This window comes from Pseudomonas sp. SD17-1 (assembly GCF_029201585.1).
GTDB lineage: Bacteria > Pseudomonadota > Gammaproteobacteria > Pseudomonadales > Pseudomonadaceae > Aquipseudomonas > Aquipseudomonas palmensis.
The window spans coordinates 5,088,510-5,144,426 of sequence record NZ_CP104044.1; the positions used below are offsets into that span (position 1 = coordinate 5,088,510).

Below are 55,917 nucleotides of genomic sequence, written 5' to 3' on the forward strand. Positions count from 1 at the left end.
ACGCGGTGGGCGGCATGCCCAGGCCCTGTTCGATCCAGCGCACCGCCAGCAACGGGCGCAATACGTAGAGGTACTTCTTCAGGCGCACCTCTTCGCCCTGCAGGTAGATGCGAAAGTTCTTGGTAGCCATCGACAGGTAGTGGTGAAACGCCGCCTGCGGCGAATGGAACTGTCTGGCCAGGCCGCGCAAGGCTTGCAGCGCCCCCGGCTCGGCGCGGTACACCAGCGGCGAGTCGAGCCATTCGAGCAGGGTCGGGTTGGCATTGCGCAGCAGGCGCAGGGTCTTGCGCAGCTCCCAGCCACTGATGTCGAGTTCGTCGGTGAGCGGGCGCTCGATCACGTCGCGTGGCTCGTCGATGCGCAGGTACCAGTCCTGGCGGTGCACGTAGATGAAGCGCACGTCGAAGTCGCTGTCGGTGGAGGCAAAACCCCAGGCGCGGCTGCCGGATTCGCAGGCGTAGAGCACGCGCACGTCATGCTCGCGCTCGATGCGTTGCAGTTCTTCGAGTACCCAGCTGCGCATCGCACTGGGCAGGGGGTGACGGTCTTCCATGTTCATGTTCGAATCCTCGTTGTACCCCTTCGCCGGCACGGCCGGCGAAGAGGCCATCAGCCTTTCACACACACCACCTGACGCAACGTGTGCACCACTTCCACCAGCTCGCGCTGCGCCGCCATCACCGCATCGATGTCCTTGTAGGCCATCGGGATCTCGTCGATCACGTCCTTGTCCTTGCGGCACTCCACATGCGCGGTGGCGCGCACCTGGTCCTCAAGGGTGAAGGCCTGTTTGGCCCGGGTACGGCTCATGACCCGCCCGGCACCGTGGCTGCAGGAGCAGAACGATTCCTCGTTGCCCAGGCCGCGCACGATGAAACTCTTGGCGCCCATCGAGCCCGGAATGATCCCCAACTGGCCCTTCTGTGCCGACACCGCGCCCTTGCGCGTCACCAGGATCTCCTGGCCGAAGTGCTGCTCTTTCTGCACGTAGTTGTGGTGGCAGTTGACCCCCTGCAGGTTGGCCTCGAACGGCTTGCGGATGAGCTGGCGCGTTGCCTCGATCACCGCGTGCATCATCAGCGCACGGTTCTGCCGGGCAAAGTCCTGGGCCCACTCCACCGCCTGGACGTAGTCGTCGAAATGTCGGCTGCCTTCCTCGAAATACGCCAGTTCCTTGTCCGGCAGGTTGGCGATGTGCTGGCGCATGTCGGCCTTGGCCAGCTCGATGAACAGGTTGCCGATGGCATTGCCCACGCCCCGCGAGCCGCTGTGCAGCATGAACCACACGCGGTCGGCCTCATCCAGGCACACCTCGATGAAGTGGTTGCCGCCGCCCAGGGTGCCCAGGTGCTGGCGATTATTGGTCTTCTGCAGTTGCGGGTACTTGTCGGTGATCGCCTTGAAACGCCCGGCCAGGGCCGACCACGCCTGATCGGCGGCGGTCGGTACGTGGTTCCACGCGCCCTGGTCGCGCCGGCCGAAGGTCTTGCCGTGGGGCACTGCCTTCTCGATGGCGCTGCGCAGCCCTTGCAGGTTGTCGGGCAGGTCGGCCGCCACCAGCGAGGTGCGCGCCGCGATCATGCCGCAGCCGATGTCCACGCCCACCGCCGCCGGGATGATCGCGCCCAGGGTCGGGATCACGCTGCCAATGGTCGAGCCCTTGCCCACGTGCACATCGGGCATCACGGCCAGGTGCTTGAAGATGAACGGCAGGCGCGCGGTGTTCATCAGTTGCTGGCGTGCGTCCTCGTCCACCGGCACGCCCTGTGTCCAGAGCTTGATCGGTTTGCCGTTGGCCACTTCGAGGATGTTCATGTGTTTCATCTCAATTGTCCTTGTAGCCCGCCAGGCCCGAAGGCCTGGCAGGTGTCATGCGGTTTTCAGGCTGACCAGCCCATTCAACACCTGATCCAGCCCGCCGAATACCGAAATCCGGTCGATGCGCTCGGCCACCCGCTCCAGGGTTTCCAGCTCCTTCAGGCGCAGGGCCGTCGGGTTGTCTTCCATGACCTTGGCGGTGTTGAGCAGCGAACGGGTCGCCGAGGTTTCCTCGCGGCGCCGGATCACGTTGGCCTGGGCCGCCTTCTCCGCCTCCACCACTTGCGCCAGCAGGGTCTTCATTTCACCCGGCAGAATGATGTCGCGCACGCCCAGGCCGCTGACCTCGATGCCGCTGCCCACCAGTTTCTCGGCCAGGTACTGGCTGACGGTGTCGTCGATCAGTTGCTTGTTCTCCAGCAGCTCGTCGAGGGTACGCGTGCCCACGGCCGCACGCAGGCCGAACTGCACCTCGCGGTACAGGTGTTCCAGCGGTTTGCTGAGGCTGGCGAAAGCCATCAGCACGTCGCTGTAGCGCCAGTTGGCCGCCAGGTTCAGGCGCAGGCTGACCTTGTCGCGGGTGAGGATCTCCTGGCCGCTGACCTCCAGCGACTGGATGCGCATGTCGACCATATCGACACTCACCTGGCGGTTGAAGCGCCAGAAGCCGTACTGACCGGCCGGCAGCAGCTCGACCACCGCACCATCGACCTTGAGCACGCCCACATGGAAGGCCGGCACCGGCGCCAGCAGCACCGCATCCAGCCCGGCCAGGGTGCGACCGCGCAGCTTGGGCTGGCCGAGCTGGCCGAGCAGGGTCGGCTCCAGGCGATAGCTGTGGGTCAGGTCGATGCGCTGCAGGGTCTGCGCGCTCTGGCCCTTCCAGTACAACTGGCGGCTGCCCGGTGGCAGCAGTTCCGCCAGTGCGCCATCCTCGAAACGCAGGCCCACTTCGTGTTCGGCCAGGTCCATGCGCTCGAAGTACTGATCCACCACCGCCGGCTCGCTCTGGCGCAGGTAGCCGGCCAGGCGGTGCTCGAAGCGCGGGGTGTTGAGGCTGAAGGTTTCCACCGTCAGCCGGTTATGCAGGTCAAGGCGCTGATGCACGCCCGGTTCCAGGATCGACACGAAGTCGCCCTCGCAGAACAGCAGGCCGCGTTCGTTCTTTTTCACGATGAAGCGCTTGAGCAGTTTCATTCTGTATTTCCCTTTCAATGAATTCCGTGGTGCCGGTGCTGCCGGTACGCCGAGCGCTGCAGGTGGGGCCCGGGGGGAGGTGCACGCGTCGGGACATCAGAGTCCTTTGCCGACCGAGTCCTTCGGTCCGACGTTGCGCCTTGCCCCGGGCCCGGCCAGCAGGCCGGGCGTACCAGCGGTGGCGGGGGCGTCCTTCGCGACAGTCAGCCATCCTGGCTGCAAGTGCGTTGCCCTCGCCTCACCGGCGGGTGTTACGGGTACAGCTACCGTGGAGGGTATGTAACGAGTTCTAGGCTCGTTGGCGGCCCCATCCGGGGTTGCGCCAGCGACCGGTCGTTGCGGCGGCGGCATGCACGACACCAACACCAGGGGTGGGCTCGTGCACCGGTGGGGTTGTGAACCCCGACCCGTTGGCCTGCTTGGCGATGCGGTCGAAAGTGTTATTGCGAGGGGCGTGCCAGGTTTTGTTAAAGCACTAGAATTTATTTTCAACTCATTGATTTATAAGTGTTTTATTTTCATCTTCGCTAAATCAATCTGCGCACTAGGCAAATGCTTGAGGGCTTTTATGTATACTTTTATCTCTTCATTTATCCAAAAAGATAAACAGCATGCACAAGCGCAGCGTTGCCATCGGCTTCATCGGTACCACCCTCGACCGCAACGGAAAGGGTGCCGCGCGCTGGAACAAGTGGCGGCCCACCGTCGCGCTGTGCCAGCAGCCGGATCTTTCGATCGACCGCCTGGAGCTGATTCACGGCAAGAGCGAACGTGATCTGGGCCTGGCCGAGCGCCTGCGCGAGGATGTACTCAGCGTGTCGCCCCACACCGAGGTGCGCCTGCACCGCCTGGCACTGCACAACCCGTGGGATTTCGAAGAGATGTACGGCGCGCTGCATGACTTCGCCAGCAGCTACCACTTCGACACCGAGCACGAGGACTACCTGGTGCACATCACCACCGGCACCCACGTTGCGCAGATCTGCTGGTTTCTGCTGACCGAGGCGCGCTACCTGCCGGCGCGGCTGGTGCAGACCTCGCCGGCGCGCGGCAAGGAAGAAGAGCGTGACCCGGCCGGCACCAGCACGCTGATCGACCTCGACCTGTCGCGCTATGACCATATCGCTTCGCGCTTTCAGCGCGAGCAGGCGCACAGCCTGGCGTTTCTCAAGGCCGGCATCGCTACGCGCAACGTGGCGTTCAACCACTCCATCGAGCAGATCGAGCGCGTCGCCCTGCGCTCCACCGCCCCGATGCTGCTGGTGGGGCCGACCGGTGCCGGCAAGTCGTTCCTGGCCCGGCGCATCCATGAACTCAAGCGCACGCGCCACCAGCTGGAGGGCCGCTTCGTCGAAGTGAACTGCGCCACGCTGCGCGGCGACGGCGCCATGTCGAGCCTGTTCGGGCATATCAAGGGCGCCTTCACGGGAGCACAGAACGCCCGCGACGGCCTGCTGCGCGCCGCCGACGGCGGCATGCTGTTTCTCGACGAAATCGGCGAACTGGGCGCCGACGAACAGGCCATGCTGCTCAAGGCCATCGAAGAGAAGCGCTTCTTCCCGATGGGCGCAGACAACGAGGTGCAAAGCGACTTCCAGCTGATCGCCGGCACCCACCGCGACCTGCGCAAGCAGGTAGCCGAAGGGCTGTTTCGCGAAGACCTGTATGCGCGCATCAACCTGTGGACCTTCGAACTGCCGGGGCTGGCCGGGCGGCGCGAAGACATCGAGCCGAACATCGATTTCGAACTGCAGCGCCACGCCCGCGAACAGGGCCGCAACGTGCGCTTCAACCTTGAAGCCAAACGCCAGTACCTGGCGTTCGCCCATTCACCGCAAGCACGCTGGGCCGGCAACTTTCGCGAGCTGTCGGCCTCGATCACGCGCATGGCGACCCTGGCCGACAGCGGACGCATCGACGAGCCCCTGGTCAGTGAAGAGATCACCCGGCTGCAACGGGCCTGGGGGGTTGCGGCGCCCACCGAGCCGTTGCTTGAAGGGCGTGAGCTGGACCTGTTCGACCGCCTGCAACTGGAGGCCGTGCTGCGGGTGTGTCGCGATGCCCGCTCGCTGTCCGACGCAGGGCGCCAGCTGTTTGCGGTGTCGCGCCAGGACAAGGAAAAACCCAACGATGCCGACCGCCTGCGCAAATACCTGGCGCGCTTCGAACTGGACTGGAACCAGCTGCGCAGCTGAGCTGCCATGCTAGAATCCGCGCCCCGGCCGTATTGGCCGGCACACTTTCCCTTCCACCGAAAAAGGACTCTCGGTCTTGTCGTTCATGACATCTCCTCGTCTGCACCTTGCCACCCTCAGCCTGTTCACCGCCCTGAGCCTTACCGCCACCGCCAGCTTCGCCGACGAAGACGAGGCCGTTGCCAAGGGCCGCTGGCAGGGCCTGGCCGGCATGGCCAACCTCTACCTGAACGATGCCGACGCACAGGAATTCATCGATGCCGGCGACAAGGAGAAAAGCGAGCACGACAACATGGCTGGCGCCCTGGCCTATTACCTGACGGCCGCACGCCTGGACCCGAAGAACGCCTATGCGTCCTACCAGGCCGGCGCCGCCCTGGCCTCGATGGAGAAGTTCGATCTGGCTGGCGACCTGCTCGACCAGGCCCGCGAGCGCGGTTTCTGGCAGGCCGTGATCCTGCGTGACGACGACGAGCTGGAGGGCATGAAGGACGCACCGGCCTACAAGAAACTGCTGCAGAGCGCCGAGGCCAACTACGCCAAACAGGCCAAGGATGCCGGTGCGGCGGCGTTCAGCATCCCCGAAGGCGAGGCCCCGGCCGGCGGCTGGCCGGTAGTGGTGTGGTTGTCCGGCTACGGCACCGAAGGCAGCAAGGGCATTCGCATGCGTGAAGAGCTGGTGGGCGAACGCGCCGTACTGGTGGGTGTGAACGGCACGCTCAAGCGCGACGAGGGCCAGTTCATGTGGCAGCAACACTCGGTCGAGCCGACCGAGAAAGCCGTGGCGGCCGCGCTCAAGGCCCTGGAAAAGCAGACCCGCATCGACCGCTCGAACGTGGCGTTGATCGGCTTTTCCCAGGGCGCCGAACATGCGGCGCACCTGATCGCCGAATACCCGCAGCATTACAGCGGCGCGGTACTGCTGTCGCCGGGCGGCTTTCGCATTCCATTCGCCGTGCAGAAGGCCAAGGACAAGCGCATCGTGATCGTGCACGGCGCCAAGGAGCATTCGAGCAACCTGGAACTGACCGCAACCACGCAGAAGGCGTTCGAAGGCAGCAACCCGGTGCAAAGCCACGAACACCTGGCCGGGCACACCTTCCAGGATGACTGGGAAACGGCGTATCGCGGCTACCTCGATTACGCGTTGGGGCTGACCCCGGCGGGCTGACTACAGCGCGGCTTTCGCTAGCAAGGCTGGCTCCTGCAGGGTTGGGATAAACGGCAGGAGTCAGCCTTGCTGACGAAGAACCCTTCGAGATCTGTCCAAAAGTCCTACAGCAGGCCCCAAAAAACCATTCTATGCTTGCACCTGAGTTCGACGCCCCTGTGGCTCGAAGCTGGGGGGCTGTTATCGATGCACCGGGGCGCCGCAAGCCAATCCCGACACCGATACAGCCCCTCTTTTTTTGCCTCAGCGCAGCCCCAACTGCCCCCGCAGGTAGTCATACAGCCCCGACGCACTCTTGCGATAGCCATCGGCCGTCAGGTGCACCAGGTCGCCTCGCGCCAGCCCCTCTGCCTGCCACCGCGCAATCGAGCACTCCCCGCCCATGTAGGCCTGCCAGTCCCAGAACAGCACGTTGGCCTGGCGTGCCACCTGGCGCTGGATCTGCACCACCTGCGGCAACGACTGCGGGCGCCGCGTCGCGCAGGTGCGCGCACCACGCTGCTTGATCGAGTCCGAAGGCCCCACCAGCAGGATCACTGCCCGTGGCTGCACCCGCTTGAGCTGGGCCACGGTACGGCGCAACTGGTCACGGTACTTGGCCATGTCCAGGGTGTTGTCGAACGCCTCGTTGGTGCCATAGGCCAGAATGATCAGGTCCGGGCGCAGGGCCTTGAGGTTTTCCTGCCAGCCAGCCTGCCATTTGTCCTGCACCTCCAGCCGCGCACCATTGATGCCCAGGGCCGAATAGGTCACCCCGGCGTTCTTCTGGCCCTGGATGTACCAGCCACCCAGCACCGTGCCCGGGTGGGCATTCAGGCTCATGTCCACCGGCAGGCTGATGCTGTTGAGCGGCGGGCTGAAGCGCCACTGCCCGTTGCTTGCGGCCAGCATCACGCGGCGCGCCGCGTTCTGCCCGCCACGGGCGGTAAGGCTGCTGTTCTCCCGCGCCTGGTACAGGGCCGAGATACGGTAGCGCTGGGCACTGGGTTCGCGCGCCTCCAGGCGCACGCTCGGGTTTGCTGCCAGCGGTACCGACAGGTAGCCCCCCAGCGGGAACTGGGTGCTTTGCTGGTTGCGCGCCGACACCAGCTCCCACTGGCGCCTGGCCGTCTTGAGGATCAGGTTGTCGTAGCGCGTGCCAGGTACCGGTGTCGCCGCCACAAAGCCTATGCCGCCATCGCCGTACTGCGACTGCAGCAAGCGACGCATCTCGCCGCTGAACAGGTCGGCGGCAGTGTGCGAATCTCCGAATTGCACGATATTGACCGGTGTGCGACTGGAGGTGCGCAGCTTGCCGGCCAGCACCGCAAGGTTGCCGTCACGGCTGCCGGTCGCCTTCTGCTGCACGGCGAGGGGGCGCGCGGCCGGCGCGTTGACCGCCGCCACCGGGCTGCAGCCCGGCAGCGCGCAGATAAGCGCCGCCAGCACCAGGATGTTGTGCGCTCGGCGCATGCTCAGTGTCCCGTTACGGTCAGGCCCGGGAAGGCGATCATCGACAGTACCTGCTCGGCGATCAGCTTCTGGCCCGTGGTGGTGAAGTGGATGCCGTCGTCGACACGGGTCTTGACCCGTTTGCCCTGGCTGTTCTGCAGGGTATAGGAGAACTCGTCGGCCTGGTAACCGAGCACGCCGTTGGCCGACACGTAATGCTGCTGGTACAGCTGCGCCTGGCTTTCATACAGCCCGCTGAGATAGGCCATGGCCGTCGACAACCTGGGCTTTTGCATGTTGGGCGGGCCGACCCAGATCACCTGCACATTGTGAGCGCGGGCCTCGTCCAGGATCCGGTCGATGCGCTTGCGGTACAGCGCCTCCCACTCAGGCGATTTGAAACGCAGGAACGGCTTGCCCTTGGACTCGGGCATGTCCCACGGGTCGTTCGGACCCAGGAACACCACCATCAGGCGGATGTTGGGGTGATTCTGCAGCGTGTCGGACACCGTCTGCGGCCAGTTGAAAAAACCGGGGTACGCCAGGCCCGTGCTCTGGCGGCTGAGGTTGACGCTCTTGATCTGGTAGCGCTTGAGCAAGGTGTTGGCCAGGTGCGGCGCCACGCCCTGCATCAGCGAGTCGCCCACCAGGAACACTTCGTCGCCAGCCGCCAGGCTCACGGCCTTGGGCGGCTGCCCCGGCACCAGCGGTTGCGCCGCCACCTTGACCGGTTGCGCGGCGGGCGCCTGCGCCACAACCGGCGGCACTGTCGCTGGCTGCACTGCAGGGGGCCTGGCCGCAGGTGTCGGCGCCACCACCGGTACCTTGGCAGGCGCCGGCGCCTTGGCATGCGGCTGCGCCAGGTCGACCAGCACCACCGGCATACTGGGCGGCAGCTCGACCGTCGGCACGCCCTCGGCCTGGGCCAGCAGCGTCTGGCGCTCCAGGCTGTCGATGAAGCTGCTGCGCGCATCCCCCAGGGCCTGGGTCAGGTTGCCGCCCAGGCGCCACGCCTGGCTCTGCCCTACCCAGGGCAGCTCGCAGCTCTGGTGGTACTTCTGCTGGCAGTACAGGCTGATGGAGTTCTGGTTCAGCCAGAACAGCAGCAAGGTGGTGACCAGGATCGCGTACAGCACCTTGGCCGCGCCCATTTGCGTCTTGAACAGCTGACCGGTACTAGAAGCTTGCATAGATGAACCCCGGCACGCCCGATTGCGAAGCGAAGATGACCAACGACACGAACAACCCCAGCGGGATCGGGTAGAGCTGCCAGGGCAGCCGGCTGCTGGCGGCAAAACCCTGGCGCAGCAGCGCCAGCACCTGCGGGTACACCGCGATGTACAGCACGCAGCCCAGCAACAGCAGGCCGGTGGGGCTCAACAGCCCGCCCAGGCTCAGGCCGGCGATGCCACCGAGCATGTCCAGCGCATCATCCAGGCTCGCGCAGCGAAAGAAGATCCAGGCGAAGGCGACGTAGTGGAAGGTCAGCAGGCGCGCCAGCACATCCGCGCCCGGCCAGCGCATCGGTTGTGGCAGCACGTAGGTGGAGGCCTTGTACAGCGCCAGCCCCACGCCGTGCAGCGCCCCCCAGATGATGAAGTTGAGGCTCGCGCCGTGCCACAGGCCGGAAACCAGCATCGCCAGCAGCATGTTCAGGTTGCCGCGCCACACGCCCTGGCGGTTGCCGCCCAGCGGGATGTACACGTAGTCGCGAATGAAGGTCGACAGGCTGATGTGCCAGCGCCCCCAGAACTCCTTGAGGTTGCGGGCCGCGTAGGGCGCATTGAAGTTGGCCGGCAGGCGAAAGCCCAGCAGCAGCGCCACGCCGGTCACCAGGTTGGTGTAGCCGCTGAAGTTCAGGTAGATCAGCAGGCTGTAGCCGTACACGCTCAGCAGCAGTTGCTCGGCGCTGAAGCCGCTTGGGGTCTCGAACACCGGGTCGACCCACTCGCTGCCCAGCCAGGCACTGAAGAAGAACAGCTTGACCACCGCCAGCGCAATCAGCCCCAGCGCCCGCTGCGGCTCCAGCACCTGGCGGATCTGCGCCGGGCGAATCTGCGGCAGCATGTGCGCGGCGCGGTTGACCGGGCCGGCCACCAGGCTGGGGAAGAAGGCCAGGTACAGGGCCAGGTCCAGCGGCGCGGCCGGGGCCATTTCACCGCGGTTGATCGACACCAGGTAGCTGACCGAATGGAAGGTGTAGAACGACAGCCCGATCGGCAGCAGCACCTCCAGCACCGGCAGCGAGACGTCCAGGCCCAGGTCGGCCAGCGCGGCCTGCACACCCCCCACGAAGAATTCCTGGTACTTGAAGACATAGAAGCAGCCCAGCACCAGCAGCAACACCATCAGGTAGGTGAAGCGCCGTCCGGGATGTCGCGCGCTGAACAGCCCCAGCAGGTAGACCAGCAGGGTGTAGCCGAGCAGGATGTACAGCGAATCGAGGCTGAAGCTTGCGACCAGCGCATAGCTGCCCGCCAGCAGCAGGACGTTCTGCAGGCGAACGCTCCAGCAAAGGCTCCAGTAGACCGCGAAAAACAGAGTGAAGCAGAGGCCGAACTCGATCGAAAGAAAGCTCACAACGTAGTCCATTACGCGACATGGAAGGGGGGACCCTGACCCGGATACAACCCGCGGCGCAGAGCGGGCGCGATTATGGCAGACAGCAGTGAGCCCCCACAATGCAAGCAGTGCAGGAAAATCAAGCCTGTTCCCACGGCATTTATGCAACAGAATGCGACGAAAGATCACAGGCGCTGATTTGCTCCCCCTGCCCTGCTCTGCTAGTGTCGCGCCGTTCAAACCGCCACCAGAGACAGCCGCCATGGCCCGAAAAAAAGCTGCCATTGACTTCGAGCAATCCCTTGCCGACCTGCAAGCGCTGGTCGAACGCCTGGAGAACGGCGAACTGTCGCTGGAAGACTCGCTGACCGCCTTCGAGCAAGGCATCGGCCTGACCCGCGATTGCCAGAGCGCCCTGACCCAGGCCGACCAGAAGGTCCAGGTGCTGCTGGAGCGCGACGGCGAGTTGCGCGCCGAGCCGTTCGACGCGGAACAGCCAGAATGATTGCCGCCTACCAGGCCCGTTGCCAGGCCCAGGTGGATGCCGCGCTGGAAACCCTGTTCCACGCTCCCTCGAGCGAACTCGAGCGCCTGTATGCCGCCATGCGCTACAGCGTGATGAACGGCGGCAAGCGGGTACGCCCGCTGCTGGCCTATGCCGCCTGCGAGGCGCTGGGTGGCGCCAGCAGCGATGCCGACGGCGCCGCCTGCGCAGTCGAGCTGATCCACGCCTATTCGCTGGTGCATGACGACCTGCCGGCAATGGACGACGACGACCTGCGTCGCGGCCAGCCCACCACCCACAAGAAATTCGACGAGGCCTGCGCGATCCTGGCCGGCGACGGCTTGCAGAGCTTGGCCTTCAGCGCCCTGCTCGACCCGCGCCTGAGCCCGCAGAGCGATGCCATTCGCCTGGCCATGGTGCAGGCCGTGGCCCAGGGCGCCGGCCCCGCCGGCATGGTCGGTGGCCAGGCCATCGACCTGGGCTCGGTGGGGCTCAAGCTCGATCAGACCGCGCTGGAATACATGCACCGGCACAAGACCGGCGCGCTGATCGAAACCAGCGTCAAGGTCGGCGCCCTAGCCAGCGCGCGGGCCGATGCCCAGACGCTTGCGGCCTTGCAGCAGTATGCCCAGGCCATCGGCCTGGCGTTCCAGGTGCAGGACGACATCCTGGATGTCGAGAGCGATACCGCGACCCTGGGCAAGCGCCAGGGCGCAGATATCGCCCGCGACAAGCCGACCTACCCGGCATTGCTGGGGCTCGAAGCCGCCAAGGCCTATGCGCTGGAACTGCGCGACCAGGCGCTGGCAGCGCTGGCTGGGTTCGATGACAAGGCCGAGCCGCTGCGGGCGTTGGCGCGGTACATCGTCGAACGCCGCAGTTGACGGCAGCGGCCCTTCGCCGGCAATGCCGGCTCCTGCATCGAACCCTGTAGGAGCCGGCATTGCCGGCGAAACGCGCACCACATACCTCAATGGGCAGCCTTCACCGCAATAAGGTAAACTGCCGCCTCATCACACCTATAACGATTCGCCTGATGCCCACGACGTTTCAAGAGATCCCCCGCGAACGCCCGGTCACGCCGCTGCTTGACCGTGCCGATACGCCAGCCGGCCTGCGTCGTCTGGCCGAAGCCGACCTGGAGAAACTGGCCGACGAACTGCGCCAGGAGCTGCTCTATAGCGTCGGCCAGACCGGCGGGCACTTCGGTGCCGGCCTGGGCGTCATCGAACTGACGATCGCCCTGCACTACGTCTTCGACACGCCGGACGACCGGCTGGTGTGGGATGTGGGCCACCAGGCGTATCCGCACAAGATCCTCACGGGTCGGCGCGAACGCATGCACAGCCTGCGTCAGAAGGACGGCCTGGCCGCCTTCCCGCGCCGCGTCGAGAGCGAGTACGACACCTTTGGCGTCGGGCACTCCAGCACCTCGATCAGCGCCGCGCTGGGCATGGCCATCGCCGCCCGCCTGCAGAACCAGGCACGCAAGTCGATTGCAGTGATCGGTGACGGCGCGCTCACCGCCGGCATGGCCTTCGAGGCGTTGAACCACGCCCAGGAAGTCAACGCCGACATGCTGGTGATCCTCAACGACAACGACATGTCGATTTCGCGCAATGTCGGCGGCCTGTCCAACTACCTGGCCAAGATCCTCTCCAGCCGCACCTATGCAAGCATGCGCGAGGGCAGCAAGAAGGTGCTGTCGCGCCTGCCCGGCGCCTGGGAGATCGCCCGCCGCACCGAAGAGTATGCCAAGGGCATGCTGGTGCCCGGCACCCTGTTCGAAGAGCTGGGCTGGAACTACATCGGCCCGATCGACGGCCACGACCTGCCTACCCTGATCGCCACCCTGCGCAACATGCGCGACCTCAAGGGGCCGCAGTTCCTGCACGTGGTGACCAAGAAGGGCAAGGGTTTCGCCCCGGCCGAGGTCGACCCGATCGGCTACCACGCGATCACCAAGCTCGAACCGCTGGACGCCCCGGCCACCGCGCCGAAAAAGGCCGCCGGGCCGAAGTACTCGGCGGTGTTCGGCCAGTGGCTGTGCGACATGGCCGCCGCCGACCAGCGCCTGGTGGGCATCACCCCTGCCATGAAGGAAGGCTCGGACCTGGTGGCGTTCAGCGAACGCTACCCCGAGCGCTACTTCGACGTGGCGATTGCCGAGCAGCACGCGGTGACGCTGGCGGCGGGCATGGCCTGCGAGGGCGCCAAGCCGGTGGTGGCGATCTATTCGACCTTCCTGCAGCGCGCCTACGACCAGTTGATCCATGACGTGGCGGTGCAGAACCTCGACGTGCTGTTCGCCATCGACCGCGCCGGCCTGGTGGGCGAAGACGGCCCGACCCACGCCGGCAGCTTCGACCTGTCGTTCCTGCGCTGCATCCCCGGCATGCTGGTGATGACCCCCAGCGACGAGAACGAACTGCGCAAGATGCTCAGCACCGGGCACCTGTACAACGGCCCTGCCGCCGTGCGCTACCCGCGTGGCAGCGGGCCGAACGCGACGATCGACGGCGACCTTGAGCCGCTGGAGATCGGCAAGGGCGTGATTCGCCGCCAGGGCAGCAAGGTCGCCCTGCTGGTGTTCGGTGTGCAACTGGCAGAAGCGCTGAAGGTGGCCGAAAACCTGGATGCAACCGTGGTCGACATGCGTTTCGTCAAGCCGCTGGATGAAGCGCTGGTGCGCGAGCTGGCTGGCAGCCATGAGCTGCTGGTGACCATCGAAGAGAATGCCATCATGGGCGGCGCCGGCTCTGCGGTCAGCGAGTTCCTGAGCGCTGAAGGCGTGCTCAAGCCGATGCTGCACCTGGGCTTGCCGGATGTGTACGTCGAGCATGCCAAGCCGGCGCAGATGCTGGCCGAATGCGGGCTGGATGCTGCCGGGATCGAGGCTTCGGTGCGTCAGCGGATGCAACTGCTGGGTCTTTAGACCCTTTCGCCAGCCAGGCTTGCTCCTGCCTGCAGGAGCCAGCCTGGCTGGCGAAGGGCGCATCAGCCCAGCTGACGCGGTACCCGGTACAGGTAAAGGATCACCACGCTGGCGATGGCCAGCAGAATCTGCGGCACTCCCTCCAGGCCCACGAACACCGACAGTGCGGCCACCCACGCCGGCAGGCAGGCAAACAGCATCGACACACGGCGAACCCGCGCCAGCTCTATCCAGGCCGCCGGCTCTTCAGCGCTGTTCAGCGCCTTTTCAGTGGCAATCAAGGCACGCTTGTAGGCGCTGAAACGCGGCAGGCTGAAGAACATCGAGGCCAGCCCGGCCAGAAACACCGGCATCACCAGCAGCGGGACACGCGCCACACTGCCTCCGAACGCCCAGCCGAACACCAGCAGCGGCGCCAGGGCAATCGCGAAGAACTGCCACCAGGCGAACGCCAGCCGCCGCTTGACCTGGCCGCGGGTCACGCCCGACCGGCCTCGCCCTGGTGCTCGTTGCCCATCATGTGGCCGAGCTTGCCGGCCTTGGTGGCCAGGTAGTGCTTGTTGTGCGGATTGTGCCCGGTGTGCAGCGGCACGCGCTCGGCTACCGCAATGCCCATGGCGGTGAGGGCTTTTACCTTGCGCGGGTTGTTGGTCATCAGGCGCAATGACGTGACACCCAGGTGCTCGAGCATCGGCTGGCACATGGCGTAGTCACGCTGGTCGGCGGCAAAGCCCAGGCGCTCGTTGGCCTCGACGGTGTCGGCGCCGCCGTCCTGCAGTTCGTAGGCGCGAATCTTGTTCAGCAGGCCGATGCCACGACCCTCCTGACGCAGATACAGCAGCACGCCACGGCCTTCGCGGGCGATGGCCTGCAGAGCGGCCTCCAGCTGCGAACCACAGTCGCAGCGCTGGCTGAACAGCGCATCGCCGGTCAGGCATTCGGAATGCAGGCGCCCCAGTACCGGCTCGCCATCGGCTACATCACCCAGGCTGAGCACAACGTGCTCGCGGCCGGTGGCTTCGTCGAGAAAACCATGCATGGTGAACGTGGCAAAGGGGGTGGGCAGCTTGGAAGCGGCAACAAAGACGACGGGCACCTTGTGCTCCTGATCAATAACGTGAAATTTGATGTGCGCCGATTGTAACAGCAGCGTAAGGCAGGTGCTTAGGCTGAATTCTTGGGCAAACAGATCGAGAAGTTAGATGCTGGCACGCGCGCCCTGCCCGGAATCGGGAACGGATACGGCTGCTGCCAGCGCTCGAAGATCTCGCGCAATTCGCCGCTGGCGATCAGTTCGTCCATGCGCCGATCGAACAGCGCCCGGAGCGCACAGGCCTGCTCGGTCCTGGCAAAGGCCAGGTACAACGGTAACTCGGCGATGTGGGTGCGGCGGAACCGGGCCTTGTCACGGGCCTGGTTGTACACGTAGTCCACCTCGGTCTGGGCATCGATGTAGAAGTCCACGCGCTTGAGTTCGAGCATCGGCAGGATGCCGTCGCGCCGCTGCACCTCGCGAAACTCCTTCACATCGGGCAGGTAGCGCTGGTACTCGTAGCCACGCACCCAGGAGAGCTTGTAGCGGCCGATGGTGGCGGCGCTCGGCACCGGCAGGCTGGCCAGGCCCAGGGCGTAGATATGGTCCTGGTCGAAGGCGTTGCGCGGGTAAAGGTAGTCGTTGCTTTCCTGCTCGTAGGAGCCGACCCAGGCATCGGCCTCGGCGCGTTTGACCAGGCCCACTGCGCGGCTGTAGGGCACGCTGATGGCGAGCACCTTGACCCCCGCCGGCTCGAACACCTTGCGCAACACGTCCCAGGCCATGCCGCGCCCTTCGACGTCGGTGTAGTCCGGCCAGATCTCGCTGGCCAGGCGCACCTCCTGCGGCAACGCGGTCGGCTCGCCAGCCCAGGCGATGCCGCCACCCAGCGCCAACACCAGCAGCAACACTCGCCATGCGCGCATCAGGCCACTCCCTTCAGGTGAAACTCCACACCAGCGCCTGCATGCCCAACCAGGCGAACACGCCGGCCAGCACGTCATCGAACATGATGCCGAAACCGCCATGCACATGCCGGTCGATCCAGCGGATCGGCCACGGCTTGAGTATGTCGAAGAAGCGGAACATCAGAAAGCCTGCCAACAACCATAGCCAACCTTCCGGTACCAGCCAGAGGGTTATCCACATGCCGACCATCTCGTCCCAGACGATGCCCTCATGGTCATGCACGCCCAGGTCGTCGGCGACCTTGCCGCACAACCATACGCCGAACAGCATGGTCAGCCCCAGCATCAGCCAGTAGCCCCAGTCGGGCAGCATCTGCCACAGCGGGATGAACGGCACGGCCACCAGCGAACCCCAGGTGCCCGGCGCCTTGGGCAGGGTGCCGGAGCCGAAGCCGAAGGCCAGAAAATGCCAGGGGTTGCGCCAGACTGAAGGCGGCACGTTTTCTGCCGGCACCTGATTGGGGTGATCGGTCACGGTGTCTCCCTAAAAATGTTGATAACCCCGCGTGCGCGGGGTGATGTCCGCCCCGGCGTGGTCACGCAGGCTGACGCCGCTGCCCGCCTCCACCCGACCGACCACGTGCACCGGCCAGCCGGCAGCCTGCAGGCCGGCCAGGTGCGCGGGGGGCAAGGTGAAGGCAATCACGTAGTCGTCGCCACCGGTGAGCGCGGCCTGTCGCGCACCTTCCAGGCCCAGCAGGCCCTGCAGCGCCGCACCCAGCGGCAGCTGTTCGAGCGACAGCACAATCGACACGCCCGAGGCCGTGGCAATGTGTCCGCAATCGGCCAGCAGGCCATCGGAGATATCCAGCGCCGCGCTGGCCTTGCCTCGCAGCGCCTGACCCAGCGCCAGTTGCGGTGGCGGCGACCAGTAGTGCGCCAGCAGCGGCTCGGCCAGCGCCACCGCCGCCTCGCGTTCGCCAAGCACCAGCGGCAAGGCCCCGGCAGCGTTGCCCAGCTCACCGCCGACACACACCAGGTCACCAGGCTGCGCACCGCTGCGCGTCAGGGCCTGGCCGGCAGGCACGCGGCCGAACACGGTCATGGTCAGGCTCAGCGGCCCATGGGTGGTGTCCCCGCCTACCAGGCTCAGGCCGCATTGTCGGGCCATCAGGTTCAGACCCTGGGCATAGGCCTTCAGCCAATCGGCGTGAACCGTCGGCAGAGTCAGGGCAAGGGTAAAGGCCACGGGGGTGGCGCCCATGGCTGCCAGGTCACTGGCAGCCACCGCCAGCGAGCGCTGGCCGAGCAGGAACGGGTCGCACACAGCCGGGAAATGCACCCCGGCCACTAGCGTGTCGGTGGACACGGCCAGTTGCTCGCCGGCCGGCAGCGCCAGCAGGGCGCAATCGTCGCCGATCCCCAGGGCGACCCCGTCGCCGGCCTGCGCACAGGGCGCGGCGGCGAAGTAGTGGCGGATCAGCTCGAATTCACCCATGGGCAGGCAGCGCCGCAATCAGCGCTTGAACGCCTTCACTTCGGCTTCGCGCAGCCGCGGTGCGAGCTTGTCGAGCACACCGTTGACGAACTTGTGCCCGTCAGTGGCGCCGTACACCTTGGCCAGCTCGATACCTTCGTTGATGACCACGCGATAAGGCACGTCGACCCGCTTGATCAGCTCCCAGGTGGACAGGCGCAGCACCGACAGCTCGACCGGATCGAGCTCTTCGAGCACGGTGTCCAGGCAAGGCGCAAGGGCCTTGTCGATTTCTTCCTTGATCGCCGGCACGCCGTGCAGGATCTCGCGGAAGTAGGCACCGTCGACATCGGTGAAATCGTTATCGACCCGGAACTGCGCTTCGATCTCGTTCAGCGAGTGCTTGGCCATGTGCCACTGGTACAGCGCCTGGGTCGCGAGCTTGCGGGCTTCGCGACGCTTGGCACTCTTGGAGGGCTTGCCAGCATCCGCAGGTTTTGGATCGCGCGGGTTGAAACGATCGCTTTCGTCGCTAATCACTTGGCCTCCAACTGCGCCAGCAGGCTGACCATTTCCAGGGCGGACAGGGCCGCTTCGGCGCCCTTGTTGCCGGCCTTGGTGCCGGAACGCTCGATGGCCTGTTCGATCGAATCGACGGTCAGGACACCGAAGGCAACCGGCACGCCGAACTCCATGGACACCTGGGCCAGGCCCTTGGTGCATTCGCCCGCCACGTATTCGAAGTGCGGGGTGCCACCACGGATCACGGCGCCCAGGGCGATGATCGCGGCGTATTCGCTCTGCTGGGCGACCTTCTGTGCCACCAGCGGAATCTCGAACGCACCCGGTGCACGGATGATGGTGATGTCGCTTTCGCTCACGCCGTGGCGAACCAGGGCATCAACGGCACCGCTTACCAGGCTTTCGACGACGAAGCTGTTGAAGCGGCCAACCACCAAAGCATAGCGACCTTTGGGGGCAATGAAGGTACCTTCGATGGTCTTCAGGGACATTGCGGGGTTCTCATCTTAAAGAGCCAGGCCGCAACGGTGCGGCCTGTGGGAGTTTTGTTCCGGATCAACAGCGGGAAACCAGCCCCTGCTTTATTCGGAGGGCACGTATTCTACAACTTCCAGATCGAATCCGGATATCGCATTGAACTTCATTGGCGAACTCATCAGGCGCATCTTGCGTACGCCCAGGTCGCGCAGAATCTGCGAACCGGCACCCACGGTGCTGTAGGTGGTGGGTGTCTTGACCTGGCTGCTGTCGGCGCTTTCGCGGATATGCGCCAGCAGCACGTCGCCGTCCAGCGGGTGTCCGAGCAGCAGCACCACGCCGCTGCCGGCCTCTGCCACGGCGCTCATCGCGGCGCGCAGGCTCCAGCGGCCGGGCTGCTTGACCAGCAGCAGGTCGCGCAGCGGGTCCATGTTGTGCACCCGCACCAGGGTCGGTTCCTCGGCGCAGATCTTGCCCAGGGTCAGGGCCATGTGCACGTCGCCTTCGACCGAATCGCGGTAGGTCACCAGGTTGAACTGACCCAGTTCGCTGTCCAGCGGCTGCTCGGAAATCCGCTGAATGGTACGTTCGTGGATCATGCGGTAGTGGATCAGGTCGGCGATGGTGCCGATCTTGATGTTGTGCTCGGCGGCGAACACTTCCAGCTCGGCGCGACGCGACATGGTGCCGTCGTCGTTCATCACCTCGCAGATCACCCCGCTCGGCTCGAAACCGGCCATGCGCGCCAGGTCGCAGGCCGCCTCGGTGTGGCCGGCACGGGCCAGGGTACCGCCGGGCTGGGCCATCAGCGGGAAGATGTGGCCCGGGCTGACGATGTCTTCGGCCTTGGCGTCCCGGGCGGCGGCGGCCTGCACGGTGCGCGCGCGGTCGGCGGCGGAGATGCCGGTGGTGACGCCTTCGGCAGCTTCGATCGAAACGGTGAACTTGGTGCCGAAGCCCGAGCCGTTGCGCGGGGCCATCAGCGGCAGCTTGAGCAGCTCGCAGCGCTCGCGCGACATCGGCATGCAGATCAGGCCACGGGCGTGCTTGGCCATGAAGTTGATGTGTTCGGCCTTGCAGCACTCGGCGGCCATGATCAGGTCGCCTTCGTTCTCGCGGTCTTCGTCATCCATCAGGATGACCATTTTGCCCTGGCGAATGTCTTCGACCAGTTCTTCGATGCTGTTGAGCGCCACGCGGCACCCCCTTCTAAATCAGGATTTCAGGTAGCCGTTGGCGGCCAGGAAACTTTCGGTGATGCCACCCTTGCCCGGCTCGGCGGCCTTGTCGCCCAGCAGCAGACGCTCCAGGTAACGGGCCAGCAGGTCGACCTCAAGGTTAATCCGACGCCCGGTGCGGTAGTCGGCCATGATGGTTTCAGCGAGGGTGTGCGGCACGATGGTCAGCTCGAACTCGGCGCCATCGACCTGGTTGACCGTGAGGCTGGTGCCATCGACGGTGATCGAGCCCTTGTGGGCGATGTACTTGGCCAGTTCGGCCGGCGCGCGCAGGCGGAACTGGATGGCGCGGGCGTTATCGCTGCGCGAGATGACCTCGCCGACACCGTCGACGTGGCCGCTGACCAGGTGGCCGCCCAGGCGGCTGCTGGGGGTCAGGGCCTTTTCCAGGTTGACCCGGCTGCCTACCTTGAAGTCGGCAAAGGCGGTGCAGTCGAGGGTTTCGCGGCTGACGTCAGCCCAGAAACCGTCGCCAGGCAGTTCAACGGCGGTCAGGCACACGCCGTTGACGGCGATGCTGTCGCCCAGTTTCACGTCGCCCAGGTCGAGCTTGCCGGTTTCGACATACACGCGTACGTCGCCGCCTTTGGGGGTGAGTGAACGGATGCTGCCGATGGATTCGATGATGCCGGTGAACATGAGTCCTCCTTCAGAACGGGTCGCGCAAGACGCAGGCCGCGAATTATACGCCGGGCGCAGGCACAGGAATGGCAGTGACTCGCCAGTCATCGCCTACGGCGCGCATGTCGGTGATTTTGAGGGCCTGCGCTTCGCTCATTCTGGCCAGGGGCCAATCGAGCAATGGGCGGGCACTGGAGCCGAGAAACTTGGCAGCGATGAAGAGCTGGTATTCGTCCACCAGGCCCTGTTGCGCGAAGGCACCGGCCAGGCCCGGGCCGGCCTCCACCAGCACCTCGCTGGCACCACGCCGGGCCAGTTCGCGCAGCAGCGCGGGCAGATCGACGTGCCCGTCGGTGCCGGGCAGGCTCAGCAGGTCATGGCCGGCCTCGGCGTACTGCGCAACTGGCGCGGCGGCCGTCACCACCAGCACCGGGCCGGCCTGGAAGAACGGCGCCGTCAGCGGCAGGCGCAGGCGCCCGTCGATGAGCACGCGCAACGGTGGGCGGGCCATCGCCAGGGCGGTGCTGCCGGCGTCCAGCCCAAGCTCGTCGGCGCGCACGGTCATGCGCGCGTTGTCGGCCAGCACGCTCTGGGCGCTGGTCAGCACCACGCTGGAGCGCGCGCGCAGACGCTGCACCGCCGAGCGTGCGGCCGGGCCGGTGATCCACTGGCTCTCGCCACTGGCCATGGCGGTGCGCCCGTCCAGGCTCATCGCCAGTTTGACCCGCACAAAGGGCAGGCCGTGTTCCATGCGTTTCAGAAAGCCCGGGTTGAGTGCGCGGGCCTCGGCCTCCAGCACACCGCTGGCAACCTCGATACCGACGTCGGCCAGGCGCTTGAGCCCCTGCCCCGCCACTTGCGGGTTGGGGTCCTGCATGGCCGCCACCACCCGCGCCACACCGGCCTTGACCAGCGCCTCGGCACACGGCGGCGTGCGCCCATGGTGGCTGCACGGCTCCAGGGTCACATAGGCACAGGCGCCACGGGCCAGCTCGCCGGCCTGGCGCAGCGCGTGCACCTCGGCATGCGGTTCGCCGGCGCGTACGTGCCAGCCTTCGCCGACCACCTGCCCGTCACGCACGATCACGCAACCGACCCGCGGGTTGGGATGGGTGGAATAGAGACCCTTGCGCGCCAGTTCCAGCGCACGGGCCATGTAGTGGGCGTCGAGCACGTCGCGTTCGCTGGGCAGGCTCATTGCTTGGAAGGCTCGCGCGCCAGGCGGTCGATTTCTTCACGAAATTCGTCCAGGTCCTGGAAGCGACGGTACACCGAGGCGAAGCGGATGTAGGCCACTTCGTCGAGCTTTTGCAGCTCGGCCATCACCAGTTCGCCGACGACCAGCGACTTGACCTCGCGCTCGCCGGTGGCGCGCAGCTTGTGCTTGATGTGGGCCAGCGCCGCTTCGAGGCGCTCGACGCTCACCGGGCGCTTTTCCAGCGCGCGCTGCATGCCGGCGCGCAGTTTTTCTTCGTCGAAGGGCTGGCGGCTGCCGTCGGTCTTGATCAGGCGCGGCAGCACCAGTTCGGCGGTTTCGAAGGTGGTGAAGCGCTCACCGCAGGCCACGCATTCGCGGCGACGGCGCACTTGTTCGCCCTCGGCAACCAGTCGCGAGTCGATGACCTTGGTGTCGTTGGCACCGCAGAAGGGACAGTGCATGGTGGCAGGCAACAAAAAAAGGGAGGGTCATGGTAGCGCATCCCACTGGCAAGACAAGCCAAAGCAGTTACCATCCAGTGAGGAAATATCCCCCCGAAGGAATTGATCATGCCCTTTAGAGCGCTCGTTGTGCTCAGTTTTGCCGCCCTGCTGGCCGCCTGCAGCAGCGATGAACCCAAGCCGGTGCTGGCCCCCAAGGCCCCGGTAGCGGCCAAGCAACCTGTGGCCCTGGGCCCGCTGCCGGCCTACCAGCGTGAAATCAGCGGCACCCTGCTTGGCATCCCGTCGGGCGCCGAGGTCGAGCTGGCGCTGCTGGTGGTCGACCCGCGCGGCCGCCCGCAACGCCTGCTGGCCAGCAGCAACCTGGACGCCAACGGCCAGGACCTGCCGTTCCAGCTGCGTTTCAACCCCGAGGCGTTCCCTGCCGGTGCGCGGGTGGAGCTGCGCGGGCGTGCCAGCCAGTCCGGGCAGCTGATCCTGCACCTGCAACCTGTGGCGGTCAGCAGCCCGCAAACCCAGGCCACCGGCCCGCTGCGCCTCGAAAAAGCGCCGTGACCGCGCCGATCCACCTGCAACAGGCGTTGAGCGGGCTGCTGGGGGACGCACGGCTGGTGGTCAGCGAGCTGCCGGCCTGCGACCTCAAGCTGTGGCTGATCGATGCGCACAACATGGACCGCGCGTTCAGCCCCGAGGAAACCCGGCGCATCCTGCACGAGCCGCCCTACTGGGCCTTCTGCTGGGCCAGCGGCCTGGCCATGGCGCGCTACCTGGCCGCCCGCCCCGAGTGGGTGGCCGGCAAACGCGTGCTGGACTTCGGCGCAGGCTCGGGCATTGCCGGCATCGCCGCCGCCCGCGCCGGGGCGCTTGAAGTGGTGGCCTGCGACCTCGACCCGCTGGCGCTGCAGGCAAGCCGCGCGAATGCCGCGCTCAACCAGGTGCAGTTGGGCTACTCCAGCGATTTCTTCGCCGAGGCCGACCGCTTCGACCTGGTGCTGGTGGCCGATGTGCTCTACGACCGCGCCAACCTGCCGCTGCTCGATGCGTTTCTCAGCCGCGGGCACCAGGCGCTGGTGGCCGACTCGCGGGTGCGCGACTTCCGTCACCCCCTGTACCGCCAGCTCGACACCCTGCACGCCCTGACCCTGCCAGACCTGGCCGAACCCCACGAATTCCGCCAGGTGAGCCTGTACCACGCCAGCCGCAGCGCTTTATAGTGTTGCCATTCAAGGATTTGCGAGAGTCGCGATGAGCCAGGAAACCCCGTACATCTTCAATGCCACCAGCGCCGACTTCGACCAGTCGGTGATCCAGAACTCCTACGTCAAACCCGTGCTCGTCGACTTCTGGGCCGACTGGTGCGCGCCGTGCAAGGTGCTGATGCCGCTGCTGGAGAAAATCACCGCCGAATACCGGGGTGAGCTGCTGCTGGCCAAGGTCAACTGCGATGTGGAACAGGACATTGTCGCGCGCTTCGGTATCCGCAGCCTGCCGACGGTGGTGCTGTTCAAGGATGGCCAGCCGGTCGACGGCTTTGCCGAGGCACGCCCGGAGTCGGAAATCCGCGCAATGCTCGAACCGCATGTGCAACTGCCGCCACCGGCGGCGGCCGACCCGCTGGTAGTGGCCCAGGGGCTGTTTGCCGAGGGACGCTTCAGCGAGGCCGAGGCGCTGCTCCAGGCCCTGCTGACCGAAGACAACAGCAATGCCGCGGCACTGATCCTGTATGCCCGTTGCCTGGCCGAGCGTGGCGAGCTGGGCGAAGCGCAGACCGTGCTCGATGCGGTCAAGAGCGATGAGCACAAGGCTGCACTGGCCGGTGCCAAGGCGCAGCTGACGTTCCTCAAGCAGGCCGCCAGCCTGCCGGACGTGGCAGACCTGAAGTCACGCCTGGCACAGAACGCCGAGGATGACGAGGCGGCGTATCAGCTGGCAGTGCAGCAGCTCTCGCGCCAGCAGTACGAGGCGGCGCTGGACGGGCTGCTGAAACTGTTCAAGCGCAACCGCGGGTATGAAGGCGGCCTGCCGCACAAGACCCTGCTGCAGGTGTTCGACCTGCTGGGCAACGAGCACCCGCTGGTGCTGGATTACCGCCGCAAGCTGTTTGCTGCGTTGTACTGAGGTCAACCGCCCGCTCCCACAAGGTTACCTACCCGCGCTGTGGGAGCGGGCTTGACCCGCGATGGGATCAACGCGGTGTTCAGCCGACCCAGTGATAGACCGGCGCATCCGCCCCGCTTTCCACCCTCACCTCGCTGCTATGGCGCAAACGCACCAGCAGGCGCTTGCCGGCCGCCGTATTGCCCGCCAGCCCCTCCAGCGCCTCCAGCAACTGGGGCCCGTTCAACTGACCGGCCTTGCGCAACACCTCGCGCGCCGCCTGCCACACTGCATCGTCCGGTCGAACCGGCGCCGTCGGTACAGCAGCGGCAACCGCCGGCACCCCGGCCGCCTGCAACTGCCCGCCCAACTGCGCCCACTCATGGGGCTCCAGCTCCACGCTCAAATCCACCGGCCATTCGCCGATGTGTCCACGAATACGCACGTTCGCACCCTCCACTCGATCAGGCGCCCATGCTCCCACGAAGTTTCATCCAGCGACACTGGTACGCAGCCGACAAGCTGTTATAACATTTCGAAACTCTTTCAGCGCCTTCCGGAGTTCCGCCCATGCGTCGTCTGCTGCTTGCCTTGCCGTTTGCCCTGCTGCCCCTGAGTCTGGTTTACGCCCATGACGACCATGACCATGAACATGGCAGACTGGGCGCCCATGAACATGGCGTGGCGCACCTGAACGTCGCACTCGACGGCAATGCCCTGGAGCTGGAATTCGACAGCCCGGCGATGAACCTGGTGGGCTTCGAACATGCCGCCACTTCTGCCACCGACAAGGCCAAGGTCGCGGCCGTGCGCGCCCAGCTCGAAACACCCCTGGCGCTGTTCGGCCTGAACAAGGCAGCCGGTTGCAGCGAAACCGACCAGGACCTGCAAAGCCCGCTGTTCGGCGACAAGCCGGTGCATGACGAGGATGGCGACGCCCACGATCACGAACACAGCGACATCAACGCCCATTACAAACTCGAATGCACCACCCCGGCACAGCTCACCCGCCTGGACCTGGCGCCACTGTTCAAGGCCTTCCCCGCCACCCAGAAGATCCAGCTGCAACTGGTGGGCCCCAATGGCCAGAAGGGCGTGGACCTGACCCCGACCCGCAGCGCGATCGACTTCTGACATGGGCCAGGCACTGATCGAACTGTCCCGGCTGGGTTTCGCCTGGCCCGGCCAGCCTGAGCTGCTGGACATCCCGGCGTTGCGCCTGCAGGCCGGCGAGTCGCTGTTCCTCAAGGGCCCCAGCGGCAGTGGCAAGACCACCCTGCTGGGCCTGCTGGGCGGGGTGCAGAAGGCCGACCGCGGCAGCATCCGCCTGCTCGGCCAGGAGCTGGGCGCGCTCAGCCAGGGCCAGCGCGACCGTTTTCGCGTCGATCATACCGGCTACATCTTCCAGCAGTTCAACCTGCTGCCGTTTCTGTCGGTACGCGAAAACGTCGAGCTGCCGTGCCGTTTCTCGCGCAGCCGGGCGCAACGCGCCGGCCAGCGCTACGGCAGTGTGGACAAGGCCGCCGCCAGCCTGCTCGCCCATCTGGGCCTGAAGGACCCGGCACTGCTGGCACGGCGCGCCGACAGCCTGTCGATCGGTCAGCAGCAACGGGTGGCCGCCGCCCGCGCGCTGATCGGCCAACCCGAGCTGGTGATTGCCGACGAGCCGACTTCGGCGCTCGATGCCGACACCCGTGAAGCCTTCATCCGCCTGCTGTTCGCCGAATGCCGGGCAGCCGGCTCCAGCCTGTTGTTCGTCAGCCACGACCAGAGCCTGGCACCGCTGTTCGATCGCCAGCTGTCGCTTGCCGAACTCAACCGCGCCGCGCGCCCTGCCAGCGACCTGGAGGCCTGATGTACCTGCTCCGCCTTGCCCTGGCGAGTCTCGCCAACCGCCGCTTCACTGCCCTGCTCACCGCCTTCGCCATCGCCCTGTCGGTGTGCCTGCTGCTGGCGGTGGAGCGGGTACGCACCGAGGCCCGCGCCAGTTTTGCCAGCACCATCAGTGGCACCGACCTGATTGTCGGTGCGCGCTCGGGCTCGGTGAACCTGCTGCTTTACTCGGTGTTTCGCATCGGCAACGCCACCAACAACATCCGCTGGGACAGCTTCGAGCACTACGCCAGCAACCCGCGGGTGAAGTGGGCCATCCCGATCTCGCTGGGCGACTCGCACCGCGGTTATCGGGTGATGGGCACCACCGAAGCCTACTTCGAGCATTACCAGTACGGGCGCAAGCAGCACCTGCAACTGGCCAGCGGGCGTGCCTTCGCCAGCGACCCGTTCGAGGTGGTGCTGGGCGCCGAGGTGGCCGACGCGCTGCATTACAAACTCGGCGACAAGCTGGTGCTGGCCCATGGCGTGGCCGCCATCAGCCTGGTCAAGCATGACGACAAGCCGTTCACCGTGGTGGGCGTGCTGCAACGCACCGGCACCCCGGTGGACCGCACCCTGCACATCAGCCTTGGCGGCATGGAGGCGATCCACGTCGACTGGCACAACGGCGTGCCCGCCCGCGGCGCCGGCCGCGTCAGCGCCGAACAGGCCCGAGGCATGGACCTCACACCCAAGGCCATCACCGCGTTCATGCTGGGCCTGAACAACAAGATCAGCACCTTCACCCTGCAACGCGAGATCAACGAGTTTCGCGGCGAGCCGCTGTTGGCGATTCTGCCCGGCGTGGCCCTGCAGGAGCTGTGGAGCCTGATGGGCACCGCCGAACAGGCGCTGTTCGTGGTGTCGCTGTTCGTGGTGCTGACCGGCCTGATCGGCATGCTCACGGCGATCCTCACCAGCCTCAACGAGCGCCGCCGCGAAATGGCCATCCTGCGCTCGGTGGGTGCACGCCCCTGGCATATTGCAGGGCTGCTGGTGATGGAGGCGTTCACCCTGGCGCTGGCGGGGATTGCCGCCGGGCTTGGCCTGCTCTACCTTGGCATCGCCCTGGCCCAGGGCACGGTGCAGGCCAACTACGGCCTGTACCTGCCGCTGGCGCTGCCCAGCGCCCACGAGTGGAGCCTGCTGGGGATCATCCTCGGCGCCGCCGTGCTGATGGGCAGCATTCCGGCCTGGCGGGCCTACCGCCAGTCGCTGGCCGACGGTTTGTCCATTCACCTGTGAGAACGCCCGTGATACGTCGTGCCCTGCTGTTGTTGCTGTTGATTGCCCCGCCCCTGTGGGCGGGTGAGCCGCGCACGCTGGAATGGCCGCAATTGATCCCCGAGGGCGCACCGGTGATCGTGCCGCAGATGACCCCACTGCACGACCTTTCGCAGTTGAGCAACGTGCTGGCCGGCGAAAGCGGCCCGGCGGCGCAGCAGCAGGCGCCCGACGCGCCGGTGGTGAAGGCACTGGATGGCCAGCAGGTGAAGCTGCCGGGCTACATCGTGCCACTGGAAGTCAGCGAGGAAGGCCGTACCACCGAGTTCCTGCTGGTGCCGTACTACGGCGCGTGCATTCACGTGCCGCCCCCACCGTCGAACCAGATCGTGCACGTGTTCAGCGAAATCGGCATCAAGGTCGAGGAGCTGTACCAGCCCTACTGGATCGAGGGGCCGATGCAGGTCAAGGCTTCCAGCAGCGAGCTGGCCGAGGCCGGCTACCAGATGGAAGCCGAGAAGATCTACGCCTATGAACTACAATAGAAGCCCCGCGCCAGGGCGTTTGCGGTTTCATTGAGCTGCGTCAAGAATCACCGCCTGTCAGCTCCTTACCATTGGACACATTAAATTCTAAACGTCCTTTGGGAGCTTCCATGAACAAGTCCTTGCTCAGCGCCTCGCTCATTGCCCTCGCGCTTGCAGCCCCTGTTGCCCACGCCCACCAGGCGGGCGATTTCATTCTGCGTGCCGGTGCGATCACCACCGCACCGAACGAAGACAGCGGCGATATCAAGCTCGACGGCACCAAGGTTGGCGGCACCAAGGCCACCCTGGACAGCGACACCCAGCTGGGCCTGGCCTTTGCCTACATGCTGACCGACCATATCGGCCTGGAACTGCTGGCAGCCACCCCGTTCCAGCACGAAGTGGGCGTAAAGGGCCTGGGCGCGGGCCTGGACGGCAAGCTGGCGAACATCAAGCAACTGCCACCGACCCTGTCGCTGCAGTACTACCCGATGGAGCCGACCTCCAAGTTCCAGCCTTACGCCGGCATCGGTCTTAACTACACCCTGTTCTTCGATGAAGACCTGAGCAGCAGCCGCAAGGCCCAGGGCTTCAGCAACATGAAGCTCAAGGACTCGGTCGGCCTGGCCGGCCAACTGGGCATGGACTACATGCTGACCGACAACCTGCTGGTCAACGCCGCGGTCTGGTACGTGGACATCGACACCAAGGCCACCATCGACGGCCCAAGCGCGCTGGGCGTGGGCAAGACCAAGGTGAGCGTGGATGTGGACCCATGGGTCTACATGGTGGGTGTGGGTTACAAGTTCTGACCATGAAAAAGCCCCGATCATTCGGGGCTTTTTTTTGGCTGCGATTCCCGTCAGGGAGATACCGCCTGCAGGAGCCGGCGTTGCCGGCGAAGCTTTTTACGTTCAGCGCCCCAGCAGGTGCGCCAGCCCATCGGCCAGTGGCGTCGGCTCGGGCAGGTCGAAGCGCGCCAGCAGCCGCGCATTGTCGGCCCGCGAATGACGGATATCACCCGCGCGCGCCGGCCCGTGATTGACCTCGGGCAACGGCCCTACCACCTTGCGCAGTGCCTCGAGCAACTGGTTCAGCGTGGTGGCGCGGTTCAGCCCCACGTTCACCGCGCCCTCCTGCACCTGCGCCTGTTCCAGCGCCTGCACCAGCACCGCCACCAGGTCGGCCACATACAGGAAGTCACGGGTCTGCTCGCCATCGCCAAACAGGTTGATCGGCGTGCCGTTGAGGGCGCGCTCGCAGAAGATGCTGATCACTCCCGAATACGGCGACGACGGGTCCTGGCGCGGGCCGAAGATATTGAAGAAGCGGAACACCACCGGCTCCAGCCCATGCTGGCGACGATAGAAGTCCAGGTACTGCTCGCTGGCCAGCTTGTCCACCGCATAGGGGGTCAGCGGCGCCTTGGGCGTGTCCTCGTCAATGGCCTGGCCTTCACCGTTGTTGCCGTACACCGCAGCGCTGGAGGCGAACAGCACGCGCTTGATGCCGGCCACACGCATCGCCTCGCACACGTTCAGCGTGCCGATGAAGTTGCTCTGGTGGGTCCTGACCGGGTCTTCCACAGAGGCCTGCACCGAAGCCACCGCCGCCAGGTGCACCACGGCCTGGCAGCCCTCGACGGCCCGGGCCACCAGGGCGGCATCGGCCACGTCGCCCTCGATCAGTTGCAGGCGCGGGTTGTCCAGCTGCAGGTTCAGGCGCCGGCCGGTAGACAGGTCGTCGAGCACGCGCACCGCGTACCCCTTGGCCAGCAGCGCGTCGCTCAGGTGGGAGCCGATGAAGCCGGCCCCCCCGGTAATCAGGATAGGAGCATCAGCCATGACGATAGAACCGGTCCAGTAGGGTCGGCAGGCCGGCGCGCCAGGCACGCGGCTTGATGCCGAAGGTGTGGAGGATTTTCTTGCAGGCCAGCACTGCGTGCTGGGGTTCTTCGGCAGCATCCGGGCGGGCGGCGTGGGCCTGCGCAGTGGGCGCTTCGACGGCCAGCTGACGCAGTTGCCCGGCTTCGCTGAGGATCGCCTGACCCAGCGCCAGCGGCGTGGTCGCCTCGTTGCCGGCGTAATGGTAGGTGCCCCACAGTGGCGCGCCACAGTCCAGTTGCTTGAGCACCGCCAGGATCACCCGCGCTGCATCGTCGACCGGGGTCGGGTTGCCACGCCGGTCGTCGGCCAGCAGCAGTTCCTGCGAGTGCTCGGCGCGGGTCAGAAAACGCCCCAGCACGCCGTCGACGCTGTCGTCGAGCACCCAGCCAAAGCGCAGCAGCACGTGCTGCGGGCAGGTCGCGCGCACGCTCTGTTCGATGCGCCACAACGCCTGGCCACGTTGGCCGAGCGGTACCGGCTCGTCCTTTTCGCTGTAGGCCGTGGCCCGCGAACCGTCGAATACCCGGTAGCTGGAGGGTTGCAGCAAGATGATATTGTGGTGCTGGCACAGTTCGGCCAGGCGCTCGACCGCACGCTCCTGCGAAGCCAGGCGCTGCTCGCTCACCGATTCGGCCTGGAACCAGTCGAAGTAGTAGGCCAGATTGATCAGCGCATCGGGGCGGGTGTCATCGAGCAGCTGGGTCAGGCTCGCGGCATCCCAGCCCTGGTCAGGTGGGCGCGGCGCCAGAAAGCCGATATCTTCCTCGGCCCCGAGGCGAATCAGCGCTTGCCCAAGGGCATTTCCACCACCCAACAGCATCAGGCGCATTCGCATAGAGTCAGCAGGTCCGGTCAGATAAATTGAGGGAAAGCGGATATTTTGCGGCTTCCAGCAAGCGAAGTCCAACGCGGGGCCGACTGACGCCAAAGTCTAGAGTGTGTCAGCGCAAAGTGTGACGGGTTCAACGTAGTTCAAGAAATAACCTGCGCGCCCACCAGAAATGCCCGACTGCATCTACTGTAAAAGCGTCAGCCTCGCTGGTTCATGTCGACTTGTCGACCCTTCACCCCGGGCAAGAGGACCGCTTCATGCCGATCAAGACGGCCGCACACGGACGTGAGCGTTGGCAATTCGACGAACCCAGCCCGGGCCGCGAGTGCCTGGTGGTCGAAACGTTCGACGGCTACAGCCAGGAAGGTCGCCTGCTGATCCCCGATATCGAGCACGCGCCGCCACTTTTCATGCTCGGCGGCGCACGCAGCGACTTCACCCACCTCAACCCGCTACTGTACCGCCTGCAGGCCCTGGGCATCGGCTCGCTGACCGGCAACCTGTCGGGGCACAGCCTGGCCAGCCTGCCGGGGGCCCGGTCGCCCTCGCTGCACACCAACCTGGCCGAGGCGCTGCGCTTCTTTCGCCACGTCGAGCATCGCTGCAACACCGTGATCGGCCACAGCCTGGGCGCAGCGCTGGCGCTGAAAGTGGCAGCGCACCATGCACGCCAGGTGAACAAGCTGGTGCTGCTGTGCCCGGCGGTCTATGCCGACAGCGCTTACGATGCACCGTTCGGCCCGGCCTTCACCCGCGCCATCAGCACCCCCCACGGGTTTCTCGACAGCGACAGCTACAAGTTCCTGCGCAGCTATCGCGGCCAGGTGCTGCTGGTGCTGGGACAATACGATGGCCTGCTGGCCGCCCACCACGGGCGAACCCCGGGCACGTCGGCAGGCCATGTGGAAATCGACGGCATGCTGCGCTACAGCCCGATCCCGGCCGAAGTCATCCAGGCGCTGAGCGACACCCTACCCCCCGGGCATTTCGAACAGCTGACCCTGCCAGAGTGCGACCACGGCATCGCCGCACACCTGCGCGCCCATCCGCCACAGGCCGGGGCCCTGGCGCAGCAGGTGGCGGCATTCATTCGCCGCTGAGCACGGCGCCCTTCACTCGATCTCGAACAGGCCGTTGCGAATCGGCCCGACGTTGAGCCGTGCGCGCACATCGTCATCGATGCGCGGGTCATCCGGGCGGTACAGCCGGACCTGGCGGTAGGCATTGATGCGGTTGATTTCCGGGCCCAGGTATTCCCACACCACGCGGGTACACGCCGGAGTGCGCCGGTCACCGCTGGAGACGCCGGTCTTGAGGCCGTTGAGCCGGGTGATGCGGCTCTTGAAGCTGGGAATCAGGATGGTCTGGCTCATCTCGTTGACCGTCAGCGATTCGTAGTCGATCAGAAACACCCGGTCCTGCAACTGAAAGGCCGCGCCCAGGTAGCGGCAGCGCACCCAGTCTTCGGCCTGCACGTCGGTGCTGCTGGAGCGCTCCTGGCGTTCCTGGCGCTCGAACAGGAACGTGCCGCGTTCTTCGCGCAGGTGCACCAGCGACAGCAGGATGCTGCCCGGCACCGACATGCAGTTGGAATATTCGAAGTAGTAACCGCAGTAGCGCGACAGATTGCCCTCGTGCTCGCGCAGCGGGCGCAGCAGTTCCAGCAACGGGTCGGCCTGGGCCGGGCTGGCAAGCGCCGAGCTGCGCGCACCGATCAGGCGCGCGAACTGTTCTGGCGGCAGGCCCAGTTCGTAGTCCTCGACGCCGAAGAAGTCGCCGATGCGCTTGAGGTTGTACGCCGTCGGCTGGCTCTGCCCGCTCAGGTACTTGTTGAACTGCGCCCGGTTGATCGACAGCTGCCGGCAAACCTCGGAAATAGAGCGGTAATGGCTGCACGCCAGCTTGAGGTTGGGGCCCAGGTGTTGACTCATTGATCAGGTACCGATTGATGCGATAGGCGCCAGTTTAGCATCAGGTCGCATCAATTCAGAGCAACCCGCGAAATTGTAACGACGTTTGTCATGACCAACCATGCGCCCCCAGGCAAACGGCGCACGCCGTCAGCCACTGTCATTCAGAACAAGAACCGAGGTCACGCCATGCTCGAAGTGCTCAACGATTTCCTTTCGGGGAAGTTCCTTATCGTGCTTATCGTCGGACTGGGAAGCTATTTCACCCTGCGCTCGCGATTTGTGCAGTTTCGCCATTTCATCCATATGTTCGGCGTATTCAAGGAATCGTTGCGCGGCCAGGCGGGCCAGTTGAGTTCGTTCCAGGCACTGATGCTGAGCCTGGCCGGGCGCGTGGGTGCCGGCAACATCGCCGGTGTCGGTATCGCCGTGACCCTGGGCGGCCCGGGCGCGGTGTTCTGGATGTGGGTGACGGCGCTGGTGGGCATGTCCAGCAGCTTCTTCGAATGCACCCTGGCGCAGGTCTACAAGCGCGCCGACGGTGACGGCCTGTACCGCGGCGGCCCGGCCTACTACATCCTGCACGGCCTCAACCTGCGCACCATGGCAGTGGTGTTCTCGGTGTTGCTGCTGGTGACCTACGGCTTCGCCTTCAACGGCCTGCAGTCGTACACCGTGACCCACTCGCTGCAGAACGCCTTCGGCTTCGCCCCGGAGCACACCGGGATTGCCCTGGCCGTGCTGCTGGCCATCGTGTTCCTGGGCGGGATCAAGCGCATCGCCTCGGTGTCCGACCTGCTGGTGCCGGTCAAGACCCTGGCCTACATCGGCGTTACCCTGTACGTGATCGGCAGCCAGATCGAACACGTGCCGGCCATGCTCGAAACCATCTTCAAGAGCGCCTTCGGCCTGGACCCTGCCTTCGGCGGCCTGCTGGGCAGTGCCATCGTGATGGGCGTCAAGCGTGGCGTGTTCGCCAACGAAGCGGGCCTTGGCAGTGCGCCCAACGTGGCCGCCGTGGCGGCAGTGAAACACCCGGGCGCCCAGGGCGTGGTGCAGGCATTCAGCGTGTTCCTCGATACCTTCGTGATCTGCACCTGCACCGCGCTGCTGATTCTGCTGTCGGGCTTCTACACCCCGGGCTTCGAAGGTGACGGCATCGTGCTGACCCAGAACTCGCTGGCTGCCGTGGTCGGTGACTGGGGTCGCCTGTTCGTCAGCGTGGCGCTGTCGCTGTTCGTGTTCACCTGTATCCTCTACAACTACTACCTGGGCGAAAACAGCCTGCAGTTTCTGACCCGCAACCGTGCGGTGCTGATGGTCTACCGTGCCCTGGTGCTGGCGCTGATCGTGTGGGGCTCGGTGCAGAACCTGTCGACCGTGTTCGCCTTCGCCGACATCACCATGACGTGCCTGGCCTTCGTCAACCTGATCGCCCTGGCGCTGCTGTTCAAGATCGGCCTGCGCGTGATGCGCGACTACGACGACCAGCGCAAGGCAGGCATCAAGCAGCCGGTATTCGACTCGGCCAGGTTCCCCGACCTGGATCTGGACACCCAGGCCTGGCCTGCTGTCCAGCCCGCTGAAAGCGTACGCCCTGCCAGCGTGGGCGAAGCTCAAGCTCAAGCGCAACGCTGAGCAACCCTGTGCCGCCGCCCCGTTCGCGGGCGGCAGCCGATTCGCGATGCCCCTTTCTCACCTGCCTGGAATGCTCACCATGCGCGCGGTCAAGAACCTTCTCGTCCTCTACACCGGCGGCACCATCGGCATGCTGCAAACGCCCCATGGCCTGGCGCCGGCCGGTGGCTTCGAGGCACGCATGCGCGCCTGGCTGGACACGCACCCGACGCCACCCCGGGTGCACTGGCGCCTGCAAGAGATGTCACCGCTGCTCGACAGCGCCAACATGCAGCAGGCCAACTGGCTGGCCATGCAGGCGGCCATCGTCACGGCGGTGACGCGTGATGGCCACGACGGCATCCTGCTGCTGCACGGCACCGACACCCTGGCCTACAGCGCAGCAGCGTTGTCGTTCCTGCTGCTGGGGCTGGATGTGCCGGTAGTGCTCACCGGCTCGATGCTGCCGGCCGGCGCACCGCACAGCGACGCCTGGGACAACCTGCACGGCGCCCTGGCCCTGTTCGAAAGCGGCCTGCAAAGCGGCGTGCAGCTGTATTTCGCAGGCCAGCTGCTGCACGGCGCACGGGCCAGCAAACTGCGCAGCGAGGCCTTCGATGCGTTTGCCGCGCCGGCGCGCCACCGCGAAGGCAGCCGCGCCAGCGCGTTGCCCGCGGTACTCGGCTATGCCCAGCCGCGGGTGCCGGTGAAACTGGCGGTGCTGCCGGTGTACCCCGGCTTGCAGGCCGAGCAGGTACAGGCACTGGTGGTGAGCGGCGTGCGCGGCCTGCTGCTTGAATGCTATGGCAGCGGCACCGGCCCATCGGAAGATGCAGCACTGATGCAGGCGTTGCAGAAGGCGCGCCAGGGTGGCGTGCTGATTGCCGCCATCAGCCAGTGCATCGAGGGCAGTGTGCTGTTCGATACCTACGCCGCCGGCAGCCGCCTGCGCGAGACCGGCCTGGTATCGGGCGGTGGCATGACCCGCGAGGCGGCGCTGGGCAAGCTGTTCGCCCTGCTGGGCGCGGGGCTGGACATCGACACCGCCGAGCACTGGTTCGCCCTGGACCTGTGCGGTGAACGGGTGGCCTGAGTCACTGCGAAAAATGGCGGAAGGCAGCCGGAGTCGAACCTGCCCGGGAACGGCTGCCGTCCCCAACCGGGTTTGAAGCCCGGCCGCGCCACCGGGCGCGATTGCCTTCCTTGAATTCAGTTGTCGCCCGGTTGAGCCAGGGCATTGTCGCGGCGGATGCGGCGCTGGTCGCTCAGGCGCCGGGTCAGGCCGATGCGATCGAAGTATTCCAGCACCTGGATGCTGCGCTTGCGCCCGATACCCAGCGCATCACGAAAAACCGTCACCTGCACCTCATCACCCGCCATGCGCAACAGCATAGCCGCCATTTGCCGCACTGTGGCCTCGGGATAGAACAGATCGCGCACCACCTGGTGCACCTGGCCCAGACGCGCCATCTTGCGCAGCAGCAGCCGTACCTCGGCTTCTTCGCTGCCGGTGGCGTGGGCCAGGTCGCGCACCCAGGGCGGATCGAAACGCGCCGCCAGCAGCAACGGTTGCACCTGTTGCCAGAGCGCCGTGTCGGCCTCGTTCAGGCGCGCCTGGTGCGTGGGCAGGTGCAGCCACGGGCCGCTGCTGGCAATCGCCTGCTCGCCCAGCAACTCGTCCACCAGGCTGATGAACGCCGGCCGCTCCAGTGCCAGGCTGGCGAAACGGCGCAGGCGGTCGCGGTCAGGGCCGAGCTGGTCGGGTTCGAGCTCGTGAAAACGCGCCAGTTGCGCCAGCACCCGGGCCTTGAGCGCCTGCCATTGCGTCGTGTCGAACAGCAGCGGCCCCTGCCGCGTGGCCACCACCTGCACCTGCGCATCCAGCCGCCAGTGGTTGCGCAAGCGATTGAACTGGCGCTCCAGGCGCTGTGGGTCGAGCCCGCCCGTGCCTTGCGCAAGCAGCGCCGGCAAGGCCTGTTCCAGGCTGTCGGCCGCCGCCAGTGCCTGCAGTTGCGCCAGCCGCTGCGGGCTGCGGCGCTGGCGGGCCGGGGCGAATGGATCGAGTACGCGCCCGCCGCCAAGGGTGCGCTGGGCACTCTGGTCGCGCAGCACCACGGAGTCGCCATGCACCGCCTGCACCGGCGCGTTGACCAGCAGCTGCGCGAACATGCGCGCCCCGGGCGCCAGCCGCTCGCCTTCCAGCAATGCGACGCGGGCGGTGACGTCCTGGGTGCCCAGGTGCAGGTGCACCGGGCTGAAATGCTCGAGTGCACGGGCTTCCCCGGCCAGCAGGTGCAGTTCGATATCCAGCCGCTGAGTAGGCGCATGCAGCCACTCGGCCAGCAGCCAGTCGCCGCGGTGGATATGCTCCAGCGCCAGCCGCTCGGCACTGATGTTCAGGGCCACGCGCTGCCCGGCGAAGGCCTGGGTCGCGACCTGGTTCTGCGCGTGCAGGCCGCGCACCCGCACCGGTTTGCCCGCCTTGCCCAGCAGCAGGCTGTCGCCCACCTGAACCTGCCCGGACAACGCGGTGCCCGTGACCACGATACCGGCCCCGGCCACGCTGAAGGCCCGGTCGATGGCCAGGCGAAAAGCGCCACCCTGGCTACGCGGCTGCAGGGCGTGCTGCGCGGCGAGCAATGCCTGACGCAGTGCCTCGATACCCTGGCCGCTGACACTCGACACCGCGAACTGCGCCGCCCCGGCATACGGTCCCGGCGCAAGCAGCCCGCGCACCTGGGCCTGCACCGCCTGCACCCGCGCCGGCTCGACCCGGTCGCATTTGGTGATGGCCACCAGCGCCTGCGCGATGCCCAGCAGTTCGACGATGGCCAGGTGCTCGCGGGTCTGGGGCATCACCCCGTCGTCGGCCGCCACCACCAGCAGCACCAGGTCGATACCCTGGGCGCCGGCCAGCATATTGTGGATAAACCGCTCGTGGCCCGGCACGTCGACAAAGCCGGTCAAAGGCGCATCCGCCGCCAGCGCTGCATAACGGTAGCCAAGGTCGATGGTGATGCCGCGTTCACGCTCTTCGCGCCGATGATCCCCGGCCTGGCCGGTGAGGGCTTCGAGCAGCGCGGTCTTGCCATGGTCGATGTGCCCGGCGGTGCCGACGATCACGTGGGCAGTACCGCCAGTTGCGCCAGCTGCGCCAGCCACGCGGGTTCGTCATCCAGCTGGCGCAGGTCGAGCCACAGCGCGTCGTCGTCCAGGCGCCCGAGCACCGGGATGGGCAACGCGCGCAAGGCCGCTTCCAGCGCCAGCAGGCTGCGCCCGCGCAGGCGCTTGGACACCTGTGGGCGCATGCACAGCGCAGCACTGGGCAGGCGTGCCACCGGCTGGCTGCCGCTGCCGATCATGCCCAGTGCAGGCAGCGCGGCAACGCTCCACGACGCGCCCAACGCCTGTGCCATGCGCGGCGCCAGGCGTTCGGCCTGGGCCAGGATCTCGGCTTGCGGCCGGGTCAGCAGGCGCAGGCTGGGCAGGCGCTCGGCCAGGCGGTCGGGGTCGCGGTACAGGCCCAGCACCGCTTCCAGCGCGGCGAGGGTCAACTTGTCGACCCGCAGGGCACGCTTGAGCGGGTTCTTCTTGATGCGCGCGATCAGCGCCTTGCTGCCCACGATGATCCCGGCCTGCGGACCGCCGAGCAGCTTGTCGCCGCTGAAGGTGACGATATCGGCGCCATCGGCCAGGGCCTGACGCACCGTGGGTTCGGCGGGCAGGCCCCAGCGGGTCAGGTCGAGCAGGCTGCCGCTGCCCAGGTCTTCGAGCAGCGGCAGGCCGTGCTGGTGGGCCAGTTGCGCCAGCTCGGCGGTGGGCACATGGCTGGTGAAGCCTTCAATGCTGTAGTTGCTGCAATGCACGCGCATCAGCAGGCCGCTGCGCGGGTTGATTGCCGCTTCGTAGTCGCGGGTGTGGGTGCGATTGGTGGTGCCCACCTCGTGCAGCCTGACCCCGGCGCGGGCCATGATGTCGGGGATGCGGAACGCACCACCGATCTCGATCAGTTCGCCGCGCGAAATGATGCCCTCCTTGCGCGCGCCCAGGCTGTTGAGTGCCAGCAGCACGGCGGCGGCATTGTTGTTGACCACGGTCACGGCCTCGGCGCCGGTGAGCTCGCGGATCAGGCCTTCGATCAGGTCGTCACGGTCGCCGCGCTTGCCGCTGTCCAGGTCGAACTCGAGGTTGAGGGGGTGGCGCGCGGCAAGCTGGACGGCCTCGATGGCGGCTTCGGGCAGCAGCGCGCGGCCCAGGTTGGTGTGCAGCACGGTGCCGGTGAGGTTGAACACCCGGCGGATGTGGCTGCGGTGCCGGGCGGCGAGGCGTTCGTTGGTGCGGCCGGCGAGCACCTCGGGGGCCAGTTCGGCAGCCCCGAGCTGGCCGTGGCGGGCGGGCTCGCGCAGGTCATCGAGCAGTTGGCGCAAGGTGGCGAGCACGGCGTCGCGGCCGTAGCGGTCCACCAGGGGAACGCAGGCAGGGCTGCGCAGGAGGGTGTCGATGGAGGGTAGACGGTGGGTGCACTGAGTGACGTTGGAGGACATGCAAAAACGCTCCGGCCTATGTAGGAGCCGGCCTTGCCGGCGAATGGAACACCGCGCAGGGTCGGATCCCACAGTGTAGTGCGCCCTTCGCGCAAGGCCGCCCTACAGGCCCGGGGCCAGCAACAGGTTCGGCGCCAGGCGCTGGTAGCCCTCCTGATCCAGGCGCATGTCCAGTGCCAGGCTGGCCAGGTCTGCCGACAGGGCCTCCGATTGCGCATCGCTTTCAAGGTAGACCAGCTTCAGGTAACTGTGGCATTCGAGGCAGCATTCGGCCCGCAACGGCGCCTGCCCGGCGACATGGCGGTCATCCTCCAGGCTGAAGTACTGCAAGCCCTTGCTTTGCTCGCAATACACGCACTTGACCCGCACCGCATGCCATTCACAGGCACACAACGCACACACCAGGTAGCGCAGGCCGTTGTACTTGCCGCGGTGGCGGATTACCCCGGCCATCGCCGGCGAACCACATGCCGGACACTGCCCCAGGCTGTCGCCGGGCTTGAGTTCGACGCCGGGCATGGCCAGCAGCCAATGGCTCCACGCCGCCTGCAGCGCGGCCCCCAGAAACGGCACCAGCGCCGCCGGCACCGCGTTATACTGCCCGCCCAGCAGTGCCAGCGCCCACACCATGCGCTGCCCTGCCCCGGCCTCGCGCAATTGCGTCTGGGCCTGATGCGCCAGCGGCGAAGACGCCTCGTAGCGTTGCAACAGGGCATCCAGCCAGCCCTGCCAGGCGCCCTCACGCACCAGGCTGTCGGCGGCCAGTGGCGCCAGGCCGTGGGTCACGCACAGCTGCAGGCGCTGCGGGTCGGGCATGGCCGCTGCCGGCGGGTTGTCCAGCAACCCCTGCTGCACGCGGCACAACCCGGCCACGAAGCGCAGGTAGTCGCCCAGCGCATGCCCCTCGGCCAGCAGGTCGAGGCGTTCGGCACGCAGCGCAAACAGCTGGGGCGGTGGCGGGTGCAGAAACGGCGGCGAACTGGCCGACGCCTGGATCTGATCGGGTTCCATCACGGTACTCAAGGCTTGGCTCCTTTGTGCGTGTCGGGCCGCTCGTCCCGAGTGACCTCCCGGTACCATAGCGCATGGTGCTTGCGCGCCCACGCGCGGCTGACCCAGCCATGCAGCATGGCGCTGACCGAGCCCTTGATCCAGATGCCGGCATAGATGTGCACGATGATGCTCAGCACCAGCACGAAGCCGGCCAGGGCGTGCAGCAGGGTGGCCAGGCGAATGGTGTCGATACCGAAGTACGCGCTGAAGTAGGCACGCCAGATCACCACGCCACTCACCAGCAGCACCAGCATGCACGCCAGCAGGGTCCAGAACAGCAGCTTCTGCCCGGCGTTGTACTTGCCCACCGGTGGTACGCCCTCCTCCTCGTTGCGGATCACCCGGTCGACCCGGCGCAGCCACTGCCGGTCGGTGGCGGTGATGAAGTTGGCCCGCCAGAAGCGCAGCACCAGCCCCAGGAACAGCACGAACATCAGCACGCCCATGAACGGGTGCAGGGTGCGTGTCCACGGCCCGCCGCCGAACAGGTGGCTGAGCCAGAACAGCGCCGGGTGAAACAGCGCCAGCCCCGACAGTGCCGCCATGAAGAACAGGATCGCCACCAGCCAGTGGTTGGTGCGCTCGTTGGCGGTGTAACGCAGTATCGGCTTGTGCTTCATGGCCGTTGCTCCCCTGGTGCGGTGGGCTTGCCCGGGTCATACACATGCACCGACGGGTCGACCTGATGCACGCTGGTGTCAGGATGCTCGTCATCCTCTTCCTCGACCCGCTGCGGGCCGATGCGCACGTAGTGGAAGAACCCGGCCAGCACCGCCGCACCCATGGCCAGCAGCGCCAGCGGTTTGCTCACGCCCTTCCATAGCCCGACCAGCGGGCTGATCACCGGGTTGTCGGGCAGCCCCGCGTACACGCGCGGCGTGTCGGCGTGGTGCAGCACGTACATCACATGGGTGCCACCCACGCCGTCCGGGTCGTACAGGCCGGCATGCTCGAAGCCCCGCGACTTGAGGTCGACGATGCGTTCGGCGGCGTGCTCCTGCATGTCGGTCTTGCTGCCGAACACGATGGCGCCGGTGGGACAGGTCTTCACGCAGGCCGGCTCCAGCCCCACGGCCACGCGGTCGGAACACAGGGTGCACTTGTAGGCCTTGTGATCCTTCTGCGAGATGCGCGGGATGTTGAACGGGCAGCCGGTGATGCAGTAGCCGCAGCCGATGCAGTGGTCCTGGTTGAAGTCGACGATGCCGTTGGCGTGCTTGATGATCGCCCCCGGGCTGGGACAGGCCTTGAGGCAGCCGGGGTCGGCGCAGTGCATGCAGCCGTCCTTGCGGATCAGCCACTCCAGGTTGCCGTCGGCGGTCTCGTGCTCGGTGAAGCGCATCAGCGTCCAGCTTTCAGCACTGAGGTCCTGCGGGTTGTCATAGGTGCCGTGGTTGTGACCCACCTCGTCGCGCAGCTCGTTCCATTCCGAACACGCCACCTGGCAGGCCTTGCAGCCGATGCACTTGGTGGTGTCGATCAGCTTGGCGACCTGCTCCTGCTGGCGCACCGAGGGGGGCAGCGTGGTGGTGGCCGAACGGGCAATGATGTCTTGGCTGGCCATCAGATTTTCTCCACGTTGACCAGGAACGACTTCGATTCCGGGGTCTGTGTATTGCCATCGCCGAGGAACGGCACCAGGGTGTTGGTCAGGTAGCCATGCCGCGTCAGCCCGGTGAAGCCCCAGTGCAGCGGGATACCGACCTGGTGCACGGTCTGGTTGTTGACCTGCAGCGGACGAATCCGCTTGGTGACGACCGCCACCGCCTCGATATGCCCACGCTTGCAACTCACCCGCACCCGGTCGCCGGCCTGGATACCCTTCTGCTGCGCCAGCACTTCACCGATCTCGACAAACTGCTCGGGCTGGGCGATGGCGTTCAGGCGCGCATGCTTGCTCCAGAAGTGAAAGTGCTCGGTCAGCCGGTAGGTGGTGGCCGCGTAGGGGTAGTCCTTGGCCTGGCCGAGGGTGTCCCACACCGAGTCGAAGATGCGTCCGGCCGGGTTGCTGGTGGCCTTCTTGTTGGTGGGGTGCAGCGGGTTGATCCCGATCGGCGTCTCGAAGGGTTCGTAGTGCTCGGGGAACGGGCCTTCGGCCATCTTGTCGACGGCGAAGAACCGGGCCACCCCTTCGGGGTTCATGATGAACGGGTTCATGCCCGCCTCGGGGGGCACGTCGGCCTTGTAGTCCGGGGTGTCGGTGCCGGTCCAGGCCTTGCCGTTCCACCATACCAGGCGTTTTTTCGGGTCCCAGGGCTGGCCTTGCGGGGTGGCCGAGGCACGGTTGTAGAGGATTCGCCGGTTCATCGGCCAGGCCCAGGCCCAGCCCAGGTTCTGCTTCATGCCATACGGGTCGCTGTTGTCGCGCCGAGCCATCTGGTTGCCCTGCTCGGTCCAGCTGCCGCAGAAGATCCAGCAGCCGGACGCGGTACTGCCATCGTCCTTGAGCTGGGCGAACCCCGACAGTTGCTGGCCGCCCTTGAGCGCGGCGCCGGTTGCATCGACCTGATCGGTCACGGCCATGCCGTTGAGCTCCCTGGCCAGCTCTTCGGGGGAGGGTTCGTCGGCTACCCTGTACGGCCAGCTGAGGTTGAGCAGCGGTTCGGCAAACGCGCCACCCTCGGCGCGGTAGCGTTCACGCAGGCGCAGGAACAGGTCGCTCATGATGCGCACGTCGGTACGGGTTTCGCCCGGGCCGTCTGCGCCCTTCCAGTGCCACTGCAGCCAGCGGCTGCTGTTTACCAGCGAACCGTCCTCCTCGGCGAAGCAGGTGGTGGGCAGGCGGATGACCTCGGTGGCGATGTCGGCCGTGCTGACGTCGTTGTACGGCCCTGCGTTGCGCCAGAACTCCGAGGTTTCGGTGGCCAGCGGGTCCATCACCACCAGCCACTTGAGCTTGCTGAGCGCGGCAGTGACGCGGTTCTTGTCGGGCAGCGCGGCAATCGGGTTGAAGCCCTGGCACATGTAGCCGTGCACCTCGCCCCTGCCCATCATGTCGAACATCTTGAGCACGTCGTAGCCTGGGATGTCGAGCTTGGGCAGCCAGTCGTAGCCCCAGTGGTTCTCGGCAGTGGCGTTGGCGCCATACCAGGCCTTCATCAGACTGACGTGGAACTTGCCGTAGTTCTGCCAGTACGACAGCTGCCCTGGGCGCAGCGGCTTGAGGGCGCGTTTGGCGATGTAGCCGTCGTAGTCCTGCTCGGCATCACCGGGCAGGGTCAGGTAGCCCGGCAAGGAGTTGGACAGCAGGCCCAGGTCGGTCAGGCCCTGGATGTTGGAGTGCCCGCGCAGGGCGTTGACCCCGCCACCCGGCATGCCGACGTTGCCCAGCAGCAGTTGCACCATCGCCGCGCTGCGGATGATCTGCGCGCCGATCGAATGCTGGGTCCAGCCCAGGGCATAGAGGATGGTCATGGTCTTGCCGGGTGTGGAGCAGGTGGCGATCTCTTCCCAGATCTTCTGCATGCTGGCCTGGGGCATGCCGCAGGTCATGCTGGCGAGCTCCGGGGTGTAGCGGCTGTAGTGCTGCTTCATCAGCTGGTAGACGCAGCGCGGGTCCTGCAGGGTCGGGTCGACCTTGGCGAAACCGTCTTCACCCAGTTCGTAGCCCCAGCCGGACTTGTCGGCATAGGTACGCTTGGCCGCATCGTAGCCACTGAACAGCCCGTCCTCGAAGCCGAAGCCGGCTTTGACGATGAACGACACGTCGGTGTAGTTGCGCACGTACTCGTGCTGGATCTGGTCAGTGCTGAGCAGATAGTTGATCAGGCCGCCCATGAAGGCGATGTCGCTGCCGGTGCGAATCGGCGCGTAGTAATCGGCCACCGAGGCGGTACGGGTAAACCGTGGGTCGACCACGATCAGCCGCGCCTGGTTGTGCGCCTTGGCTTCGGTCACCCATTTGAAACCGCACGGGTGCGCTTCTGCTGCGTTGCCGCCCATCACCAGAATCAGGTTCGCGTTGGCGATATCGGTCCAGTGATTGGTCATGGCACCACGGCCGTACGTCGGGGCAAGACTTGCCACCGTCGGGCCGTGTCAGACACGCGCCTGGTTGTCGAACCCCAGCATGCCCAAACTGCGAATGACCTTGTGGGTCAGGTAGCCGGCTTCGCTGGAAGCCGCCGAGGCCGCGAGGAACCCGGTGCTGAGCCAGCGGTTGACGGTCTGGCCCTGGGCGTTTTTCTCGATGAAGTTGGCGTCGCGGTCGGCCTTGACCAGCTCGGCCACGCGGTCCATGGCCTCATCCCAGCTGACGCGCGTCCACTCGTTGCTGCCCGGCTTGCGCACCTGCGGGTACTGCAGGCGACTGGGGCTGTGGATGAAGTCCAGCAGGCCTGCACCTTTGGGGCACAGGGTGCCGCGGTTGACCGGGTGATCGGCGTCGCCTTCGACGTGGATGATGCTCTGCGCCACGTTCTTGCCCGCATCGCCCTGGCTGTACAGGATCAGGCCGCAGCCGACCGAGCAGTAGGGGCAGGTGTTGCGGGTTTCCTTGGTGCGGGCCAGCTTGAAGTGGCGTATCTGTTCGGCGAAGGCCGGCGTGGGGGCCATGCCCAGCGCCGCCAGGCTCGAACCTCCAAGGCCGATGGCGGCGACCTTGAAAAATTGCCGACGGTTGAGATCCATCGTGCACTCCTGATCAGGTGGTGGACGCGCGGAGCATTGCCGGCGTCTCGTGAACAGTCACGGTGGCGGCCACTGGGTGGTCGTCAATATTCACTCTAGCCAAGATCGGGCCAAGCACCATTAAAACGGATTATCGATGCGCGCAACGGGTGCATAATCGCCAGCCTGACCACCATCGCCAAGGGACTGCATGATGCAATTGGACAAGAACGGGTTGCCGCTGCTGGAGCAGTTTGGCGAAGAAGGTTTTGTGGACTGCGTGTTTCAGGTGCAGCACCTGATGCAGGATGACGTGCACTACCACTTTGACCTGCGTGCCGCGTTCGCCGGGCACTCGGTGGGTGTGCGGGCGCGGCTGCGGCGCGACGTGCAGCCGGGGTTCGATGGCGAGATGAACGTGATACAGGCGCACTTCTACAGCGACGGGCTCGAGATCTCGTCGCTGGGCCTGGAGACCGAGCGGTTCATCGAGGCGCTGGCACAGCTGTATGAAATCGAGCTGGTCGATGGCCCCGGGGCGGTCGGCGAGCGCTTCAGCGTGATTGCGCTGCACCAGGCGGACACCGGGCTTGAAGCGGGTGCGGTGCGCCTGAAGGTGTTCGGCAACGACCGTTCGGATTCGGCGCCAGGCAGCTACTACGAAAGCTTCTTCAATGTCGACCTGCCAGCCGGTCATGTGTACTGGAACGAGAAGGACGTGGAGTATCGCGCACCGATGCTCAATGCACTGGCCGGGCTGGTGGGCCAAGGCGTGGCCGCGGCGTGAGTGCTCACGGGCCGCTTCACCTCCTGGCGGCCCGCTAGAGGTACCGCGAGGCCCGCACGTGCGCTGAACATCGCAAGCGTGTCAGGGCCACCGCCCACCGAGGTTTCCCCAGAACGCAAAACGCCCGATGCAGCGCATCGGGCGTTTGTCTTGAAGCGCGGCGTTGGCCAGGGCTCAGAACGGGATGTCGTCATCGAAGCTGTCGAAGTCGGCAGCCGGCTGCGGCGCAGGCTGTTGCGGCGCAGGGCGCTGCTGAGGGGCCTGCTGCGGACGCTGCTGAGGCGCCTGCTGACGTGGGGCCTGGTTGTAGTTGTTGCCACCCTGCTGCGAACCGTCCTGGTTCTGCGGACGACCACCCAGCAGCTGCATGGTGCCCTGCATGTCGACGATGATCTCGGTGGTGTAACGCTTGATGCCGTCCTTTTCCCACTCGCGGGTCTGCAGCTTGCCCTCGATGTACACCTGCGAACCCTTGCGCAGGTACTCGCCGGCAATCTCGGCAACCTTGCCGAACATCGACACACGGTGCCACTCGGTACGCTCGACCTTCTGGCCGGTCTGCTTGTCGGTCCACTGCTCGCTGGTGGCCAGGCTGAGGTTGGTCACCGCGTTGCCGTTGGGCAGGTGGCGAACTTCAGGGTCCTGGCCGCAAGTGCCGACCAAAATGACTTTGTTAACCCCACGGGCCATAACGTTCTCCTAGGCTTGGCACGCCGCGGGCGCCGGGTTTACCAGCAGCTCCAGGGCCGTACGATCCAAAATTTGTGTATCCAGTTTGATATAGATGGCGGCTTCCTCTGCCACCACCACTGCGTCGGTCACACCCGGCACGGCCTTGAGGCGCTCGGTCAAGCCCGCTTCGCGCATCGCTTCTGGCGACAACGGCAAGCGCAGGCTCGTCACGTAAGGTGGTTCGCGCATAGTAACAGCTATGGCCAACCAAAGGGCACAGAGGCCTGCGCACCCCAGGAAAACCACGCTCAAGCCGCCATGCTGGAACAACCAGCCACCCATGATCCCGCCCAGCGCCGCCCCCAGGAACTGGCTGGTGGAGTACACCCCCATCGCCGTGCCCTTGCCACCGGCCGGCGACACCTTGCTGATCAGCGAAGGCAACGAGGCTTCGAGCAGGTTGAAGGCGGTGAAGAAGATCACCGTGCCGATCACCAGTGACTGCAGGCTGTTGCCCAGCTCCCAGAAAAACAGCTCTGTGAGCATGAGCACACTGACCGCGCCCAGCAGGACACGTTTCATCTTGCGCTTTTTTTCACCGTAGATGATGAACGGAATCATTGCGAAGAATGAAACCAGCAAGGCGGTGAGGTAGACCCACCAGTGCTCCTCTTTCGGCAACCCGCCACGCTCCACGAACGCCAGCGGCAAGGCGACGAAGCTGGCCATGAGGATGGCGTGCAGCACGAAGATGCCGACGTCCAGGCGCAGCAGGTCGGGGTGACGCAGGGTCGGCCCCAGGGCCTGCTTGGCCACGCCCGACTCGCGGTGCGCCAGCGGGCCGTTGGAGGCCGGCACCACGAAGGCGATCAGGCCGATGCCCACCACCGCCATCGCCGCGGTGGCCAGGAACAACCCCGACAGGCCGAAGGCCCGCGTTACCAGTGGCCCCACGACCATCGCCACGGCGAACGACAGGCCGATGCTCATGCCGATCATGGCCATGGCCTTGGTGCGGTGCTGTTCGCGGGTGAGGTCCGAGAGCAACGCCATGACTGCCGCGGAGATGGCGCCCGCACCCTGCAGGATGCGCCCGGCGATCACGCCCCAGATCGAGTCGGCCTGCGCTGCCAGCACACTGCCCAGGGCAAAGATCACCAGCCCCAGGTAGATCACCGGCCGACGGCCGATGCGGTCGGAAATGACCCCGAACGGAATCTGCAATACGGCCTGGGTCAGGCCATAGGCACCGATGGCCAGGCCGATGAGCGCCGGCGTGGCGCCCGCCAGGTCCATGCCATAGGTGGCCAGTACCGGCAGCACCATGAACATGCCCAGCATACGGAAGGCGAACACCAGGGCCAGGCCGCCTGCGGCGCGGGTCTCGCTGCCGCTCATGCGTTCGCTGTGGGGATCGTGCATGGATAAACCTCGTGTGAACCGGCGGCGATTCTACCAGTCGGATCGGTTAACGGCATATACGCGACGCTTTGCCGCGTGGTGGCAGCGCGCCGTATACTCCTCCGTTTATGCCCGCCAAGCGAGGCCGCAGTGGACAAGATCCTGATACGTGGGGCACGTACCCACAACCTTAAGAACATCGACCTGACCCTGCCCCGGGACAAACTGATCGTCATCACCGGTCTGTCCGGGTCCGGCAAGTCATCGCTGGCGTTCGACACCCTGTACGCCGAAGGCCAGCGTCGCTACGTGGAATCGCTGTCGGCGTATGCCCGCCAGTTCCTGTCGATGATGGAAAAGCCAGACGTCGACACCATCGAGGGGCTGTCGCCGGCCATCTCGATCGAGCAGAAGTCGACCTCGCACAACCCGCGCTCGACCGTGGGTACCATCACCGAGATCTACGATTACCTGCGCCTGCTGTATGCCCGTGTGGGCACCCCACGCTGCCCCGACCACGACATCCCGCTCGAAGCCCAGACTGTCAGCCAGATGGTCGACCTGGTGCTGGCCCAGCCCGAGGGCAGCAAGCTGATGCTGCTGGCTCCGGTGATTCGCGAGCGCAAGGGCGAGCACCTGGCGGTGTTCGAAGAGCTGCGTGCCCAGGGCTTCGTGCGCGCACGGGTCAACGGCAAGCTGTACGAGCTGGACGAGTTGCCCAAGCTCGACAAGCAGAAGAAGCACAGCATCGATGTGGTGGTCGACCGCTTCAAGGTGCGCGACGACCTGCAGCAGCGCCTGGCCGAATCGTTCGAGACGGCCCTCAAGCTGGCCGATGGCATCGCCCTGGTGGCGCCGATGGACGACGAGCCGGGTGAAGAGATGATCTTCTCGGCGCGCTTCGCCTGCCCGATCTGCGGCCACGCGATCAGCGAGCTGGAGCCCAAGCTGTTCTCCTTCAACAACCCGGCCGGCGCCTGCCCGACCTGCGACGGCCTGGGCGTGAAGCAGTTCTTCGACATCAAGCGCCTGGTCAACGGCGAGCTGACCCTGGCCGAGGGCGCGATTCGCGGCTGGGACCGGCGCAATGTGTATTACTTCCAGATGCTCGGCTCGCTGGCCGCGCATTACGGGTTCAGCCTGGAGGTGCCGTTCAACGAGCTGCCGGCCGACCAGCAGAAGGTGATCCTGAACGGCAGTGGCAAGCACAACGTCGACTTCAAGTACCTCAACGACCGGGGCGATATCGTCAAGCGTTCGCACCCCTTCGAGGGCATCGTGCCGAACCTGGAGCGGCGCTACCGCGAGACCGAATCGGCCACCGTGCGTGAAGAGCTGGCCAAGTTCCTCAGTACCCAGCCCTGCCCCGACTGCCGCGGCACCCGCCTGCGCCGCGAGGCGCGCCATGTGTGGGTGGGCGAGAAGACCCTGCCGGCGGTTACCAACCTGCCGATCGGCGATGCCAGCGACTACTTCGGCGGCCTCAAGCTGACCGGGCGCCGTGGCGAGATCGCCGACAAGATCCTCAAGGAAATCTGCGAACGCCTGCAGTTTCTGGTGAACGTGGGCCTGGACTACCTGACGCTGGATCGCAGCGCCGATACCCTGTCGGGCGGCGAGGCCCAGCGTATCCGCCTGGCCAGCCAGATCGGCGCCGGCCTGGTGGGGGTGATGTACATTCTCGACGAGCCATCCATCGGCCTGCACCAGCGCGACAACGATCGCCTGCTGGGCACCCTCAACCACCTGCGCGACATCGGCAACACGGTGATAGTGGTGGAGCACGACGAGGACGCCATCCGCATGGCCGACTACGTGGTGGATATCGGCCCGGGCGCGGGCGTGCATGGCGGCCAGATCGTGGCCGAGGGCACCCCGGCCGAGGTGATGGCGCACCCGGACTCGCTGACCGGCAAGTACCTGTCGGGCCGCGTGAAGATCGCCGTGCCGGCCAAGCGCACCCCGCGCAACAAGAAGCTGTCGCTCAAGCTCAAGGGCGCACGCGGCAACAACCTGCAGAACGTCGACCTGGAGATCCCGATCGGCCTGCTGACCTGCGTGACCGGCGTGTCCGGTTCGGGCAAGTCGACGCTGATCAACAACACCCTGTTCCCGCTGGCGGCAACCGCGCTCAACGGTGCCAGCACGCTGGAAGCTGCGGCCCACGACAGCTGCGATGGCCTGCAGCACCTGGACAAGGTGGTGGACATCGACCAGAGCCCGATCGGGCGTACACCGCGCTCCAACCCGGCGACCTACACCGGGCTGTTCACGCCGATCCGCGAGCTGTTCAGCGGCGTGCCGGAGTCGCGCTCGCGCGGCTACGGGCCGGGGCGTTTCTCGTTCAACGTCAAGGGCGGGCGCTGCGAGGCGTGCCAGGGCGATGGCCTGATCAAGGTCGAGATGCACTTCCTGCCCGACATCTACGTGCCGTGCGACGTGTGCAAGAGCAAGCGCTACAACCGCGAAACGCTGGAGATCAAGTACAAGGGCAAGAACATCCACGAGGTGCTGGAAATGACCATCGAGGAAGCCCGCGAGTTCTTCGATGCGGTGCCGGCACTGGCGCGCAAACTGCAGACGCTGATGGACGTGGGCCTGTCGTACATCAAGCTGGGCCAGTCGGCGACCACGCTGTCCGGTGGTGAGGCGCAGCGGGTCAAGCTGTCACGCGAGCTGTCCAAGCGCGATACCGGCAAGACGCTGTACATCCTCGATGAGCCGACCACTGGCCTGCACTTTGCCGATATCCAGCAACTGCTGGACGTGCTGCATCGCCTGCGTGACCACGGCAACACCGTGGTGGTGATCGAGCACAACCTGGACGTGATCAAGACCGCCGACTGGCTGGTGGACCTTGGGCCGGAAGGCGGCTCCAAGGGCGGACAGATCATCGCCTGCGGCACGCCGGAGGAGCTGGCCGAGATGAAGCAGTCGCACACGGGGTATTACCTCAAGCCGCTGCTGGCGCGCGACCGGGCCTGAACTGCAGGAGCCGGCCTTGCCGGCTCCTGCACAGCGGCATGCGGGCACAAAAAAAGGCCATCGGGTACGCCCCGATGGCCTTTTTCGTTGCGCGGCGGATTACATCTGCGATTGCAGGTAGTTCTCCAGGCCCAGCGACTTGATCAGACCCTGCTGCTTCTCCAGCCAGTAGGTGTGATCTTCTTCGGTGTCGGCCAACTGCACGCGCAGGATGTCACGGCTGACGTAGTCCTTGTGCAGCTCGCACAGCTCGATGCCTTTGCACAGCGCAGCGCGCACCTTGTACTCAAGGCGCAGGTCGGCGGCGATCATCTCGGGCACGGTGGTGCCGATGTCCAGGTCGTCCGGGCGCATGCGCGGGGTGCCTTCGAGCATGAGAATGCGGCGCATCAGGGCGTCGGCGTGTTGTGCCTCTTCTTCCATCTCGTGGTTGATTCGCTCGTAGAGCTTGCTGAAGCCCCAGTCTTCGTACATGCGCGAGTGGATGAAGTATTGGTCACGTGCCGCCAGTTCGCCCGTCAGCAACGTGTTGAGATAATCGATTACGTCCGGGTGACCTTGCATTGCCCTGACTCTCCCTGTGTGAAAGCCATAGTTTGAACCAGGATGACTGTAAGGTCACTGCAAATTGCGCTAAAACCGCTAAAAAAGTGGGTAAACAGTAGTCAATTGCATTGAAAAACCGCCCAGATGAGGGCGGTTCTTCTTATCACTTCGACTTAGGCCAGATTGAGACCCAATGCCTTTGCGATTCCCCCTCCGTAGGCCGGATCGGCCTTGAAGAAGTGCTGCAGCTGACGATCCACGACATCGCGCGAGACGCTGGCCATGGTGCCGGCGATGTTGGCGATCAGCAGGGCCTTCTGCTCATCGTTCATCAGGCGGAACAGCGCACCGGCATGGCTGTAGTAGTCGGTGTCTTCACGATGATCGTAACGGTCTGCTGCACCACCGAGGGCCAGTGCAGGCTCAGCGTACTGCGGGGCCTGCTTGGGTGCGTCGGCGTAGCTGTTGGGCTCGTAGTTGGGCGCCGCGCCGCCGTTGCTGCCAAAGGCCATCGAACCATCGCGCTGGTAGCTGTTCACCGGGCTGCGTGGGGCGTTTACCGGCAGTTGCTGGTGGTTGGTACCCACACGGTAACGGTGAGCGTCTGCGTAGGCGAATACGCGGCCCTGCAGCATGCGGTCTGGCGACAGCCCCACACCCGGGATCATGTTGCTGGGGCCGAACGCGGCCTGCTCGACTTCGGCAAAGTAGTTGAGCGGGTTGCGGTTGAGCTCCAGTTCGCCCACCTCGATCAGCGGATAGTCCTTCTGCGACCAGGTCTTGGTCACGTCGAACGGGTTCTCGGCACGGCTGGCGGCCTCGGCTTCGCTCATTACCTGGATGCACACGCTCCATTTCGGGAAGTCACCGCGCTCGATCGCTTCGAACAGGTCGCGCTGGGCGTAATCCGGGTCGGTACCGGCCAGGCGGGCCGCCTCGGCAGGCGCCAGGTTCTTGATGCCCTGCTTGGTCTTGAAGTGCCACTTGACCCAGGTACGCTGGCCCTGTGCGTTGATCAGGCTGTAGGTGTGGCTGCCGAAACCGTGCATGTGACGGTAACCATCCGGGATGCCGCGGTCGGAAAACAGGATGGTGACCTGGTGCAGCGATTCGGGCGAATGCGACCAGAAGTCCCACATCATCTGCGGGCTTTTCAGGTTGCTTTGAGGCAGGCGCTTCTGGGTGTGGATGAAGTCCGGGAACTTCAATGGATCACGGATGAAGAACACCGGCGTGTTGTTGCCCACGATGTCCCAGTTGCCTTCCTCGGTGTAGAACTTGAGTGCAAAACCCCGAGGGTCACGCTCGGTATCGGCCGAACCCCGCTCGCCACCCACGGTGGAGAAACGCAGGAAGGTCTCGGTCTGCTTGCCGACGCTGCTGAACAGCTTGGCGCAGGTGTACTGGGTGATATCGCGGCTGACGGTAAACGTGCCATAGGCACCCGACCCCTTGGCGTGTACACGGCGCTCAGGGATGTTCTCGCGGTTGAAGTGCGCAAGCTTTTCAATCAGGTGGAAGTCTTCCAGCAACAACGGACCCCGCGGGCCTGCCGAACGCGAGTTCTGGTTGTCGGCGACCGGCGCGCCACTGGCGGTGGTCAGCGTTTTGTTCTGGCTCATGCACTCTCTCCTTAATCAGACTTTTGCGGCCGGCTAATCGGCGTAGGCAGAAGTATCGACCAGGAACATGACACCATCAAATTCATTACATGACTGAGATCAATAGATTATTTCAATTCACGCAGAAACAAAAAACCGGGCACTGGGCCCGGTTCCTTGTTACAGACTGTTCGCCTTACTCAGCAGCTTCAACCGAGCCACCAACAGGACGATCAACCAGCTCGACGTACGCCATAGGTGCGTTATCGCCAGCGCGGAAACCGCACTTGAGGATACGCAGGTAGCCGCCCTGACGGGTGGCATAGCGCTTGCCCAGATCGTTGAACAGCTTACCGACGATTTCTTTCGAACGGGTACGGTCGAAAGCCAGACGACGGTTAGCAACGCTGTCTTCCTTGGCCAGGGTGATCAGCGGCTCGGCAACGCGGCGCAGTTCCTTGGCTTTTGGCAGAGTAGTTTTGATCAGCTCGTGCTCGAACAGCGACACCGCCATGTTCTGGAACATGGCCTTACGGTGAGAGCTGGTACGGCTCAGGTGACGTCCACTTTTACGATGACGCATGGGTTCATTCCTTACCAAACACTACGTTCGGTGATTACGACGATCAGGCAGTCGCCTTGTCGTCCTTCTTAAGACTTGCAGGCGGCCAGTTGTCGAGGCGCATGCCGAGGGACAGACCACGGGAGGCCAGAACGTCCTTGATTTCGGTCAAGGATTTCTTGCCCAGGTTCGGAGTCTTCAACAGTTCTACTTCGGTACGCTGAATCAGGTCGCCGATGTAGTAAATGTTCTCCGCCTTAAGGCAGTTGGCCGAACGCACGGTCAATTCCAGATCGTCAACCGGACGAAGCAGGATCGGATCGATCTCGTCTTCCTGTTCGACTACCACTGGTTCGCTGTCACCCTTGAGGTCGACGAATGCAGCCAACTGCTGTTGCAGGATGGTTGCAGCACGACGGATTGCCTCTTCAGGATCCAGAGTACCGTTGGTTTCCAGATCAATAACCAGCTTGTCCAGGTTAGTACGCTGCTCGACACGGGCGTTTTCCACCACGTATGCGATACGGCGAACCGGGCTGAACGAAGAGTCGAGCTGCAAGCGACCAATGCTGCGGCTTTCGTCTTCATCGCTCTGACGCGAATCGGCCGGTTCATAACCACGACCACGAGCTACGGTGAGCTTCATGTTCAAGGCGCCATTGGACGCCAGGTTAGCGATTACGTGATCGGGGTTAACGATCTCGACATCATGATCCAGCTGAATATCGGCAGCGGTAACCACCCCCGAACCCTTCTTCGACAAGGTCAGCGTAACTTCGTCACGACCGTGCAGTTTGATAGCCAGGCCTTTCAGGTTCAACAGGATTTCAATGACGTCTTCCTGAACACCTTCGATGGCGGAGTACTCGTGGAGTACACCGTCGATCTCGGCCTCGACTACTGCACAGCCAGGCATGGAGGACAACAGGATGCGGCGCAGCGCGTTGCCCAGGGTATGGCCAAAACCACGCTCGAGAGGCTCGAGAGTGATTTTAGCGCGGGTTGGACTGACGACCTGCACATCGATGTGGCGGGGCGTCAGGAACTCATTTACCGAAATCTGCATGGATGCACCTATTTTCTAGCCCTTACTTGGAGTAGAGCTCGACAATCAGGCTTTCGTTGATGTCGGCAGACAGATCACTGCGAGCAGGAACGTTCTTGAAAACGCCCGACTTCTTCGCGGTGTCTACATCTACCCACTCAACGCGGCCACGCTGGGCGCACAGTTCAAGGGCTTGAACAATGCGCAGCTGGTTCAGCGACTTCTCGCGAACCGCGACCACGTCACCCGGACGAACTTGGTAGGACGGAACGTTTACAGTCTTGCCGTTAACGCTGATCGCTTTGTGCGAAACCAGCTGACGGGATTCGGCACGAGTAGCGCCAAAGCCCATACGATAAACGACGTTATCCAGACGGCATTCGAGCAGTTGCAGCAGGTTCTCACCAGTAGCGCCCTTCGAGGAGGCCGCTTGCTTGTAGTAACCGCTGAACTGACGCTCGAGCACGCCGTAGATACGACGGACTTTTTGCTTTTCACGCAGCTGGGTGCCGTAGTCGGACTGACGACCGCGGCGCTGACCGTGAATACCTGGGGCTGCTTCGATGTTGCACTTCGATTCCAGAGCGCGAACGCCGCTCTTCAGGAACAGATCGGTGCCTTCACGACGAGACAGTTTGCATTTTGGACCAATGTAACGTGCCATTTATCTGTCTCCTGATTACACGCGGCGCTTCTTCGGCGGACGGCACCCGTTATGCGGGATTGGCGTCACGTCGGTGATGCTGGCGATCTTGTAGCCACAGCCGTTCAGAGCACGAACAGCGGACTCACGACCTGGACCTGGACCCTTGACGTTGACGTCGAGGTTCTTCAGACCATATTCCAGCGCAGCTTGACCAGCACGCTCAGCAGCTACTTGAGCAGCGAACGGGGTGGACTTGCGGGAACCGCGGAAACCCGAACCGCCGGAGGTAGCCCAGGACAGGGCGTTACCTTGACGATCGGTAATGGTCACGATGGTGTTGTTAAAGGACGCATGGATGTGGGCGATGCCATCAACCACTGTCTTTTTAACTTTTTTACGAGGACGAGCAGCAGGTTTTGCCATGTCTATATTCCTGTCGATTCGCTGGTGCGATTACTTGCGGATCGGCTTACGCGGACCTTTACGGGTACGCGCGTTGGTCTTGGTACGCTGACCGCGTACTGGCAGACCCCGACGATGACGCAGGCCGCGGTAGCAACCCAGGTCCATCAACCGCTTGATTTTCATGTTGATGTCGCGACGCAGGTCACCTTCAGTGGTGAACTTCGCAACTTCGCTACGCAGCTGTTCAATCTGCTCGTCGCTCAGATCTTTGATCTTCACGGCTGGGTTGACCCCAGTGTCTGCACAGATTTTCTGTGCAGTTGTGCGACCGACACCATAGATGTAGGTCAGCGAGATAACAGTGTGCTTGTTATCTGGAATGTTAACGCCTGCAATACGGGCCATTCAGTGGGACTCCAATTGACAGCTACCTACGCCCCGGAAGCCAAGAAATAGGGCGCGAGATAATATCGCTGTAGAAACAAATAATCAACCCAGCAGCGCACTAGCTGCTGGGTTTGAAGCACAGATCACACTCAGCCTTGGCGCTGCTTGTGACGTGGTTCCGCGCTGCAAATCACTCGCACAACACCTTCGCGGCGAATAATTTTGCAGTTACGGCACAGCTTTTTCACCGATGCACGAACTTTCATCACCAACTCCTCGAACCTTAAGGGTCTCTCAGCGCAGCATTCCGCTGCCACCGTAGCCTTTCAGGTTGGCTTTCTTCATCAGGGATTCGTACTGGTGCGAAACGAGGTGCGATTGTACTTGGGACATGAAGTCCATCACAACCACTACCACAATCAGCAACGAGGTCCCGCCAAGGTAGAACGGAACGTTTGCCGCTACCACCAGGAACTGGGGCAACAGACACACGGCCGTCATATAAAGAGCACCGAACATGGTCAAGCGGGTCAGAACGCCATCAATGTAGCGCGCCGACTGCTCGCCTGGACGGATGCCCGGAATAAAGGCACCGGACTTCTTCAGGTTTTCCGCTACGTCTTTCGGATTGAACATCAACGCCGTATAGAAGAAGCAGAAGAAAATAATCCCTGCACTAAACAGCAGAATATTCAACGGCTGACCAGGAGCGATCGACTGCGAGATGTCCTGCAGCCAGCCCATACCTTCAGACTGACCAAACCAGGCACCCAGCGAAGCCGGGAACAGCAAAATGCTGCTTGCGAAAATGGCTGGGATGACCCCGGCCATGTTCACCTTCAGCGGCAAGTGGCTAGTCTGCGCAGCGAAGACCTTGCGGCCCTGCTGACGCTTGGCGTAGTGAACGGCGATTCGACGCTGACCACGCTCAATGAACACCACAAAACCGATAATCGCT

At 65.0% G+C, this 55,917-nt stretch carries 56 protein-coding genes and 1 tRNA gene (2 of these 57 running past the window's edge); 18 read left to right on the plus strand and 39 right to left on the minus strand.

Features of this window, described 5'->3' with window-relative positions:
* The 3 genes in view from N0B28_RS23230 to N0B28_RS23240 are tightly spaced (at most 50 nt apart) and all read right to left on the minus strand, a layout consistent with a single transcriptional unit that may run on beyond the window.
* Positions 1 to 559, minus strand: the 5' portion of a protein-coding gene (locus N0B28_RS23230; RefSeq protein WP_043861877.1) for a nucleotidyltransferase domain-containing protein. It extends 239 nt beyond the left edge of the window; 559 of the gene's 798 nt are visible here — the first part of the coding sequence; its start codon is at positions 557 to 559; the stop codon falls past the left edge of the window.
* A gap of 50 nt (positions 560 to 609) precedes the next feature.
* The gene (locus N0B28_RS23235; RefSeq protein WP_275729071.1) at positions 610 to 1,824 is read right to left on the minus strand and encodes an RtcB family protein; all 1,215 of its coding nucleotides are present in this window, start codon (positions 1,822 to 1,824) and stop codon (positions 610 to 612) included.
* Between the two features lie 45 nt (positions 1,825 to 1,869).
* Positions 1,870 to 3,015, minus strand: coding sequence for a slipin family protein (locus N0B28_RS23240; RefSeq protein WP_058541911.1), 1,146 nt, complete (start codon positions 3,013 to 3,015; stop codon positions 1,870 to 1,872).
* 611 nt (positions 3,016 to 3,626) lie between these two features.
* Here N0B28_RS23240 and rtcR point away from each other — a divergent pair.
* On the plus strand, positions 3,627 to 5,210 hold the full coding sequence (rtcR, locus tag N0B28_RS23245; RefSeq protein WP_043861879.1) for an RNA repair transcriptional activator RtcR: 1,584 nt from the start codon (positions 3,627 to 3,629) through the stop codon (positions 5,208 to 5,210).
* Between the two features lie 85 nt (positions 5,211 to 5,295).
* Positions 5,296 to 6,381: a dienelactone hydrolase family protein gene (locus N0B28_RS23250; protein ID WP_275729078.1), complete on the plus strand. Its 1,086-nt coding sequence runs from the start codon at positions 5,296 to 5,298 to the stop codon at positions 6,379 to 6,381.
* Between the two features lie 243 nt (positions 6,382 to 6,624).
* On the opposite strand, the gene N0B28_RS23255 is transcribed toward N0B28_RS23250, so the two are convergent.
* The 3 genes from N0B28_RS23255 to N0B28_RS23265 are packed head-to-tail and all read right to left on the minus strand — an operon-like array spanning position 6,625 to position 10,392.
* Positions 6,625 to 7,833 (minus strand): SGNH/GDSL hydrolase family protein, encoded by a 1,209-nt coding sequence (locus N0B28_RS23255; protein ID WP_043861881.1) that lies wholly within the window; start codon positions 7,831 to 7,833, stop codon positions 6,625 to 6,627.
* Between the two features lie 2 nt (positions 7,834 to 7,835).
* Complete coding sequence (locus N0B28_RS23260) at positions 7,836 to 9,002, minus strand: SGNH family hydrolase (protein WP_054916419.1); 1,167 nt, start codon at positions 9,000 to 9,002, stop codon at positions 7,836 to 7,838.
* Positions 8,989 to 10,392 carry an MBOAT family O-acyltransferase gene (locus N0B28_RS23265; protein ID WP_043861883.1) on the minus strand — a complete coding sequence of 468 codons (1,404 nt, stop codon included), beginning with the start codon at positions 10,390 to 10,392 and terminating at the stop codon, positions 8,989 to 8,991. The genes N0B28_RS23260 and N0B28_RS23265 overlap by 14 nt, the downstream gene beginning before the upstream one ends.
* A 244-nt stretch (positions 10,393 to 10,636) precedes the next feature.
* Here N0B28_RS23265 and N0B28_RS23270 point away from each other — a divergent pair, with 244 nt between their 5' ends.
* The 3 genes from N0B28_RS23270 to dxs all read left to right on the plus strand — a co-directional run bounded on the left by N0B28_RS23270 (position 10,637) and on the right by dxs (position 13,814).
* A complete protein-coding gene (locus N0B28_RS23270; protein WP_275729084.1) occupies positions 10,637 to 10,879 on the plus strand; it encodes an exodeoxyribonuclease VII small subunit in 243 nt (80 codons plus the stop codon).
* On the plus strand, positions 10,876 to 11,763 hold the full coding sequence (gene ispA, locus N0B28_RS23275) for a (2E,6E)-farnesyl diphosphate synthase (protein ID WP_043861885.1): 888 nt from the start codon (positions 10,876 to 10,878) through the stop codon (positions 11,761 to 11,763). The genes N0B28_RS23270 and ispA overlap by 4 nt, the downstream gene beginning before the upstream one ends.
* Before the next feature lie 152 nt (positions 11,764 to 11,915).
* Positions 11,916 to 13,814, plus strand: a complete 1,899-nt coding sequence (gene dxs / locus N0B28_RS23280; RefSeq protein WP_054916420.1) for a 1-deoxy-D-xylulose-5-phosphate synthase — start codon at positions 11,916 to 11,918, stop codon at positions 13,812 to 13,814.
* A gap of 62 nt (positions 13,815 to 13,876) precedes the next feature.
* On the opposite strand, the gene N0B28_RS23285 is transcribed toward dxs, so the two are convergent.
* The 11 genes from N0B28_RS23285 to nrdR form a co-directional block, all read right to left on the minus strand.
* Positions 13,877 to 14,296 (minus strand): hypothetical protein, encoded by a 420-nt coding sequence (locus N0B28_RS23285; RefSeq protein ID WP_043861887.1) that lies wholly within the window; start codon positions 14,294 to 14,296, stop codon positions 13,877 to 13,879.
* Positions 14,293 to 14,910 carry a GTP cyclohydrolase II gene (gene ribA, locus N0B28_RS23290; protein ID WP_043861888.1) on the minus strand — a complete coding sequence of 206 codons (618 nt, stop codon included), beginning with the start codon at positions 14,908 to 14,910 and terminating at the stop codon, positions 14,293 to 14,295. The genes N0B28_RS23285 and ribA overlap by 4 nt, the downstream gene beginning before the upstream one ends.
* Positions 14,911 to 14,978: 68 nt before the next feature.
* Entirely contained in the window at positions 14,979 to 15,773 is a 795-nt protein-coding gene (locus N0B28_RS23295) for a transporter substrate-binding domain-containing protein (protein ID WP_258660210.1), read from the minus strand.
* A gap of 13 nt (positions 15,774 to 15,786) precedes the next feature.
* The gene (locus N0B28_RS23300) at positions 15,787 to 16,290 is read right to left on the minus strand and encodes a phosphatidylglycerophosphatase A (protein ID WP_043861890.1); all 504 of its coding nucleotides are present in this window, start codon (positions 16,288 to 16,290) and stop codon (positions 15,787 to 15,789) included.
* 9 nt (positions 16,291 to 16,299) lie between these two features.
* A complete protein-coding gene (gene thiL / locus N0B28_RS23305) occupies positions 16,300 to 17,253 on the minus strand; it encodes a thiamine-phosphate kinase (protein ID WP_058541918.1) in 954 nt (317 codons plus the stop codon).
* A gap of 18 nt (positions 17,254 to 17,271) precedes the next feature.
* Positions 17,272 to 17,772 (minus strand): transcription antitermination factor NusB, encoded by a 501-nt coding sequence (nusB, locus tag N0B28_RS23310; RefSeq protein WP_043861892.1) that lies wholly within the window; start codon positions 17,770 to 17,772, stop codon positions 17,272 to 17,274.
* Complete coding sequence (gene ribE, locus N0B28_RS23315) at positions 17,769 to 18,245, minus strand: 6,7-dimethyl-8-ribityllumazine synthase (protein WP_043861893.1); 477 nt, start codon at positions 18,243 to 18,245, stop codon at positions 17,769 to 17,771. The genes nusB and ribE overlap by 4 nt, the downstream gene beginning before the upstream one ends.
* A gap of 90 nt (positions 18,246 to 18,335) precedes the next feature.
* Positions 18,336 to 19,427: a bifunctional 3,4-dihydroxy-2-butanone-4-phosphate synthase/GTP cyclohydrolase II gene (ribBA, locus tag N0B28_RS23320; protein ID WP_043861894.1), complete on the minus strand. Its 1,092-nt coding sequence runs from the start codon at positions 19,425 to 19,427 to the stop codon at positions 18,336 to 18,338.
* An 18-nt stretch (positions 19,428 to 19,445) separates the two neighbouring features.
* Positions 19,446 to 20,108 (minus strand): riboflavin synthase, encoded by a 663-nt coding sequence (locus N0B28_RS23325; protein WP_275729095.1) that lies wholly within the window; start codon positions 20,106 to 20,108, stop codon positions 19,446 to 19,448.
* A gap of 43 nt (positions 20,109 to 20,151) precedes the next feature.
* On the minus strand, positions 20,152 to 21,288 hold the full coding sequence (gene ribD, locus N0B28_RS23330) for a bifunctional diaminohydroxyphosphoribosylaminopyrimidine deaminase/5-amino-6-(5-phosphoribosylamino)uracil reductase RibD (RefSeq protein ID WP_275729096.1): 1,137 nt from the start codon (positions 21,286 to 21,288) through the stop codon (positions 20,152 to 20,154).
* Positions 21,285 to 21,749, minus strand: coding sequence for a transcriptional regulator NrdR (gene nrdR, locus N0B28_RS23335; protein WP_043861897.1), 465 nt, complete (start codon positions 21,747 to 21,749; stop codon positions 21,285 to 21,287). Before nrdR ends, ribD begins: the two co-directional genes overlap by 4 nt.
* A gap of 108 nt (positions 21,750 to 21,857) precedes the next feature.
* Between nrdR and N0B28_RS23340 the strand changes: the two genes are divergently transcribed.
* From N0B28_RS23340 to trxA, 3 genes are read left to right on the plus strand one after another with little or no spacing between them, the layout of a single operon-like run.
* Entirely contained in the window at positions 21,858 to 22,304 is a 447-nt protein-coding gene (locus N0B28_RS23340; protein ID WP_043861898.1) for a YbaY family lipoprotein, read from the plus strand.
* Positions 22,301 to 22,963 (plus strand): 50S ribosomal protein L11 methyltransferase, encoded by a 663-nt coding sequence (locus N0B28_RS23345; RefSeq protein WP_054916423.1) that lies wholly within the window; start codon positions 22,301 to 22,303, stop codon positions 22,961 to 22,963. The genes N0B28_RS23340 and N0B28_RS23345 overlap by 4 nt, the downstream gene beginning before the upstream one ends.
* 31 nt (positions 22,964 to 22,994) lie before the next feature.
* Positions 22,995 to 23,867 carry a thioredoxin gene (trxA, locus tag N0B28_RS23350; RefSeq protein ID WP_100634159.1) on the plus strand — a complete coding sequence of 291 codons (873 nt, stop codon included), beginning with the start codon at positions 22,995 to 22,997 and terminating at the stop codon, positions 23,865 to 23,867.
* 79 nt (positions 23,868 to 23,946) lie between these two features.
* On the opposite strand, the gene N0B28_RS23355 is transcribed toward trxA, so the two are convergent.
* Complete coding sequence (locus N0B28_RS23355) at positions 23,947 to 24,291, minus strand: hypothetical protein (protein ID WP_054916440.1); 345 nt, start codon at positions 24,289 to 24,291, stop codon at positions 23,947 to 23,949.
* Between the two features lie 125 nt (positions 24,292 to 24,416).
* On the opposite strand from N0B28_RS23355, the gene N0B28_RS23360 reads away from it, so the two are divergent.
* From N0B28_RS23360 to N0B28_RS23380, 5 genes are all read left to right on the plus strand, one after another.
* Positions 24,417 to 24,980, plus strand: a complete 564-nt coding sequence (locus N0B28_RS23360; RefSeq protein ID WP_275729103.1) for a DUF2796 domain-containing protein — start codon at positions 24,417 to 24,419, stop codon at positions 24,978 to 24,980.
* A gap of 1 nt (position 24,981) precedes the next feature.
* Positions 24,982 to 25,701 (plus strand): ABC transporter ATP-binding protein, encoded by a 720-nt coding sequence (locus N0B28_RS23365; protein WP_043861902.1) that lies wholly within the window; start codon positions 24,982 to 24,984, stop codon positions 25,699 to 25,701.
* Positions 25,701 to 26,966, plus strand: coding sequence for an ABC transporter permease (locus N0B28_RS23370; RefSeq protein WP_043861903.1), 1,266 nt, complete (start codon positions 25,701 to 25,703; stop codon positions 26,964 to 26,966). The genes N0B28_RS23365 and N0B28_RS23370 overlap by 1 nt, the downstream gene beginning before the upstream one ends.
* 11 nt (positions 26,967 to 26,977) lie before the next feature.
* Complete coding sequence (locus N0B28_RS23375) at positions 26,978 to 27,490, plus strand: DUF3299 domain-containing protein (RefSeq protein WP_275732102.1); 513 nt, start codon at positions 26,978 to 26,980, stop codon at positions 27,488 to 27,490.
* 110 nt (positions 27,491 to 27,600) lie between these two features.
* On the plus strand, positions 27,601 to 28,284 hold the full coding sequence (locus tag N0B28_RS23380; protein WP_043861904.1) for an OmpW family outer membrane protein: 684 nt from the start codon (positions 27,601 to 27,603) through the stop codon (positions 28,282 to 28,284).
* 102 nt (positions 28,285 to 28,386) lie between these two features.
* Here the strand turns inward: N0B28_RS23380 and N0B28_RS23385 are convergent, their stop codons facing one another.
* A complete protein-coding gene (locus tag N0B28_RS23385; RefSeq protein WP_043861905.1) occupies positions 28,387 to 29,316 on the minus strand; it encodes an NAD-dependent epimerase/dehydratase family protein in 930 nt (309 codons plus the stop codon).
* Positions 29,309 to 30,193, minus strand: coding sequence for a sugar nucleotide-binding protein (locus N0B28_RS23390; protein WP_043861906.1), 885 nt, complete (start codon positions 30,191 to 30,193; stop codon positions 29,309 to 29,311). Before N0B28_RS23390 ends, N0B28_RS23385 begins: the two co-directional genes overlap by 8 nt.
* A 254-nt stretch (positions 30,194 to 30,447) precedes the next feature.
* Here N0B28_RS23390 and N0B28_RS23395 point away from each other — a divergent pair, with 254 nt between their 5' ends.
* Complete coding sequence (locus tag N0B28_RS23395; RefSeq protein ID WP_275729113.1) at positions 30,448 to 31,290, plus strand: alpha/beta hydrolase; 843 nt, start codon at positions 30,448 to 30,450, stop codon at positions 31,288 to 31,290.
* A gap of 12 nt (positions 31,291 to 31,302) precedes the next feature.
* Here N0B28_RS23395 and N0B28_RS23400 read toward each other — a convergent pair whose 3' ends face one another.
* Positions 31,303 to 32,121, minus strand: a complete 819-nt coding sequence (locus N0B28_RS23400) for a helix-turn-helix transcriptional regulator (RefSeq protein WP_043861908.1) — start codon at positions 32,119 to 32,121, stop codon at positions 31,303 to 31,305.
* A 168-nt stretch (positions 32,122 to 32,289) separates the two neighbouring features.
* Here N0B28_RS23400 and N0B28_RS23405 point away from each other — a divergent pair, with 168 nt between their 5' ends.
* Positions 32,290 to 33,738, plus strand: coding sequence for an alanine/glycine:cation symporter family protein (locus N0B28_RS23405; RefSeq protein ID WP_275732104.1), 1,449 nt, complete (start codon positions 32,290 to 32,292; stop codon positions 33,736 to 33,738).
* A gap of 79 nt (positions 33,739 to 33,817) precedes the next feature.
* On the plus strand, positions 33,818 to 34,810 hold the full coding sequence (locus N0B28_RS23410) for an asparaginase (protein WP_078481652.1): 993 nt from the start codon (positions 33,818 to 33,820) through the stop codon (positions 34,808 to 34,810).
* A gap of 14 nt (positions 34,811 to 34,824) precedes the next feature.
* Here the strand turns inward: N0B28_RS23410 and N0B28_RS23415 are convergent.
* The 7 genes from N0B28_RS23415 to fdnG form a co-directional block, all read right to left on the minus strand.
* Positions 34,825 to 34,920 (minus strand) — tRNA-Sec (locus N0B28_RS23415).
* Between the two features lie 6 nt (positions 34,921 to 34,926).
* Positions 34,927 to 36,840 carry a selenocysteine-specific translation elongation factor gene (selB, locus tag N0B28_RS23420; protein WP_275732106.1) on the minus strand — a complete coding sequence of 638 codons (1,914 nt, stop codon included), beginning with the start codon at positions 36,838 to 36,840 and terminating at the stop codon, positions 34,927 to 34,929.
* A complete protein-coding gene (selA, locus tag N0B28_RS23425) occupies positions 36,837 to 38,261 on the minus strand; it encodes an L-seryl-tRNA(Sec) selenium transferase (protein ID WP_275729117.1) in 1,425 nt (474 codons plus the stop codon). Before selA ends, selB begins: the two co-directional genes overlap by 4 nt.
* A gap of 102 nt (positions 38,262 to 38,363) precedes the next feature.
* Positions 38,364 to 39,284: a formate dehydrogenase accessory protein FdhE gene (gene fdhE, locus N0B28_RS23430; protein ID WP_275729120.1), complete on the minus strand. Its 921-nt coding sequence runs from the start codon at positions 39,282 to 39,284 to the stop codon at positions 38,364 to 38,366.
* The gene (locus N0B28_RS23435; RefSeq protein ID WP_275729123.1) at positions 39,281 to 39,934 is read right to left on the minus strand and encodes a formate dehydrogenase subunit gamma; all 654 of its coding nucleotides are present in this window, start codon (positions 39,932 to 39,934) and stop codon (positions 39,281 to 39,283) included. Before N0B28_RS23435 ends, fdhE begins: the two co-directional genes overlap by 4 nt.
* Positions 39,931 to 40,878: a formate dehydrogenase subunit beta gene (gene fdxH, locus N0B28_RS23440; RefSeq protein WP_043861915.1), complete on the minus strand. Its 948-nt coding sequence runs from the start codon at positions 40,876 to 40,878 to the stop codon at positions 39,931 to 39,933. The genes N0B28_RS23435 and fdxH overlap by 4 nt, the downstream gene beginning before the upstream one ends.
* A complete protein-coding gene (fdnG, locus tag N0B28_RS23445; RefSeq protein ID WP_275729126.1) occupies positions 40,878 to 43,943 on the minus strand; it encodes a formate dehydrogenase-N subunit alpha in 3,066 nt (1,021 codons plus the stop codon). The genes fdxH and fdnG overlap by 1 nt, the downstream gene beginning before the upstream one ends.
* Positions 43,944 to 44,136: 193 nt before the next feature.
* Here fdnG and N0B28_RS23450 point away from each other — a divergent pair, with 193 nt between their 5' ends.
* Positions 44,137 to 44,709, plus strand: coding sequence for a hypothetical protein (locus tag N0B28_RS23450; RefSeq protein WP_052504272.1), 573 nt, complete (start codon positions 44,137 to 44,139; stop codon positions 44,707 to 44,709).
* Positions 44,710 to 44,883: 174 nt separating this feature from the next.
* Here the strand turns inward: N0B28_RS23450 and N0B28_RS23455 are convergent, their stop codons facing one another.
* Both N0B28_RS23455 and N0B28_RS23460 read right to left on the minus strand, forming a co-directional pair.
* The gene (locus N0B28_RS23455) at positions 44,884 to 45,399 is read right to left on the minus strand and encodes a single-stranded DNA-binding protein (protein WP_043861918.1); all 516 of its coding nucleotides are present in this window, start codon (positions 45,397 to 45,399) and stop codon (positions 44,884 to 44,886) included.
* A 9-nt stretch (positions 45,400 to 45,408) separates the two neighbouring features.
* The gene (locus N0B28_RS23460; RefSeq protein WP_054916437.1) at positions 45,409 to 46,803 is read right to left on the minus strand and encodes an MFS transporter; all 1,395 of its coding nucleotides are present in this window, start codon (positions 46,801 to 46,803) and stop codon (positions 45,409 to 45,411) included.
* 129 nt (positions 46,804 to 46,932) lie between these two features.
* Here N0B28_RS23460 and uvrA point away from each other — a divergent pair, with 129 nt between their 5' ends.
* Positions 46,933 to 49,767: an excinuclease ABC subunit UvrA gene (uvrA, locus tag N0B28_RS23465; protein WP_043861920.1), complete on the plus strand. Its 2,835-nt coding sequence runs from the start codon at positions 46,933 to 46,935 to the stop codon at positions 49,765 to 49,767.
* Positions 49,768 to 49,866: 99 nt separating this feature from the next.
* Here uvrA and bfr read toward each other — a convergent pair whose 3' ends face one another.
* The 9 genes from bfr to secY all read right to left on the minus strand — a co-directional run.
* On the minus strand, positions 49,867 to 50,331 hold the full coding sequence (gene bfr / locus N0B28_RS23470) for a bacterioferritin (RefSeq protein ID WP_043861921.1): 465 nt from the start codon (positions 50,329 to 50,331) through the stop codon (positions 49,867 to 49,869).
* A 155-nt stretch (positions 50,332 to 50,486) separates the two neighbouring features.
* Entirely contained in the window at positions 50,487 to 51,935 is a 1,449-nt protein-coding gene (locus N0B28_RS23475; RefSeq protein WP_078481647.1) for a catalase, read from the minus strand.
* Positions 51,936 to 52,110: 175 nt separating this feature from the next.
* A complete protein-coding gene (rplQ, locus tag N0B28_RS23480) occupies positions 52,111 to 52,497 on the minus strand; it encodes a 50S ribosomal protein L17 (protein ID WP_002555463.1) in 387 nt (128 codons plus the stop codon).
* A gap of 43 nt (positions 52,498 to 52,540) precedes the next feature.
* Positions 52,541 to 53,542, minus strand: coding sequence for a DNA-directed RNA polymerase subunit alpha (gene rpoA, locus N0B28_RS23485; protein WP_003186012.1), 1,002 nt, complete (start codon positions 53,540 to 53,542; stop codon positions 52,541 to 52,543).
* A gap of 22 nt (positions 53,543 to 53,564) precedes the next feature.
* Positions 53,565 to 54,185 carry a 30S ribosomal protein S4 gene (rpsD, locus tag N0B28_RS23490; RefSeq protein ID WP_043861923.1) on the minus strand — a complete coding sequence of 207 codons (621 nt, stop codon included), beginning with the start codon at positions 54,183 to 54,185 and terminating at the stop codon, positions 53,565 to 53,567.
* A gap of 15 nt (positions 54,186 to 54,200) precedes the next feature.
* Positions 54,201 to 54,590 (minus strand): 30S ribosomal protein S11, encoded by a 390-nt coding sequence (gene rpsK, locus N0B28_RS23495; RefSeq protein ID WP_002555466.1) that lies wholly within the window; start codon positions 54,588 to 54,590, stop codon positions 54,201 to 54,203.
* Positions 54,591 to 54,620: 30 nt separating this feature from the next.
* Complete coding sequence (gene rpsM / locus N0B28_RS23500) at positions 54,621 to 54,977, minus strand: 30S ribosomal protein S13 (RefSeq protein WP_043861924.1); 357 nt, start codon at positions 54,975 to 54,977, stop codon at positions 54,621 to 54,623.
* Positions 54,978 to 55,108: 131 nt separating this feature from the next.
* Positions 55,109 to 55,225, minus strand: a complete 117-nt coding sequence (gene rpmJ / locus N0B28_RS23505) for a 50S ribosomal protein L36 (RefSeq protein ID WP_002555468.1) — start codon at positions 55,223 to 55,225, stop codon at positions 55,109 to 55,111.
* Between the two features lie 28 nt (positions 55,226 to 55,253).
* Positions 55,254 to 55,917, minus strand: partial view of a preprotein translocase subunit SecY gene (gene secY / locus N0B28_RS23510; protein ID WP_043861925.1) — the 3' end only. 668 nt of this gene lie beyond the right edge of the window; only the last 664 of its 1,332 coding nucleotides appear in the window; its start codon lies beyond the right edge, outside the window; the stop codon is at positions 55,254 to 55,256.

Bases quoted from the DNA above. Each gene is read 5' to 3' on its own strand.
- N0B28_RS23235 (WP_275729071.1), bottom strand. From the start codon at position 1,824: ATGAAACACATGAACATCCTCGAAGTGGCCAACGGCAAACCGATCAAG.
- N0B28_RS23240 (WP_058541911.1), bottom strand. From the start codon at position 3,015: ATGAAACTGCTCAAGCGCTTCATCGTGAAAAAGAACGAACGCGGCCTG.
- rtcR (WP_043861879.1), top strand. From the start codon at position 3,627: ATGCACAAGCGCAGCGTTGCCATCGGCTTCATCGGTACCACCCTCGAC.
- N0B28_RS23250 (WP_275729078.1), top strand. From the start codon at position 5,296: ATGACATCTCCTCGTCTGCACCTTGCCACCCTCAGCCTGTTCACCGCC.
- N0B28_RS23255 (WP_043861881.1), bottom strand. From the start codon at position 7,833: ATGCGCCGAGCGCACAACATCCTGGTGCTGGCGGCGCTTATCTGCGCG.
- N0B28_RS23260 (WP_054916419.1), bottom strand. From the start codon at position 9,002: ATGCAAGCTTCTAGTACCGGTCAGCTGTTCAAGACGCAAATGGGCGCG.
- N0B28_RS23270 (WP_275729084.1), top strand. From the start codon at position 10,637: ATGGCCCGAAAAAAAGCTGCCATTGACTTCGAGCAATCCCTTGCCGAC.
- ispA (WP_043861885.1), top strand. From the start codon at position 10,876: ATGATTGCCGCCTACCAGGCCCGTTGCCAGGCCCAGGTGGATGCCGCG.
- dxs (WP_054916420.1), top strand. From the start codon at position 11,916: ATGCCCACGACGTTTCAAGAGATCCCCCGCGAACGCCCGGTCACGCCG.
- N0B28_RS23295 (WP_258660210.1), bottom strand. From the start codon at position 15,773: ATGCGCGCATGGCGAGTGTTGCTGCTGGTGTTGGCGCTGGGTGGCGGC.
- thiL (WP_058541918.1), bottom strand. From the start codon at position 17,253: ATGGGTGAATTCGAGCTGATCCGCCACTACTTCGCCGCCGCGCCCTGT.
- ribE (WP_043861893.1), bottom strand. From the start codon at position 18,245: ATGTCCCTGAAGACCATCGAAGGTACCTTCATTGCCCCCAAAGGTCGC.
- N0B28_RS23325 (WP_275729095.1), bottom strand. From the start codon at position 20,108: ATGTTCACCGGCATCATCGAATCCATCGGCAGCATCCGTTCACTCACC.
- ribD (WP_275729096.1), bottom strand. From the start codon at position 21,288: ATGAGCCTGCCCAGCGAACGCGACGTGCTCGACGCCCACTACATGGCC.
- nrdR (WP_043861897.1), bottom strand. From the start codon at position 21,749: ATGCACTGTCCCTTCTGCGGTGCCAACGACACCAAGGTCATCGACTCG.
- N0B28_RS23340 (WP_043861898.1), top strand. From the start codon at position 21,858: ATGCCCTTTAGAGCGCTCGTTGTGCTCAGTTTTGCCGCCCTGCTGGCC.
- trxA (WP_100634159.1), top strand. From the start codon at position 22,995: ATGAGCCAGGAAACCCCGTACATCTTCAATGCCACCAGCGCCGACTTC.
- N0B28_RS23360 (WP_275729103.1), top strand. From the start codon at position 24,417: ATGCGTCGTCTGCTGCTTGCCTTGCCGTTTGCCCTGCTGCCCCTGAGT.
- N0B28_RS23365 (WP_043861902.1), top strand. From the start codon at position 24,982: ATGGGCCAGGCACTGATCGAACTGTCCCGGCTGGGTTTCGCCTGGCCC.
- N0B28_RS23370 (WP_043861903.1), top strand. From the start codon at position 25,701: ATGTACCTGCTCCGCCTTGCCCTGGCGAGTCTCGCCAACCGCCGCTTC.
- N0B28_RS23380 (WP_043861904.1), top strand. From the start codon at position 27,601: ATGAACAAGTCCTTGCTCAGCGCCTCGCTCATTGCCCTCGCGCTTGCA.
- N0B28_RS23385 (WP_043861905.1), bottom strand. From the start codon at position 29,316: ATGGCTGATGCTCCTATCCTGATTACCGGGGGGGCCGGCTTCATCGGC.
- N0B28_RS23390 (WP_043861906.1), bottom strand. From the start codon at position 30,193: ATGCGAATGCGCCTGATGCTGTTGGGTGGTGGAAATGCCCTTGGGCAA.
- N0B28_RS23395 (WP_275729113.1), top strand. From the start codon at position 30,448: ATGCCGATCAAGACGGCCGCACACGGACGTGAGCGTTGGCAATTCGAC.
- N0B28_RS23400 (WP_043861908.1), bottom strand. From the start codon at position 32,121: ATGAGTCAACACCTGGGCCCCAACCTCAAGCTGGCGTGCAGCCATTAC.
- N0B28_RS23405 (WP_275732104.1), top strand. From the start codon at position 32,290: ATGCTCGAAGTGCTCAACGATTTCCTTTCGGGGAAGTTCCTTATCGTG.
- N0B28_RS23410 (WP_078481652.1), top strand. From the start codon at position 33,818: ATGCGCGCGGTCAAGAACCTTCTCGTCCTCTACACCGGCGGCACCATC.
- selA (WP_275729117.1), bottom strand. From the start codon at position 38,261: ATGTCCTCCAACGTCACTCAGTGCACCCACCGTCTACCCTCCATCGAC.
- N0B28_RS23435 (WP_275729123.1), bottom strand. From the start codon at position 39,934: ATGAAGCACAAGCCGATACTGCGTTACACCGCCAACGAGCGCACCAAC.
- fdxH (WP_043861915.1), bottom strand. From the start codon at position 40,878: ATGGCCAGCCAAGACATCATTGCCCGTTCGGCCACCACCACGCTGCCC.
- N0B28_RS23450 (WP_052504272.1), top strand. From the start codon at position 44,137: ATGCAATTGGACAAGAACGGGTTGCCGCTGCTGGAGCAGTTTGGCGAA.
- N0B28_RS23455 (WP_043861918.1), bottom strand. From the start codon at position 45,399: ATGGCCCGTGGGGTTAACAAAGTCATTTTGGTCGGCACTTGCGGCCAG.
- N0B28_RS23460 (WP_054916437.1), bottom strand. From the start codon at position 46,803: ATGCACGATCCCCACAGCGAACGCATGAGCGGCAGCGAGACCCGCGCC.
- bfr (WP_043861921.1), bottom strand. From the start codon at position 50,331: ATGCAAGGTCACCCGGACGTAATCGATTATCTCAACACGTTGCTGACG.
- N0B28_RS23475 (WP_078481647.1), bottom strand. From the start codon at position 51,935: ATGAGCCAGAACAAAACGCTGACCACCGCCAGTGGCGCGCCGGTCGCC.
- rplQ (WP_002555463.1), bottom strand. From the start codon at position 52,497: ATGCGTCATCGTAAAAGTGGACGTCACCTGAGCCGTACCAGCTCTCAC.
- rpoA (WP_003186012.1), bottom strand. From the start codon at position 53,542: ATGCAGATTTCGGTAAATGAGTTCCTGACGCCCCGCCACATCGATGTG.
- rpsD (WP_043861923.1), bottom strand. From the start codon at position 54,185: ATGGCACGTTACATTGGTCCAAAATGCAAACTGTCTCGTCGTGAAGGC.
- rpsK (WP_002555466.1), bottom strand. From the start codon at position 54,590: ATGGCAAAACCTGCTGCTCGTCCTCGTAAAAAAGTTAAAAAGACAGTG.
- rpsM (WP_043861924.1), bottom strand. From the start codon at position 54,977: ATGGCCCGTATTGCAGGCGTTAACATTCCAGATAACAAGCACACTGTT.
- rpmJ (WP_002555468.1), bottom strand. From the start codon at position 55,225: ATGAAAGTTCGTGCATCGGTGAAAAAGCTGTGCCGTAACTGCAAAATT.